Source organism: Kitasatospora albolonga (assembly GCA_002082585.1).
In the GTDB taxonomy this organism is placed as follows: domain Bacteria; phylum Actinomycetota; class Actinomycetes; order Streptomycetales; family Streptomycetaceae; genus Streptomyces; species Streptomyces stephensoniae.
In genome coordinates, this window is record CP020563.1 from 229,246 (window position 1) to 286,916 (window position 57,671).

38 protein-coding genes (1 of these 38 running past the window's edge) are annotated in these 57,671 nt (G+C 72.0%); 14 read left to right on the plus strand and 24 right to left on the minus strand.

Going from position 1 to position 57,671, the window contains the following annotated elements; translation table 11 throughout:
• Positions 1-4 precede the first annotated feature (4 nt).
• The gene (locus tag B7C62_00960) at positions 5-958 is read left to right on the plus strand and encodes a CchlO (protein ARF70979.1); all 954 of its coding nucleotides are present in this window, start codon (positions 5-7) and stop codon (positions 956-958) included.
• A gap of 58 nt (positions 959-1,016) precedes the next feature.
• Here the strand turns inward: B7C62_00960 and B7C62_00965 are convergent, their stop codons facing one another.
• Positions 1,017-2,750, minus strand: coding sequence for a licheninase (locus B7C62_00965; GenBank protein ARF70980.1), 1,734 nt, complete (start codon positions 2,748-2,750; stop codon positions 1,017-1,019).
• A 354-nt stretch (positions 2,751-3,104) separates the two neighbouring features.
• Here B7C62_00965 and B7C62_00970 point away from each other — a divergent pair, with 354 nt between their 5' ends.
• A complete protein-coding gene (locus B7C62_00970) occupies positions 3,105-5,297 on the plus strand; it encodes a coagulation factor 5/8 type domain-containing protein (GenBank protein ID ARF70981.1) in 2,193 nt (730 codons plus the stop codon).
• Between the two features lie 82 nt (positions 5,298-5,379).
• Here B7C62_00970 and B7C62_00975 read toward each other — a convergent pair whose 3' ends face one another.
• Positions 5,380-6,087 (minus strand): TetR family transcriptional regulator, encoded by a 708-nt coding sequence (locus B7C62_00975; protein ARF70982.1) that lies wholly within the window; start codon positions 6,085-6,087, stop codon positions 5,380-5,382.
• 108 nt (positions 6,088-6,195) lie between these two features.
• The gene (locus tag B7C62_00980) at positions 6,196-6,756 is read right to left on the minus strand and encodes a hypothetical protein (GenBank protein ID ARF70983.1); all 561 of its coding nucleotides are present in this window, start codon (positions 6,754-6,756) and stop codon (positions 6,196-6,198) included.
• Between the two features lie 207 nt (positions 6,757-6,963).
• Between B7C62_00980 and B7C62_00985 the strand changes: the two genes are divergently transcribed.
• The 3 genes from B7C62_00985 to B7C62_00995 all read left to right on the plus strand — a co-directional run bounded on the left by B7C62_00985 (position 6,964) and on the right by B7C62_00995 (position 12,409).
• Entirely contained in the window at positions 6,964-10,581 is a 3,618-nt protein-coding gene (locus tag B7C62_00985; protein ID ARF70984.1) for an ABC transporter permease, read from the plus strand.
• Between the two features lie 69 nt (positions 10,582-10,650).
• Positions 10,651-11,697 carry an AraC family transcriptional regulator gene (locus B7C62_00990; GenBank protein ID ARF70985.1) on the plus strand — a complete coding sequence of 349 codons (1,047 nt, stop codon included), beginning with the start codon at positions 10,651-10,653 and terminating at the stop codon, positions 11,695-11,697.
• Positions 11,698-11,950: 253 nt separating this feature from the next.
• Positions 11,951-12,409 carry a lysin gene (locus B7C62_00995; GenBank protein ARF70986.1) on the plus strand — a complete coding sequence of 153 codons (459 nt, stop codon included), beginning with the start codon at positions 11,951-11,953 and terminating at the stop codon, positions 12,407-12,409.
• A 92-nt stretch (positions 12,410-12,501) separates the two neighbouring features.
• Here the strand turns inward: B7C62_00995 and B7C62_01000 are convergent, their stop codons facing one another.
• From B7C62_01000 to B7C62_01025, 6 genes are all read right to left on the minus strand, one after another.
• Entirely contained in the window at positions 12,502-13,491 is a 990-nt protein-coding gene (locus tag B7C62_01000; protein ARF70987.1) for an alcohol dehydrogenase, read from the minus strand.
• On the minus strand, positions 13,488-14,378 hold the full coding sequence (locus B7C62_01005) for a sugar ABC transporter permease (GenBank protein ID ARF70988.1): 891 nt from the start codon (positions 14,376-14,378) through the stop codon (positions 13,488-13,490). Before B7C62_01005 ends, B7C62_01000 begins: the two co-directional genes overlap by 4 nt.
• Positions 14,375-15,346 carry a sugar ABC transporter permease gene (locus tag B7C62_01010; GenBank protein ARF70989.1) on the minus strand — a complete coding sequence of 324 codons (972 nt, stop codon included), beginning with the start codon at positions 15,344-15,346 and terminating at the stop codon, positions 14,375-14,377. The genes B7C62_01005 and B7C62_01010 overlap by 4 nt, the downstream gene beginning before the upstream one ends.
• Positions 15,343-16,716 carry a sugar ABC transporter substrate-binding protein gene (locus B7C62_01015; GenBank protein ID ARF70990.1) on the minus strand — a complete coding sequence of 458 codons (1,374 nt, stop codon included), beginning with the start codon at positions 16,714-16,716 and terminating at the stop codon, positions 15,343-15,345. The genes B7C62_01010 and B7C62_01015 overlap by 4 nt, the downstream gene beginning before the upstream one ends.
• 206 nt (positions 16,717-16,922) lie before the next feature.
• A complete protein-coding gene (locus tag B7C62_01020; GenBank protein ID ARF70991.1) occupies positions 16,923-17,684 on the minus strand; it encodes a transcriptional regulator in 762 nt (253 codons plus the stop codon).
• A gap of 276 nt (positions 17,685-17,960) precedes the next feature.
• Positions 17,961-19,301, minus strand: coding sequence for a radical SAM protein (locus tag B7C62_01025; GenBank protein ARF70992.1), 1,341 nt, complete (start codon positions 19,299-19,301; stop codon positions 17,961-17,963).
• 207 nt (positions 19,302-19,508) lie between these two features.
• Between B7C62_01025 and B7C62_01030 the strand changes: the two genes are divergently transcribed.
• On the plus strand, positions 19,509-20,204 hold the full coding sequence (locus tag B7C62_01030; protein ARF70993.1) for a DNA-binding response regulator: 696 nt from the start codon (positions 19,509-19,511) through the stop codon (positions 20,202-20,204).
• A 175-nt stretch (positions 20,205-20,379) separates the two neighbouring features.
• Here B7C62_01030 and B7C62_01035 read toward each other — a convergent pair whose 3' ends face one another.
• Both B7C62_01035 and B7C62_01040 read right to left on the minus strand, forming a co-directional pair.
• On the minus strand, positions 20,380-22,119 hold the full coding sequence (locus B7C62_01035; GenBank protein ARF70994.1) for a histidine kinase: 1,740 nt from the start codon (positions 22,117-22,119) through the stop codon (positions 20,380-20,382).
• A gap of 277 nt (positions 22,120-22,396) precedes the next feature.
• A complete protein-coding gene (locus tag B7C62_01040; protein ARF70995.1) occupies positions 22,397-23,272 on the minus strand; it encodes a universal stress protein in 876 nt (291 codons plus the stop codon).
• Between the two features lie 875 nt (positions 23,273-24,147).
• Here B7C62_01040 and B7C62_01045 point away from each other — a divergent pair.
• Entirely contained in the window at positions 24,148-24,495 is a 348-nt protein-coding gene (locus B7C62_01045) for a hypothetical protein (protein ID ARF70996.1), read from the plus strand.
• 100 nt (positions 24,496-24,595) lie between these two features.
• On the opposite strand, the gene B7C62_01050 is transcribed toward B7C62_01045, so the two are convergent.
• The gene (locus B7C62_01050) at positions 24,596-25,504 is read right to left on the minus strand and encodes a universal stress protein UspA (GenBank protein ID ARF70997.1); all 909 of its coding nucleotides are present in this window, start codon (positions 25,502-25,504) and stop codon (positions 24,596-24,598) included.
• A gap of 199 nt (positions 25,505-25,703) precedes the next feature.
• Between B7C62_01050 and B7C62_01055 the strand changes: the two genes are divergently transcribed.
• Complete coding sequence (locus B7C62_01055) at positions 25,704-26,588, plus strand: universal stress protein UspA (GenBank protein ARF70998.1); 885 nt, start codon at positions 25,704-25,706, stop codon at positions 26,586-26,588.
• Between the two features lie 49 nt (positions 26,589-26,637).
• Here B7C62_01055 and B7C62_01060 read toward each other — a convergent pair whose 3' ends face one another.
• Positions 26,638-27,315: a DNA-binding protein gene (locus B7C62_01060; GenBank protein ARF70999.1), complete on the minus strand. Its 678-nt coding sequence runs from the start codon at positions 27,313-27,315 to the stop codon at positions 26,638-26,640.
• 278 nt (positions 27,316-27,593) lie between these two features.
• On the opposite strand from B7C62_01060, the gene B7C62_01065 reads away from it, so the two are divergent.
• On the plus strand, positions 27,594-28,703 hold the full coding sequence (locus B7C62_01065) for an enterochelin esterase (protein ID ARF71000.1): 1,110 nt from the start codon (positions 27,594-27,596) through the stop codon (positions 28,701-28,703).
• 57 nt (positions 28,704-28,760) lie between these two features.
• Here B7C62_01065 and B7C62_01070 read toward each other — a convergent pair whose 3' ends face one another.
• From B7C62_01070 to B7C62_01110, 9 genes are all read right to left on the minus strand, one after another.
• Positions 28,761-30,458, minus strand: a complete 1,698-nt coding sequence (locus tag B7C62_01070; GenBank protein ARF71001.1) for an ABC transporter — start codon at positions 30,456-30,458, stop codon at positions 28,761-28,763.
• 46 nt (positions 30,459-30,504) lie between these two features.
• Entirely contained in the window at positions 30,505-41,424 is a 10,920-nt protein-coding gene (locus tag B7C62_01075; protein ARF71002.1) for a non-ribosomal peptide synthetase, read from the minus strand.
• 58 nt (positions 41,425-41,482) lie between these two features.
• Positions 41,483-43,273 carry a multidrug ABC transporter permease gene (locus B7C62_01080; protein ID ARF71003.1) on the minus strand — a complete coding sequence of 597 codons (1,791 nt, stop codon included), beginning with the start codon at positions 43,271-43,273 and terminating at the stop codon, positions 41,483-41,485.
• Between the two features lie 46 nt (positions 43,274-43,319).
• The gene (locus B7C62_01085; protein ARF71004.1) at positions 43,320-44,369 is read right to left on the minus strand and encodes an iron siderophore-binding protein; all 1,050 of its coding nucleotides are present in this window, start codon (positions 44,367-44,369) and stop codon (positions 43,320-43,322) included.
• A 153-nt stretch (positions 44,370-44,522) separates the two neighbouring features.
• Positions 44,523-45,398 (minus strand): ABC transporter, encoded by an 876-nt coding sequence (locus B7C62_01090; protein ID ARF71005.1) that lies wholly within the window; start codon positions 45,396-45,398, stop codon positions 44,523-44,525.
• Between the two features lie 101 nt (positions 45,399-45,499).
• Positions 45,500-46,585: an iron ABC transporter gene (locus tag B7C62_01095; GenBank protein ID ARF71006.1), complete on the minus strand. Its 1,086-nt coding sequence runs from the start codon at positions 46,583-46,585 to the stop codon at positions 45,500-45,502.
• Positions 46,582-47,640 (minus strand): iron ABC transporter permease, encoded by a 1,059-nt coding sequence (locus tag B7C62_01100; protein ARF71007.1) that lies wholly within the window; start codon positions 47,638-47,640, stop codon positions 46,582-46,584. Before B7C62_01100 ends, B7C62_01095 begins: the two co-directional genes overlap by 4 nt.
• Before the next feature lie 27 nt (positions 47,641-47,667).
• The gene (locus tag B7C62_01105) at positions 47,668-49,053 is read right to left on the minus strand and encodes an L-lysine 6-monooxygenase (GenBank protein ID ARF71008.1); all 1,386 of its coding nucleotides are present in this window, start codon (positions 49,051-49,053) and stop codon (positions 47,668-47,670) included.
• 274 nt (positions 49,054-49,327) lie between these two features.
• On the minus strand, positions 49,328-49,909 hold the full coding sequence (locus B7C62_01110; protein ARF71009.1) for a TetR family transcriptional regulator: 582 nt from the start codon (positions 49,907-49,909) through the stop codon (positions 49,328-49,330).
• Between the two features lie 352 nt (positions 49,910-50,261).
• Here B7C62_01110 and B7C62_01115 point away from each other — a divergent pair, with 352 nt between their 5' ends.
• Together B7C62_01115 and B7C62_01120 are read left to right on the plus strand one after the other, a co-directional pair.
• Entirely contained in the window at positions 50,262-51,032 is a 771-nt protein-coding gene (locus B7C62_01115; GenBank protein ID ARF71010.1) for a TetR family transcriptional regulator, read from the plus strand.
• A gap of 151 nt (positions 51,033-51,183) precedes the next feature.
• The gene (locus B7C62_01120; protein ID ARF71011.1) at positions 51,184-52,338 is read left to right on the plus strand and encodes a peptidyl-arginine deiminase; all 1,155 of its coding nucleotides are present in this window, start codon (positions 51,184-51,186) and stop codon (positions 52,336-52,338) included.
• A 31-nt stretch (positions 52,339-52,369) separates the two neighbouring features.
• Here B7C62_01120 and B7C62_01125 read toward each other — a convergent pair whose 3' ends face one another.
• Positions 52,370-53,614, minus strand: a complete 1,245-nt coding sequence (locus tag B7C62_01125; GenBank protein ARF71012.1) for an epoxide hydrolase — start codon at positions 53,612-53,614, stop codon at positions 52,370-52,372.
• Between the two features lie 144 nt (positions 53,615-53,758).
• On the opposite strand from B7C62_01125, the gene B7C62_01130 reads away from it, so the two are divergent.
• Positions 53,759-54,496: a glyoxalase gene (locus B7C62_01130; GenBank protein ID ARF71013.1), complete on the plus strand. Its 738-nt coding sequence runs from the start codon at positions 53,759-53,761 to the stop codon at positions 54,494-54,496.
• A 72-nt stretch (positions 54,497-54,568) separates the two neighbouring features.
• Here B7C62_01130 and B7C62_01135 read toward each other — a convergent pair whose 3' ends face one another.
• On the minus strand, positions 54,569-55,105 hold the full coding sequence (locus B7C62_01135; protein ARF71014.1) for a hypothetical protein: 537 nt from the start codon (positions 55,103-55,105) through the stop codon (positions 54,569-54,571).
• Positions 55,106-55,264: 159 nt separating this feature from the next.
• Here B7C62_01135 and B7C62_01140 point away from each other — a divergent pair, with 159 nt between their 5' ends.
• Together B7C62_01140 and B7C62_01145 are read left to right on the plus strand one after the other, a co-directional pair.
• Positions 55,265-56,329, plus strand: a complete 1,065-nt coding sequence (locus B7C62_01140; protein ID ARF71015.1) for an iron ABC transporter substrate-binding protein — start codon at positions 55,265-55,267, stop codon at positions 56,327-56,329.
• A 5-nt stretch (positions 56,330-56,334) separates the two neighbouring features.
• A protein-coding gene (locus B7C62_01145) for an iron ABC transporter permease (GenBank protein ID ARF71016.1) crosses the window boundary here: on the plus strand, positions 56,335-57,671 show its 5' portion. It continues 271 nt past the right edge of the window; only the first 1,337 of its 1,608 coding nucleotides appear in the window; the start codon lies at positions 56,335-56,337; its stop codon lies off the right edge, out of view.

The following is a 57,671-nucleotide window of genomic DNA, read 5'->3' on the forward strand; positions in this document are numbered from 1 at the left end:
CGCCATGTCAGCAGCCCGAGGCAGGACACCGGCCGCGGCCCTGGTCGTCGCGCTCTTCCTGGCCCTGCTCGCGGCCGGGTGCACGGGCGGGGGCGGTGCGGAGCCCGACACCCGGAGCAGCAGCCCGTCCGGTACGGGGGCGGAGGCGAAGGTGCTCGCCGTGAAGATCGACAACGTGGCACCGGCCCGCCCGCAGACCGGCCTGGAGCGGGCGGACATCGTCTACGTCGAGCAGGTGGAAGCCGGTCTCAGCCGACTCCTCGCGGTCTACTCCTCCGAGCTGCCGCCGGTCATCGGCCCGGTCCGCAGCGCCCGGGAGACCGATCTTGAGCTGCTGCGCCAGTTCGACCGGCCGGTGCTCGCCTTCTCGGGGGCGCAGAGCAGGCTCCTCCCGGCCATCGACCGGGCGCCCCTGGACGCCGTACCGCCGTCGACCGCACCGCAGGCGTACTTCCGGGGCCAGGACCGCCCGGCCCCGCACAATCTGTACCTGCGGCCCGAGCGCATCCCGTACACCGCCGCCGGGACCCATGCCGTCGAGGCCCTGGGGCTGACGTTCGGCCCGGCGCCGCCCGGCGGAAGCGCCGAGGACAGCCGTACGGTCCGCTTCCCGTCCGCGCGCACCACCTTCACCTGGTCCGCCGACAGCGAGCGGTGGCTGGTCTCCCTGGACGGCTCCCCGGCCCGTACGAGCGAGGGGGAACCGCTCGGGGCCGCCACGGTGATCGTGCAGGACGTGACCGTCCGCCCGTCGGACTTCGGCGACCGGTCCGGGAACAACACCCCGTTCACCGAGACCGTGGGCTCGGGGACCGCGCACGTCCTGCGCGACGGCATGGCGCACGAGGCCCGGTGGGCGCGGACCGCGGAGGACGCGGACACGGAGTTCACCACGCCGGACGGCCAGCGGATCGAGCTGGCCGACGGGCCGCTCTGGATCGTGTACGCGCCCCGCTGAAACCGCCGGGTGCGGTCCGGGCCACCGGCTGCGGACCGGACCGCACATCGGCGGACGACTACTGCCAGACCTTGATGTAGTCGACGCTCAGCTTCTGCGGGAAGCGGCTGGTGGCGTCCGGCGCGCCCGGCCAGTCACCCCCCACCGCATTGTTGAGGATCAGGAAGAAGTCGTGGTCGAACACCCAGGGCCCACGGGTGCGTTCCAGCTCCTCCCGGTCCACCCGGAACGAGACCCGGCCGTCGACCCGGAACGTCATACCGGTGCTGTTCCAGTCCACGGAGAACGTGTGGAAGTCGTCGGCGAAGTCGGCGCCCCCGGGCAGGGAGTGAGGGCCTCCGTAACCGGCCGCGCCGTGGTAGGCGGGCGCGTGCAGGGTGGAGTAGGTGGTGTTCGGCTCCTTGCCCACGTGTTCCATGATGTCGATCTCACCGGTGTACGGCCACGGGCGCCCCTGGTCGAAGTAGTCCGCGCCCAGCATCCAGAACGCGGGCCAGAGCCCCTGGGTGCCGGAGACCTTGATGCGTGCCTCGACCCGGCCGTAGGTGAACTGGAACTTCCCGTAGGTGTTGAGCCGCGCCGAGGTGTACTGGCAGGTGGTGCTCCCGCTCAGCGGGTCGCGCGGGCAGGCCGAGCCCGGGGTCGGCTCGCGGCGGGCTTCCAGGACGAGGTTGCCGTCGCCGTCCTGGGCGGCGTTCTTGTTGTCGGTGTAGTACTCCAGCTCGTTGTTGGGTCCGGTGCCCGTCTCGGGGACCCACTTGGCCGGGTCGGGCGGGGCGCCCGCGGGGCCGTTGAACTCGTCGCTGAACACCAGCCGGTCGTAGGTGGGTTCGGGCGGCAGCGGCGGTGCGGGGATGGGCGCTCCGCCGGTGCCCCAGACCTGGAACTCCCAGAGTGAGTAGCCGTATTCGCCGCTGCGCTGGGTGGCGTACAGGCGTACGTGCCGGCCGGTGCCGCTGACGTCGAGCGTCTCCTTGAAGCCGGTGCCGGAGGCGGTCTGATGGATCGTGCGCCAGTCGGTCCCGTTGTCGGATACCTCGATCCGGTAGGCGCGGGCGTGGGCCGGGTCCCACTGGAGGACCACCCGGTTGACCGTGGCGGGGGCGCCGAGGTCGACCGCGATCCAGCCGGGGTCGGTCCAGCCGCCCTCGGGGCTGGTGGCCCAGCGGCTCGCGGGGTCGCGGTCGAACGCCTTGTCCGGGGTGCACTCCCAGCAGGTGCCGTCGTGCTGGGAGGTGGAGGCGGAGCCGGGCCTGCCGTACGAGAGGAGGACATCGCCGCCGGGGCCGCTGCCGCCGGTGGCGGAGTAGACCTGGAACTCGTACAGGGAGTAGCCCCACGGGGTGGCGCGTTCGGTGCCGAGCAGCCGGATGTAGCGGCCGGTCCCCGAGACGGTGAGGGTCTCGGTGCCTCCGGTGCCGGTAGTGGTGGAGTGGAGCGTCGTCCACTGCCGCCCGTCGGCGGAGAGCTCGATCCGGTAGCCCCTGGCGTACGCGGCCTCCCAGGTGAGGACGACCTGTCCGACGGCGGTGCTCGTGCCCAGGTCGATACGTATCCACTGGTCGTCGGTGAACTCGCTCGACCAGCGGGTGCCGGGGTCGCCGTCCACGGCGTTGGCGGCGGCGAAGGGGCCTTCGGTGCTGGAGGCGGTGACCGGCTTCCCCCGGGAGACGAGGACGGGCGCGGCGACGGCCCGTTCCGGGGCGAGAGCCACCGAGAGGGTGAAGAGGAGCGCCACCGCGGCCATGACGGCCAGGGCGATTCGGAGCCGTGGTGTTCCACGGGCATACATGCGGACTCCTTGCTCTGTAGCGGGGTCGGGCCGAGAGAGCGCTCCCCCACAGGGGGGAGCGTGGCGGGAGCCGCACCAGCCGTCAAGAGGGTGCGGACCGATCGGCGAACCGGCCCCACACGAACCCGACCGGACCCTCAGTCCTGAAGTTCCGTCAACTACCGCCACGCCTTCAGGAGATGAAACATCGCGCAGCCCTGGAGGCCGATGAGGGCAATCCTGTGCACAACTCTTGACGCGGCCGAAACGCGGGAGAATTATTCGACCACCGAGAGAGCGCTCTCTCCCCCTCGGGGAGTTCGCGCCCGCCCCCACCTCAGCCCCCGCACGGATGACACCTCAGGAGATCAGCACATGTCTGTTGCCCTCGTCAGACCCTCGCGGCCCCCGGTGGCCGCACTCCACCGGCGGCGCGCCCTCGGCTTCGCCCTGGTGGCCGCCCTGGTCGCGACCCTGCTCGGCGTGGCGCAGGCCGCACCCGCCCAGGCCGCGCCCGTCCTGCTCTCCCAGGGCAGTCCGGTGACCGCGTCCAGCGAGGAGAACGGCGGTACGGCCGCGGGCAACGCGGTCGACGGGGACGGCGGAACCCGCTGGTCCAGCGCCTTCTCCGACCCGCAGTGGCTGCGGATCGACCTCGGCTCCCCGGCCGCCCTCAGCCGCGTCGAGCTCTCCTGGGAGGCCGCGTACGCCAAGGGCTACCGCATCGAGCTCTCCACGAACGGCTCCGACTGGACGACCGCGTACAGCACCACCACCGGCCGGGGCGGGAACGAGACGCTCGGCGTCTCGGGCGAGGCCCGCTACGTACGCCTCACCGGCACGGAGCGCGCGACCGGATACGGCTACTCCCTCTGGGAGTTCAAGGTCTTCGGTACGCGGGACGGGGGCGGCGGCCCGGAGATTCCCGGCGGCGGCGACCTCGGGCCGAACGTCCATGTCTTCGACCCGTCCACGCCGGACATCCAGGGCAAGGTGGACGAGATCTTCGAGCAGCAGGAGGAGGCCCAGTTCGGCTCCGGGCGCCACGCGCTGCTGTTCAAACCGGGTACGTACAACAACCTGAACGCGCAGATCGGGTTCTACACCCAGATCGCCGGCCTCGGGCTGCACCCGAACGACACCACGTTCAACGGTGATGTGACGGTCGACGCGGGCTGGTTCGACGGGAACGCCACCCAGAACTTCTGGCGCGCGGCCGAGAACCTCACCCTCAACCCGGTCTCCGGGACCAACCGCTGGGCCGTCTCCCAGGCCGCCCCCTTCCGCCGCATGCACGTCAAGGGCGGGCTCAACCTCGCCCCCGACGGCTACGGCTGGGCCAGCGGCGGCTACATCGCCGACAGCAAGATCGACGGCGAGGTGGGCCCGTACTCCCAGCAGCAGTGGTACACCCGCGACAGCTCCGTCGGCGGCTGGACCAACGCTGTCTGGAACATGACGTTCTCCGGTGTGCAGGGCGCGCCCGCGACCAGCTATCCGAACCCCCCGTACACCACGCTCGACACCACCCCGATCTCGCGCGAGAAGCCGTTCCTCTACCTGGACGGCAACGAGTACAAGGTGTTCGTCCCGGAGAAGCGCGTCAACGCGCGCGGCGTCTCCTGGGACGGCGGAAGCCAGCGGGGCGAGTCCATCCCGCTGGACCGCTTCTACGTCGTCAAGCAGGGCGCCACGGCGGCGACCATCAACGCGGCGCTCGCCCAGGGGCTCAACCTGCTGTTCACGCCCGGGGTTTACCACGTGGACCGGACGATCGAGGTGAACCGCGCCAACACCGTCGTCCTGGGTCTCGGCCTCGCCACGGTCATCCCGGACAACGGGGTGACCGCGATGAAGGTCGCCGATGTCGACGGCGTGAAGCTGGCCGGATTCCTCATCGACGCCGGTCCCGTCAACTCGCCGACCCTGCTGGAGATCGGCCCGCAGGGCGCCTCCGCCGACCACGCGGCCAACCCCACCACCGTGCAGGACGTGTTCATCCGCATCGGCGGCGCGGGCCCCGGCAAGGCGACCACCAGCCTGGTGGTCAACAGCCATGACACGATCATCGACCACACGTGGGTGTGGCGCGCGGACCACGGCGAGGGCTGGGGCTGGGAGACCAACCGGGCCGACTACGGCGTCCGCGTCAACGGCGACGACGTCCTGGCCACCGGACTCTTCGTCGAGCACTTCAACAAGTACGACGTCGAGTGGTACGGCGAACGCGGCCGCACCATCTTCTTCCAGAACGAGAAAGCGTACGACGCACCCAACCAGGCCGCCATCCAGAACGGCGACACCAAGGGCTACGCCGCCTACCGCGTCGACGACTCGGTCGAACAGCACGAAGGCTGGGGCATGGGCAGCTACTGCTACTACAACGTCGACCCCACCATCATCCAGGAACACGGCTTCAAGGCACCGGTCAAACCGGGCGTGAGGTTCCACAACCTGCTGGTCGTCTCCCTGGGCGGCCACGGGCAGTACCAGCACGTCATCAACAACATCGGCTCCCCGACCTCGGGAACGTCGACGATCCCCTCGACCGTCGTCAACTTCCCCTGATCTAGCGGTACTTCCCCTGACCGCACCGCAGGAGCCCTCCGGTGGACGTGACCGTCCGGCCGGAGGGCTCCCGCCTGCGCGCTCAGCGGCGGAGCCGGTGCTCGATGAGGGTGATGGCGTCGTCCACGAACCGTTCGAAGTACGCGTCGCTGGTGAGCGTGGGCAGTTCGGCGGCGGCACGGGCGTACGGCACGTCCAGATCGGGGTGGGCGGCGAGCCAGGGCGCGGGCACGGGCTGCTGCATCATCGCCCGGACGGTCGCGTCGCTGCGGTCGTAGCGGTAGTCGATCAGCAGGGTGAAGGCGAAGACGTCCTGGAGGAAGCGGCCACGGACGTGCACCGCGTCTTCCAGGCCGAGCCCGATCGCACAGAGGAACGCCAGCATCTCCTCGGTGTGCAGGAGCCGGGCCGGGTGGATCTCGGCCGGGGTGACTCGCTCGTCCAGGGAGATCAGGGTCGCGCGGGGCACGGCGCGGTACTGCTCGCGGGCCGCGCGGTAGATCCGGCGGACCGTGGAGCGCCAGTCGTCGACGTCGTACACATGGCGGGGCAGCCGCTCCATCATCAGCCGGGCGGTGAGGTCGACGACCTCCTGCCGGTCCTGCACCAGGTTGTACAACGCCCTCGGCGTGACCCGCAGTTCCTCGGCGAGCCGCCGCATGGTCAGGGCCCCGAACCCCTCCTCGCCTGCGATGCGCAGTGCGGCCCGCGCGATCCGGTCCCGGTCGAGCGGCGGGCGCTCGGCGGCGGGCGGACGGCCGCGGCGGGGCCGGGGGCCGGGTGAGGTCATGACGGGGTGGCTTCCGGTCGGGGGCGGCGGCGGGGCGGGGTCACCACCGAGTTTAAGGGGTGCGCGGTTTCCGGGGCCGTACGGCTTCGAGGGTGGTGCGGCGGGCCGCTACCCGGCGACCGTGAGCAGGAGTTCGCAGTCCATCGTCTGAGTGTAGGCCCGGCCGTCCTGCGTGTACTCGAAGCGGCACCGGCGGACAGGGCCTTCCGGCGGTGATGTGATCTTCAGCCTCACCGCGTAGAAGATGTCGCTCGTCTCCCCGGCCGGGACCTCGACGGCCCTGTCCGCGTAGTTCCTCAGCCGGGCGAAGTCGGGTGTGTGGGGCTCCCCCTCGGTCGCCAGCAGCGGGAGCCCGTCGGTGTCGCTCATGTCGTACGCGCCGTACCCCAGGACCTCGATGCCGGGAGGGACGTGCTCGACCGCGGCCCGTGTGATCCCGATGGGCTCGTCGGAGATGTTGCCCGGCACGGGAAGCGCGAAGTACCAGACCTGGCCCACGCGGGCGTTCTCGCTGCCGACTGTGCCGCTGGCCTGCATGCCGTCGGCCGCCAGTGCGGTGCCCCATCGTCGCCCGTCGGTCCGCTGCGCCGCCGATCCGGCCGGCATCAGGACCGCGAGGAGCAGGACCAGAAGCAGGACACGTATGCGCGTGGACGGCACCGGGCTCACCCGAGACCTTGTCATTCTTCCCCCGAAGTGTGGTGACGAGCCCCACTCCTCTTCTCCGCAGGGCGAGTTGAAGTATGCCGCCCCGCAGAACGGAGGCTTCGCCCTGTTCGCCCCGAGGATGGCCGAATTAAATACACGCAGCGTTGATTTATTGGGCTTCTGCTGCCAAGGTGAGGCAACCCTTACTCAGCAGCCGAGGCAGGAACGATGACCGCCCCCGAGCACAGCCATGCCACCGTCCCCCCGCCCACCCTCCGCTCGATCGTCGCCGAGCACCGCCGGGGGCTCATCACCTCGGCGCTGCTGTCCGTCCTGGCGGCCGCGTGCTCGATGGCCCCCTACGTCGCCGTCTATCTGACGGCCGCCGAACTGTTCGCCCCCGGCCCCGTCGACCAGGGCCGGATCGGATGGATCGCGGCCTTCACCGCTCTGGCCGTCGTCCTGCGCTCCGTACTGGCGGGGGCCTCCTCTCACCTGGCGCACGTCACCGCGTACCGCATCCTGGCCCGCCTGCGGCTCGCGCTCGCCGACCGGCTCCAGCGCATACCGCTGGGGCGGGTGCAGCGCCGCTCCTCCGGTGAGATGAAGAAGCTGCTGCACGACGACGTCGAGCAGCTGGAGGAGGCCCTCGCCCACGGCGTACCGGACCTCGCGGCGGCCGCCGCCGTACCGCTGACCACCACCGCGCTGCTGATGGCCGTCGACTGGCGCCTCGGCCTGGTGGCGCTCGCGGCGCTGGTGCTGCTGCTGGCCGTCTCCGCTACGGGGATGGCGCTGGCGAACAAGAACAACGCGGCCCTCGCCGCCCACACCACGGTCCTCAACACCGCCGTCCTCACCTATCTCCAGGGCATCAAGGTCATCCGGGGCTATCTGCGCCAGGACTCCGGCTACGACCAGGCCCGGGCCGCGGTCATCGAGGGCGCGGAGCTCAGCGAGCGGACCCTGCGCAGCCCGGTGCGCTGGCTGGTCGGCGTGATGACCGTCGCGACCGGCTTCGCCGTGGCGCTGCTGGTGCCGGTCGCCGGGCACGGCTTCGTGGACGGCCGGACGGGGCTGGACACCCTGGCGCTCTTCCTGGTGGTGGCGCTCGGCTATCTGACGCCGGTGATCGGGCTGGTCGGCGTCCTGGCGACGGTGCTGGTGCGCGTCCAGTTCTCCGCGACGGCGGTACGGGAGATGCTCGCGAAGGAGGAACTGCCCGCGCCCGCCCGGCCGGAGGCGCCGACGCGCTTCGATGTGGCCCTGGAGGGCGTCGGGTTCGCGTACGAGAGCGGGCGCGAGGTGCTGCACGGGGTCTCCCTGGCGGTGCCGGACGGCAGCAGTTGCGCACTCGTCGGGGCCACCGGCTCCGGCAAGACCACCATCGCCCGGCTGATCGCCCGCTTCTGGGACACCGGCGGCGGGCGGGTGACCATCGGCGGGGTCGACGTACGGGAGATCGAACCGGCCCTGCTGGCACGGCTGGTGGCCTTCGTGCAGCAGGACGAGTACGTGTTCGCCACCACCCTGCTGGAGAACATCCGCATCGCCCGCCCCGGCGCCACCGACGCCGAGGTGATCGCCGCCGCCGAGGCCGCCCAGCTCGGCGAACTCACGGCGGAGCTCCCGGACGGCTGGGCCACCGCGCTCGGCGCCGGGGGCGGCAACCTCTCCGGCGGGCAGCGGCAGCGGATCTCCGTCGCCCGGGCCCTGCTCAAGGACGCGCCCGTCGTCATCCTTGACGAGGCGACCGCCTCCCTGGACGCGCTCACCGAACGCCGTACGCTCCAGGCCGTCCGGACGCTCACCCGGGGCCGTACGGTCATCGCCATCGCCCACCGCCTGGACACCGTCCGCTCCTCCGACCGGATCGCCGTCGTCGAGGACGGCCGTATCCGGGCCACCGGCACCCACGACGAGCTGCTCGCCGCCGACACCGGCTACCGGGAGCTGTGGAACGCCTACCGCGAGGCGACGGGCTGGCACCTGAGCGGCGAGGGGGCGAGCGGCCGGGTGGCGGTGTCCCCTCCTCCGCCCGCCACGACGGGAGAGGCCGACGGCTGGACCCGGGCGGCGCGCGAGGTGGTGCGCCCGGGCGTCGGCGAGCTGGGCTTCCTCGCCCAGTGGCGGACCCTGCTCGGCCGCGGCCGACGTGACCTGCTGCGCCGGGGCCTCCCCCGGCTGCTGCTGGAGGGAACGGTCCGCTCGGTCCCGCTCGCCGCGGTGTTCCTGCTGCTGGACGCGGCGGTCCGGCAGCAGAACGGCGGCCCGGAGCTGACGCACGGTTACGTCTGGGGGGTCACCGGCTTCCTGGCCGCCGGGCTCGTCCTGCGGCTGATCGCCGTCGACCGCACCAACACCGTCATCTGGTCGATCGCCACCCGGGCCAAGGCCGACCTCCAGCTCTCCGTGATCGAACGGCTGCGGCGCGTCCCGCTCGGCTTCTTCTCCCGGGTCGACAACGGCCGGATCTCGACGCTCGTCACCAACGACACCGTCATGATCGACTTCCAGAACCTGCCGCAGATGCTCACCGGCGCCTTCCTCCAGCCGGTGTACGTGTCCGTCGCGCTGCTGGTCATCGACTGGCGCCTCGCGCTCGCGGCGCTGGTGGGAATGCCCGCGTTCTTCCTGCTCACCGCGTGGAGCGACCGGATCTACCACCGGGTCTTCACCGATGTGCACCGCACCCGGGCGGAGACGTCGCTGATCCTCATCGAGCAGGCCCGGGGCGCCGCCGCCCTGCGCGCCCACCCCGACTCGGCGCTCGCGGGCCGCTACCGGGACGCGGTGGAGCGGCTGCGCGCGGCGAGCGTACGGATGTCGGTACGGGCCGCCCCGGTGACCGCGCTCGCCGCCATCGCCGTCGAACTCGGCCTGGTGGTGCTGATCGTGGTCGGCGCGGCCCTGTACGCGGCCGGGTCGGTCTCGGCGACCGTCCTGCTGATGTTCCTGCTGCTGTCGCTCGTCCTCTACCAGCCGGTGCAGGAGCTGACCACGCTGGCCGGCTACCGGCGCAACCAGGAGCAGATCGCCCGCAAGATCGGCGAGGTGTGGGACGCGCCGGTCCTCACCGAGCCGGAGCACCCCGCCGAGCCCTCCGGCGCCGAACTCCGCTTCGAGAACGTCCGGTTCACCTACACGGGATCGGAGAGCGACCTCGTACTGGACGGGGTGGACTTCAGCTGCCGGCCGGGCACGATCACCGCGCTCGTCGGGGCCTCCGGTTCGGGCAAGACCACGGTGGCCAACCTCGCCGCCCGCCTCTGGGACGTGGAATCCGGCGCGGTGCGCATCGGCGGCGCCGACGTACGGGAGCTCGGCAGCGACCGGGTGATGGGCCTGGTCACCACCGTCCACCAGGACGTGTACCTCTTCGACGGCACCGTCCGCTTCAACGTGACGCTCGGCCGGCCGGAGGCCACCGACGAGGAGGTGTGGGCGGCGCTGGCCGCCGCGCAGTGCGACGACGTGGTCCGGGCGCTGCCCGGCGGGCTCGACCACCATCTGGCCGACAGCGGCTCCGGGCTGTCGGGGGGTCAGCGCCAACGGCTTTCCATCGCACGGGCGTTGCTCAAGGACTCGCCGGTCCTCATCCTGGACGAGGCGGTCGCCGCCGTCGACCCGCAGACCGAGGCGAGAATCCAGGAGGCGCTGGCCCGGCTGGTGGCCGGACGGACGACGGTCGTCATCGCCCACCGTCTCGACACGGTCCGCGAGGTGGACCGGATCGTGGTGCTCGCCGGGGGTTCGGTGGAAGCGGCCGGGACGCATGAGGAGCTGGTCACCGCGAGCCCGACGTACCGCGCACTGCTGGACGCCCACGGCGCACAAGAGGTCTAGATAGGATCGCGCCAAGGAATTCGGGCAGAATCAGCCCCTGCGCCCGAGGAACTGCGGTGAAGGAGAGAAGTGCTCCCCGAAACGGTTCTCCGAACAGACGACGTGGCACCGGACAGCAGATTCGACCTGTGGCGGGAAGCCATGACGGCGATGATGCCGCCGATGCACATCAGCAGCCAGCACTCTTCCGACTTCTGGGCCCATACACGTCTGTTGACCCTGGACGACGTGCTGCTCTGGCCGGTGGCCATGCAGGCGTCACGCTACCGCCGGACACCGGAACTGATCCGCCGGGGCGATCCCGGGTTCTACCACCTCACGCTCGTGCTGCCGGGAAGCGGACGGCTCAGGGTGGATCACCAGGGCCTGAGGCACTTCTCCCTGGTCAGTGACCTGTACATCCTGGACACCTCGCAGCCCTGTGATGTCGAGGTCGAGGAGAACGAACTGGCCGTGGGAATCGGCGTCGAGATCCCCCGAACCAACTTTCCCCTCGCCACCGAAAGAGCCATCGGCCGGATGCTCGGCCGACGCATTTCGGGACAGGAGGGGTTCGGGGCGGTTCTCTCCCATTTCCTGTCGCATCTCGTCTCCAGGAACTCCGCGCACCAGCCGTCCGATATGCCACGACTCAAGCAGATGCTGCTCGATCTCGTCACCGGAATCGTGTCCCGCGAACTGGACGCGGAGGAGTCGCTCAGTACGGAAACCAGGCGAAGAAACAAATTCCTGCTCATCCGCTCCTATATCCACCAGCATTACCACGATCCGGGGCTGACCCCGCGGACCGTGGCCGCCGCCCACTTCATCTCCCCGCGGCAGCTGCACCGCCTGTTCGAGGCCGAGAGGATCACCGCGGCGGCCTACATCCGCGGCCTGCGCCTGGCGGAGGCCCGCCGCCGCCTGGCCGACCCGGCGCTGTACACCACGTCCGTCCAGACGATCGCCCAGCGCTGCGGCTTCGCCAGCGCAGCGCACTTCAGCCGGTCCTTCTCCGCCGCGTACGGTATGGCCCCGCGCGAGTACCGGGAGCTGGAGCACCGGCAGCAGCTGGACACGGAGCTCCGGGCCCTCGTCCTGCCGCCCGCCACCGGCCGCGACCCGATACCGGTGTAGGACCCGTGTATGCCTGCCGGGCTGCCGGGCTGCCGGGCTGCCGGAAGGATGTCGCTCCGGGTCAACAGCCTGGCACTGATGGTCAAGGACAGTTCGCCGCCGATCGGTCAGAGTTCTTGTGGGCGCCGGGGAACGAACGACGACCGGGCGCCCACAGGGCGGGGGGAACTGCCCTGTGCACGACACGCATCGCCTTTGCCATTCAGCGCGTCGGCCGTCCGGGCCGCCGCGCCATGACCCGAGAGGGAACAGCATGCGATCGAACGTCTTGGTCAAGACGCTCGTCAGTGTCACCACCGCCGTCGGTATCGCCGCCGGGGGGCTGGCGACCGCGGGGACCGCCTCCGCGGCACCCGCTCCGTCCGAGAAGACCTCCGTAAGTGCCGAGGTCGCCCCCTTCGCGGTGGTCAACCTCGGTCTGAACACCACGCAGGCCCGGAACGTGCAGTGCTTCCTCAAGAAGTACTGGAACTACACAGGAGCCCTCGACGGACAGCTGGGCACCAACAGCTGGAAGGCCATGCAGAGGCGTCTGGCGTCCAACAAGGGCTACACCGGCGCCATCGACGGGGTGGTCGGGCCCGGTACGATCTCGGCGCTGCAGCGTCTGCTCCGGTCCTACGACTACACCGGTGCGATCGACGGAATCGCCGGTCCCGGCACCCAGGCCGCGTTCAAGAGGTACGGCAACAACCTCGCCAGCTTCTGCTGAGCCGAGTGATCGCTCCGTAGCGCGGAGCCGATCCCCCTCGCCGACCGCCGAGCGGCGAGCCCTCACCGGCTCGCCGCTCGGCCGCGCTCCGGCTACGGCTGCACCACGATCTTCCGCCCCACCCCCGCCTTGAACTGGTCGATCGCCTCCGGGTACCGCTCCAGCGGCAGCCGGTCGCTGATGAAGACGGCCGGGTCCAGCACCCCGCTCGCGAAGAGCGCGGCGGCCCGCTCGTAGCTGTGCAGGACCGCCATCGAGCCGGTGATGGTGATCTCCTGGTTGTAGATCCGGTACGGCTCGATGACGGCGGTCGTGGCGTAGTCGGCCACTCCGAACTGGAGGAACGTGCCGCCCTTGGCGACCCGGCCCAGGCCGTCCTGGATCGCCGCCGCGTTGCCGGTGGCGTCGATGACCACGTCCCAGCCGCCCGGCCGGTCGAGCTCCTCGGCGCGGGCCGCCGCCCCCGTGCAGCCCAGGAGCGTCGCCGTCTCCAGCCGCTGCGGGTTGACGTCCAGGACCTCCACCGACGCGGCGCCCGTGCGCTTGGCCAGCTCCAGCATCATCAGGCCCATCGTGCCGGAGCCGTAGATCAGCACCTCGGCGCCCAGGTTGCCCTTCAGGACGTCGTACCCGCGCACCGCGCAGGAGAGCGGCTCGATGAGGGCCGCGTCGGTGACGTCGATGTGGTCGGGCAGCTTGACGCAGTTGGCGACCGGGGCGACGGCGAACTCGGCGGCGCCCCCGGGGACGGTGACGCCGATGGCGGCCCAGTTGTCGCAGAGGTTGCCGCGGCCGGAGCGGCAGTAGCGGCACTCGTGGCAGTGGAGCGAGGGGTCGACGGCCACCTTGTCCCCGACGGCCAGTTCGGTGACGTCGGTGCCGACGGCGACGATCTCCCCGGCGAACTCATGGCCGGGCACGATCGGCAGGGTGGGGGCGAACTCCCCCTGGAGAATGTGGAGATCGGTGCCGCAGAGCCCGCAGGACGCCACCTTCACGACCACGTCACGGCGGCCGGGCGTGGGGTCGTCGACCGTGGTGACCGAGACCTTGCCGGGGGCCTCGACGATGGCTGCCCTCATTTGACTGCTCCCAAGGAAAGGCCCTGGACGAGTTTGTCCTGGGCGGCGTAGCCGGCGATGAGCACCGGCAGGGACACGACCACGGACGCGGCGCACAGCTGGGCGAGGAAGAGGCCCTGGCTGGTGACGAAGGTGGTCAGATGGACGGGTGCGGTCCCGGCGACGACACCGGTCAGCACCCGGGCGAACAGCAGCTCGTTCCAGCTGAAGATGAAGCAGATCAGGGCCGTGGCGGCGATGCCGGGGGCGGCGACCGGGGCGACGACCCGGCCCAGCACGGTGGGCAGGCGGGCCCCGTCGACCTGGGCGGCCTCGATGATGGAGACGGGCACGTCGGCGAGGAAGGACTGCATCATCCACACCGCGATCGGCAGGTTCATCGAGGTGTAGAGGAGAACGAGAAGCCAGATGTTGTCCAGGAGCCCGGTGTTCTTCGCGAAGAGATAGATCGGCAGCAGTCCGGCGACCACCGGCAGCATCTTGGTGGAGAGGAAGAAGAACATCACGTCGGTCCACTTGCGCACCCGGCGGATGGAGAGCGCGTACGCGGCCGGAAGCGCCAGCAGGAGCACCAGCAGCGTGGAGAACACCGACGCCATCAGGGAGTTGACCAGCGGGGGCCAGGGGGTCGGCCCGCCTCCGCCGCCGAAGAACGTCCGGTAGCCGTCGAGTGTCAGCGCGGCCGCCAGGGAGGGCGGGTTGGTCGCCGCGTCGGCCTCCGAGTGGAAGGAGGTCAGCACCATCCACAGGGCGGGCAGGCAGAACACGAGGCCCACGGCCCAGGCGGCCAGGCCGAGGGCGGTGGAGCGCCTGCGGGCCCGGGCCGTCGGCGCGGTGGCCCTCGTGGTGGCGCGGGTGCGGGTCGGTGCTGCGGTCGAGGCGCTCATGCGCGGCTCGCCTCCTCGCGGAAGAGGGAGGAGACCACCCGGAGCGCGAAGGTCGCGATGATCACGGTGCCGATCACCACGACCACGCCCACGGCGGACGCCAGTCCGTACTCATGGGCCCGGTAGAAGGTCTCGTAGACGGTGTACGGGAGGTTGGCGGTGCCGAGGCCGCCCGCGGTGATGGTGAACACGGCGTCGAAGTTCTGCACGATGTACACCGAGCCCAGCAGGACGCCGAGTTCGAGGTAGCGGCGCAGATGGGGCAGGGTCAGGAAGCGGAACATCTGCCAGGGGCCCGCGCCGTCGAGCCGGGCGGCCTCCAACGTCTCGGCGGGGCGGCTCTGGAGCCCCGCCAGCAGGATCAGCATCATGAACGGCGTCCACTGCCAGACCAGGGCGGCGGCCACCGCCATCAGGGGCATCTCGGAGGTCCACTCCGGCTGGGCGACGGACTCGATGCCGAAGAGGTTCCCGAACCAGGTCAACGCCCCGTTGAACAGTCCGTATTCGGGGTTGTAGAGCGCGTGTTTCCACAGCAGCGCGGCCGAGATCGGCACGATCAGGAACGGGGTGATGAGGAGGGTGCGGACGAAGCCCCGGCCGAAGAAGGCGCGGTCCAGGAGCAGGGCGAAGAGGAGGCCGAGGACGACGCTGACGATCACGACCGTCGCGGTGAGCAGGACGGTGGTGAGGACCGATTCGCGCAGGGCGGGGTCGGTGAAGACGGAGCCGTAGTTGGCGAAGCCGGTGAAGTGGCGCTGGTCCGGCTTGAGCGAGTTCCAGTCGAAGAAGGAGATCACCAGGGTGGCCACGAAGGGCAGTTGGGTGACCACGATGAGGAAGACGAGTGCGGGCAGGAGCGGTGCGCGGGTCGCCCACGCCCTGGCTCTGCTGCCCGTGGGGCGCTTGCCGGGCGCGGCGGCCGGTGGGCGGGGCGGTGTCGGCCGCACGGCGGTGGTCGTGGTCATCGGTACTCCTCCGCGACCTTCTCGGCCAGCTTCTGGGAGGTGGCGAGTGCGGCGTCCACCGACTGGCGGCCCGCGATGGCGGCGCTGATCTCCTGCGCGACCTTGGTGCCGAGGTCGGTGAACTCCGGTACACCGACGAACTGGATGCCCGCCGTGGGGCGCGGCTGGGTGCCGGGGTTGTCGGGGTCGGCCTCGGAGATCGCCTGCCGGGTCACGTCGGCGAACGCCCCTGCTTCCTTGCGGTAGTCGGGGTGGTCGTAGGTGGACGCGCGTTTGCCCGCCGGGACGTTGGACCAGCCGCTGGTGGCGCCGACGAGCTCCTCGTACTCCTTGCTGGAGGCCCAGGAGATGAACTTCCAGGCGTCGTCGGCCTTCTTGGAGGCGTTCTGCATGCCCCAGGCCCAGGTGTAGAGCCAGCCGGAGCTGTCGGTCCGCTCGACGGGGGCCGGCACGTAGCCGATCTTCCCCTTCACCGGGGAGCCCTCGGCCTCCAGCGATCCGGCGCCGGCGGTGGCGTCGTACCACATGGCGGTCTTGCCCTGGGTCATGTTGTTGAGGCACTCGGCGTACCCGGACTGCGGGGCGCCGAGCTGTCCGTGCTTGCGCACGAGGTCGACGTAGAACTGAGTGGCCTTCTTGAACTCCGGTGCGGTCAGCCGCGGTTGCCAGTCCTCGGTGAACCAGGTGCCGCCCATGGTGTTGACGACGGTGGTGAGCGGGGCGATGACCTCGCCCCAGCCGGGGAGCCCGCGCAGGCAGATGCCCTTCATCCCGCGCTGCGATCCGTCGGCCGCGGCGGCGAGCCGGGCGACCTCCTGCCAGGTGGGCTTGGCGGGCATGGTGAGCCCTTCCTTCTCGAAGACGTCCTTGCGGTACATCAGGAAGGAGGACTCGCCGTAGAAGGGCTGGGCGTAGAGCTTGCCGTCCTTGTGGGTCAGCGACGCGCGCAGCGGCGGGAGGATGTCCTGCTGGTCGAAGTCCGGGTCGGCGTCCACGTAGCCGTCCAGCGGGCGCAGCCAGCCGTTCTCGGCGAAGAACGGCAGCTCGAAGTTGGAGATGGTGGCGATGTCGTACTGACCGGCCTGGTTGGAGTAGTCCTGGCTGATCTTGTCGCGGACGTCGTTTTCGGGCAGCACCGTGAAGTGGACGGTGATGCCGGTCTCCTCGGTGAAGTGACGCTTGGTCAGTTTCTGGAGCTCGACCATCTGCGGGTTGTTCACCATCAGGACATTGAGGGCGTCACCGCCCCCGAAGGAGGTCCCGCCCGCTCCGGCGCAGCCGGTGGCGAGGAGGGCGAGTGCCACGACGGTGGCGGCCGTGCGGGGCAGCAGGCGGCGTGGTCCGTGCCGTCGGCGGGGGTGGTGGCGCATGGGGACTCCTGATCAGTCGTAGCGGCTCGGTGATCGGGTCGGGCGGGGACGGTACGAGGGGTGGCGAGAGGGTGCCGGGTGGTCCTGGGGGGGCGTGCGGGGGTGTACGGGGGCAGGGCGGACCGCGCCCCGACGGGGGGGCGGGGCGCGGTGGTTAAGGGGGGGGGTGCGCGGCCGGTACGGGAGCGGGGGCGCGGGAGGTCGGGTCAGACGCGGATGACCTGGGGGCCCAGGAGGGAGTAGCGCTGGGCCTCGGCGGAGGAGAGCCCGGCGTCGGTGACGATCGCTTCGAAGTCGCCGACACCGGCGAACCGGCAGAAGCTGACCGCGCCGAACTTGGAGTGGATGCCGACGAACACGCGGCGCCGGGAGCTCCGCATGGCCTGGGCCTTGACCTCGCTGACGGCCGGGTCGGGGGTGGTGAGGCCGTACTCGCGGGAGATGCCGTTGGCACCGACGTACGCCAGGTCGATGACGAAGCCCGCGAGCATCTTGGAGGCCCAGTGGTCGACGGTGGCCATCGTGGAGCCGCGCACCCGGCCGCCGAGGAGCAGCACCGAGAGCTTCTCGGCGTCCGCGAGGACGGTGGCGACGGCCAGGGACGCGGTGACCACGGTCAGCGGCCGGTCCCGGGGCAGCGCCTCGGCGACGAGCTGGGGGGTGAAGCCCTCGTCGACGAAGACGGTCTCGGCGTCGCCGAGGAGGTCGGCGGCGGCCGCCGCGATCCGGGACTTCTGCGGGACGTTGCGGGTGGTGCGGACCGCGAGCGTGGTCTCGAACCCCGCCGACTCGACCGGGTAGGCGCCACCGTGGGTGCGGCGGACGAGACCGTGCTCCTCCAGTACGTGGAGATCGCGGCGCACGGTCTCCTTGGCCACCTCGAACAGCGCGGCGAGGGCGTTCACCTCGACCGCTCCGTCCCGGCGGGCGGTGTCGAGAATTCCCCTGCGGCGTTCGTCGGTGTCCACGACACACATCCCTGGTTGTTGCGGTGGCACTGTTCGGGCGGCGGCCGGTCCGTTCGGGCCGCTGTGTCGTTTGTACAAGCAGGGCCGACCGGTCGACCAGGCTCTCCGCGGGGTTCCCTCTGCCCGTTCGTGCCCGTTTCCCCCGACGGAAAACCGCTGGTCACCGCCGTACCGGTGGGCTTTCCGGGCGCTCCCCCCGCCCGCTCGGCAGGGGTATGGCGCCCGTTTCGCGCCCGATCGGGGGAACGGGTGCCCGTTCCCCCGAGGCCCAGGGCCTCAGACGGCGGGCTCGGGCTCCTCCAGTCCTTCGAGGCTGTCCATGAAGGAGCTGACCGAGAACACGGCGCGGCCGGGTCCCGCGGGGCCGTAGCCGGGCGGGGAGTTGAGGCCGAACTCCTCCAGCGTCGCCCGGTACGCCTGGAGCAGGCGGATGTGGTACTCCAGGGGCGCACCGAGCGGGTTCGCCTTGCCGAGCGGGGTGGTGGGCTCCGGGCACCAGGTCGTGAAGCGCGGCACGACCCCGTTCGCCATGAAGAACCGCAGCCCCTCGGTGGTCGAGTCGATGGCCTCGCTGACCTTGGTGAAGCCGAAGGGCTCCGCCATCTCGATGCCCGCGACGAAGTTGGGGATGACGTTGCGCGGCCCGAACACCTCGGCGGACTCCAGGATGCGGCGGTGCCACTCGTCCCGGCCGACGTACCGCTCCTTGCCCGGGCAGTGCAGCTGGAACAGCCGCCGGTCCCACACCTCGAAGTTGGGGTGGTAGATGCGGATGCCGTAGTCGTGGAAGCGCTGCACGTCCTCGCGGGGCAGCGCCTGGGCGACCACCTTGCCGGTCCAACGGCCGGGGAAGCGCTCCTCGATGGCCTTGGCGTAGTGCCCGTAGAAGTCGGCCTCGTCGCGTCCGGCGACCTGGGAGGTGATCGAGCCGCCGGTCAGGGTGTAGGCGCGGGAGACGCCCGCGGTGTCGTACCGGTCGATGATCTCCAGGGCCTCCAGCACTTCTTCCACCGGCTTGACCCCGGTGTAGGGGCGGCCGGCCGCCTTGTGCTGGCGCCAGTTGTGGTTGATGTCGCAGAACTGGCACTCCTCCTTGGCGCCGAAGTACTGGCACACCCGGAAGACCGTCAGATAGATGAGGTAGCCCCACTGGATGGTCGGGGCGACCTCCATCACGGACTTCCCGTTGGAGAGCTGGTGGCGGTAGTACTCCGGCATCGGCGGCAGCCCGACGTCCGCGATCCGCGCCCCGTCCAGGTAGAGGCCGAGCGTCCCGTCCTCGCCGCCCCGCACGACGTACGGGGAGTCGGGGTTGACCCGCACCGACACGACGGTGCGGCGCAGCCCGTAGGGGCCGCCGGTCAGCACGACCTCCTCGGGCGGCCGGTTGAGCGCGGCGGCGCCGAGCTCGGGCAGCGTGCGGTGGTCGAAGGAGAAGATGAAGTACGACTTCGGCTTCACGTCACCCGTGGCGCCGCCGACCGATCCGCTGAGCGCGGACTCGTCGAAGGCCATGCCGCCGCGCAGCAGGTCTTCCTTGATGACGGCTTCCCGGGGCACCTCGGGGAAACGCCCCATCAGGTCCTCGACCAGTGCCGTACGACTGCTGCTCGGCATGTACGCGAACCTCCGTTGTCACCCCACCCGCGACTGCGCACGCACGGGTGGGCAGGTCTGTCCAGTCAGGTTCGCAAGCCTACGCCAACGCCTTCGGCCACCCGCACTGACCAGCGGGAAACGGATTCCGGGGGTGGTCCGGCGCCCTGCCTGGGACAATGCGAGCAGGGCGGGGGCGAGAAGTCGACCGACCACCTGGGGCCGCACATGTCCGGCACACCGACCGCAGCGTCCGGGGCGCCGATCCGGGTCTTCCTGCTGGACGACCACGAGGTCGTACGCCGTGGGCTGCACGACCTCCTGGGGGCCGAGCCCGGCCTGGAGGTCGTCGGGGAGGCGGCCACGGCCGCCCAGGCGCTGGCCCGGGGCCCCGCGCTGCGGCCCGATGTCGCGGTGCTCGATGTCCGGCTGCCCGACGGGGACGGCATCACGGTCTGCCGGGAGCTGCGCTCGCGGATGCCGGGGCTGGCCTGTCTGATGCTGACGTCCTTCGACGACGAGGACGCCCTGCTCGACGCGATCATGGCGGGGGCGGCCGGGTACGTACTGAAGCAGATCAACGGCTCGGACCTGGTGTCGGCCGTACGGACCGTGGCGACGGGCCAGTCGATGCTCGACCCCGCGACCACGGCCCGGCTGATGCGCACCCTGCGCACACCCGAGCCCGCCGGGCCGGTGGAGGACGAGAGGCTGTCGGTCCTCTCCGAGCGGGAGCGTTCGGTGCTCGACCTCATCGGCGAGGGCCTGACCAACCGGCAGATCGCCGAGCGGCTCTACCTCTCCGAGAAGACCGTCAAGAACCACATCTCCCGGCTGCTCGGGAAGCTGGGGGTGGAGCGCCGGGTGCAGGCGGCCGTCATCGCGACGGAGGTACGGGAGCACGGGCAGCAGCAGGGGAAGTGAGCGCCGGGGCGGGGCGGAAGGGCCGTACACCGTCGGAGTGAGGGCGCCTTCCGGGCGGGAGTCCGTACGCCGTCGGCAGGCGGAAGCCGTACGTCGCCGGGGGCCGTACCCCGCTGGGAAGCCGTACGCCGCCGGCAGGCCGTACGCCGTTGGAGTGAGGGCGCGGGACCGTACGTCACGCGCATCCGTGCCCCGCGGGCAGCGGGACCCGCCACTCCAGCACGGTGCCGCTTCCCGGGGCCGGGCGGGCGCCCACGGTGAGGGTGCCGCCGAGCCGCTCGGCCCGTTCGGCCAGGTTCCGCAGGCCGCTGCCCCGGGCACCCTCGGGGAGGCCGACGCCGTCGTCGGCCGCGGTGACCGTCAGGAAGCCGTCGTCGGCGACCACCGACACCTCCGCCTCCTCCGCCTCCGCGTGCCGGGTGATGTTGCTGAGGGCCTCCACGACCACCGCGATCACCTGGTCGGCCACGTCCTGGGGCACGTCCGTGTCGATGAGCCCCTCCATCCGCAGGGCGGGCGGGAACCCGAGGGCGGAGGCGGCCGTGTCCACCGCCCGGACGACCCTGGTCCTGAGCCCCGGGGCGTCACCGGCGGGCTCGTGCTCCCGGAGGCCGAAGATGGTGGACCGGATGATCTTGATGGTGGAGTCGAGGTCGTCGATCGCGCGGCCCAGCCGCTCGGCCGCCTCCGGATGCTCGACGAACCGGCGGGCGCTCTGGAGTGTCATCCCCGTGGCGAACAGCCGCTGGATCGCGAGATCGTGCAGGTCACGGGCGATCCGGTCGCGGTCCTCGAGCAGGCTCACCTGCTCGGCGGCGCGGCGGCGCTCGGCCAGTTCGAGCGCCAGCGCGGCCTGACCGGCGAAGCCCGGCAGGGCGGCGATCTCCGGACCCGCGAACAGCGGGCCGCCCCGGAGGCGGGCGAGGATCAGGACCCCGCTGAGCTTCTCCTTGGTGCCCACGATGACGGCCACGGCGGGGCCGAACCCCTCCCAGCGCTCGGGGCGCACGGTGATGCGCGGATCGTTCCCGACGTCGGCGACCGTGACCAGGCCGTCCACGGCGAGCGTGACACCGGCGAGGGTGCCCCGGGTGGACGGCAGCGCCATCCCGCGATGGGCCTCGGCCCCCTCCCCGTGGGCGAGGGAACCGCTCAGCTCGCCGTCCGGCTCCACGAGGTGGAAGACGCCCAGGTCGGCACCGGCGATGTCCACCGCCCGGGCCAGCATTCCCTCCAGGACCTCCGGCTCCGCCGAGCCGGAGAGCAGCGCGCTGGTGAGGTCGGAGCTCGCGGCGAGCCACCGCTGCCGCAGCCGCCCCTCCTCGTAGAGGCGGGCGTTCTCGATGGCGATGCCTGCCGCGACCGCCAGGGTGGAGACGACGGCCTCGTCCTCCGCGTCGAAGTCGGCGCCGCCGCGCTTCTCGGTCAGGTAGAGGTTGCCGAAGACGTCGTCGCGGACCCTGATGGGCACGCCGAGGAACGAGTGCATCGGCGGGTGATGGGGCGGGAACCCGTACGAGGTGGCGTGCTCGGACAGCTCGCTGAGGCGCAGGGGTTCCGGGTGCCGGATCAGCTCGCCGAGGAGGCCGTGGCCGGAGGGGAGGTCGCCGATCCGTTCCCGTACGTCGTCGCTGATCCCGATGGGGAGGAACTCGGCGAGCTTCTGGTCGTCCCCGATCACGCCCAGCGCCCCGTACTCAGCGTCCACGAGGACGACCGCCGCCTCGACGATCCCCCGGAGCACCTGCGGCAGCGCGAGCTCCCGGCCCACCGACATGACGGCCTCCAGCAGGCCGTTCAGCCGGTCGCGGGTTCCCCGGGCCTCGTCGATGCGGCCCTGGAGCTCGTCGAGCAGCTCGTCGAGCCGCAGGCGCGGGAGCCTGGCCCGTGGGGTCTCACGGCCATCCCCGCCCATGGCTACCTCCGACGGCGTCGAGGGGGCGGACAGCGTGCGTCCCGTCCCGGGGGCGGACGGCGTGCGCCCGCACTTCCCAACGTAACCGCCGTGCCGTACGGGCTCATGTCGAGTGCCGAGCCACGGGCGATCACGGGTGCGCACCGCCGGAACATCATGTGCGCGCCCCGTCGGCCGGGCGCGCGGCCCCACCGTGCGGGAGCATGACAGCCACGCCACACCGTCCGGCCGCGTGGCCCCCACAGCCCGGGCACTACGCCACGCCACCGCCCGGGTGTTACGGCTCCGCCTCCAGCGGGACCGTGATCACCGGGCAGCGGGCCCGGTGCAGCAGCCCGTGGACGACCGAGCCGAGGCGCATACCGGTGTAGCCGCCCTGGCCCCTGCGCCCCACCACGACGGCCACCGCGTGCTCGGCGGCGTCCGCCAGCGCCTCGACCGGGGACCCGGTCACCACCTCGTGGCTCAGCCGGACGCCGGGGTACGTCCCGGCCCACCCGGCGACGCTCTCCGCCAGCAGCCGGCGCTCGGCGTCGAGCAGGGTGTCGCCGTCGCGGAACGAGAACACCGGCGGCTGCCACACGGCGACGGCCCGCAGGGCGCAGCCCCGGAGGGCGGCCTCCTCGAAGGCGAACGCGAGAGCCGCCTTCGACGCCTCGCTGCCGTCGACGCCCACCACGAGGTACGGCGGCTGCCCGGCCTCCTGCCCGGTGCCGCCCACGACGACCACGGGGCAGCGCGCCTGGGCGCTGACCGGGACGACCACCGAGTTGGCGCTGAGGATCTCCTGGGCCCGGTTCAGGTGCCGGGAGCCGAGGACCACCATCCGGGCCTCACGGGTCAGGCCCGCCAGTACGGGCGCCGGGAGCCCTTCGAGGAGGGACGCGGTGGTCCCGGTGTCCGGCCGCCGCTCCCGGGCCCAGGCGTCGGCCGCCGCGAGAGCCTGTACGCCGGTCTCCTCGGCCTCCCAGTGGCGTGGCGCGTCCCCGGGGCGGCGGGGGTCGTGGAGCGGCGGGACGGTGACGACGAGCCGCAGCCCGAGCCCGCGGCGGTGGGCCTCGTCCGCTGCCCAGCCGACCGCCGGGTGCCAGTCCTCGCGGGGGTCGACCCCGACCACGATCTGCTGCTCCCGCCGTGCCGCCGTACCGCTCATGGGGTCCTCCTGCCGGGCGGGGCGCCCGTCGGGGGTGGTCCCTCCAGGGTGGCACCGGCGGGGGCGCGGCGCAGAGGGCCCGCCGGGGACGGAAAGGGGCCCCGGTCGGTCCGGCCGGAGGGCCGTTCGGCCCCTCCTGCGTCCGGCGTCCGGGGCGGAAGGTGGGGAGGGAGGGAGAGCGCCGGGAGGAAGCCATGCCCACCACAGACCATCTCGTGGAGACCGTGACGTCGCTGGTCGAGGACGCCGTCACGGCACCGTCCATGCACAACGCCCAGCCCTGGAGGTTCGTCCACCGCGCGGGCACCCGTTCGCTCGCCCTGTACGGCGACCCGTCCCGTACCCTGCCGACCGGTGATCCGGACGGGCGCGGGCTGCACCTGGGGTGCGGTGCTGCCCTGTTCAACCTGCGGGTGTCCGCCGCCCACCACGGCTGGGGCACCGCCACGGAGCTGCTCCCCGATGCCCGCGACCCCTGGCACCTGGCCGATGTCGTGCTCCGGGAGCCCGGCCCGGCGGACCCCGGGTCCGACGCAAGCTCCGCGGCCCCGGGGCCCGACGCGGGCCCGACGGACCTGTACCCCGCCCTGCGGCAGCGGCACACCAGCCGGTTCCCCTTCTCCGACGAGCGGATTCCAGGGGAGATCCTCGACGGGCTCCGCGGCGCCGCCCTCCTGGAGGGGTGCAGGCTGATCCTGCCGGGGTCCTGGCACTCGGACGCCGTCCTGGACCTGGTGCGGGACGCCGAGCTGTTCGAGTCGGCGGATGCCGCGCTGCGCGAGGAGATCGCCTCCTGGACCCGTACGGGCCGGGCCGGTGAGGGGCCCGCCACCGAAGGCATCCCGTCGTACGCCTTCGGCCCCCGGCAGTACGGGGTGACCGCCCCCGCCCGGGACTTCGACGCACCGCGCGACCTGCCGGGCCGGGCCGTCGCCACCTTCGAGGAGAACCCGCAGATCGCGCTGCTCGGCACGATGGACGACGCCCCGGCCGACTGGCTGCGGGCGGGGCAGGCCCTGGAGCGCGTCCTCCTTCAGGCCACCCTCGACGGTCTGTCGACCTCGCTGATGTCGCAGCCCCTCGAATGGCCCGAACTCCGCTCGCTGACCCGTGAGCCCGGTTCCCTGACCGGCTTCGTCCACATGGTGTTCCGGTTCGGCTACGGGCCCCGGGGAGTGGCCACGCCCCGGCGGCCGGTCGCGGAGGTCCTGACCGTGGAGTGACGGGTCCGTGAATGACCGGTCAGGCCGAGCGGCCGGATCAGGCGGAAGGCTCGTTCGCGCGCGGAAGGCTCGTTCGCGCCGGATCAAGCGGAAGGCTCGTTCAGCTGTCGCCGTCAGCCGTCGCCGCGTACCCCGGGGGAATGATCTGGACCGGGCAGTGCCCGTGGTGCAGCAGCGCGTGCGTGACCCGCCCCAGCGCGGCCCCGGACCCGAGCACCCGGTTCCTGGTGCCCATGACCAGCAGGTCGGTCAGGGCCGTGGCCTCGACGAGGATGCCCGGGACGCTGGTGCCCGTCTCGACGTCGTGGGTGACGGTGAGGTCGGGGTACAGCTTCCGTATCCGGTCGGCCACGGCGGCCGTCTCGTGCACCTTCTCCTCGGTGATCTCCCCGACGGTGTCGAGCATGGTGGTGAACCTGCCGACGTAGGCCAGCACGTTGGTGACGCTCAGCAGCCGCAGCGACGCCTGGTGGACCCGCGCCTCCGCGGCGGCGATCAGCAGCCAGTCGAGATCGGACGTGCTGTTCACGGCCGCCGTGACCACCCCCGTACGCGGCCGGTCGGGCTCCCCCCGTACGACGGTCACCGGCACCGCGGTCCGCGCGGCCACGCCCAGTCCGACGGAGCCGAGCGTCAGTGCGGCGAAACCGCCGAGCCCTCTGCTGCCCACGACGATCGTGCCCCGGTCACCGGCCGCCGCGTGCAGCGAGGTGACCGCGTCCTCGCGGCTGATCTCCTTCGTCACGGTCAGGTCGGGGTACTTCTCCCGTACGGCGTCGGCCGTGTCGTCCAGCAGGTCACGCGCCATGTCCCGCAGCGCCTGGATGGTCTCGGCCGACGTGAGGACGGAACGCCCGTCGATGTCGGTGCCGTGGACGACGGTCAGCGGCCGGCCGCGCAGGTCGGCTTCGGCGGCGGCCCACAGGGCGGCCGCGCGTGCCTGCGGGGACGCGTCCACTCCGACGACGACAGGGCCGAGTTCCACGGGGTCGGGAAGGTCGCTGGTCATGGCTCCTCCTCGGGGGTGGGCCGGGGGCTCGGGGGTGGCCGGGGACTACCCCTCCACGGTCGCACCGGAGGGGAGCCCCGGCATGGGCCCTTCGGTCCCGATCCGGCCCTCTCGGCCCCTCGCCCCGCGGGCGCGGTCGTGGGGAGGCTGGACGCGTGGTTCCGGAACCGGAGCCCTGTGCGCCGAGGAGGCCGTGGCCATGACCCCCCATGTCACCGTCGGAATGGACGAGTCCCCCGAGAGCCTCGCGGCGGCGCTGTGGGCCGCGGAGGAGGCCACCCTGCTCGGCGTCGCGCTGCACCTCGTCCATGTGGAGGAGTGGCCGGTCACCGCGGAGGTGCCGGTGCTCGCCGCCGAATCGCTGGCCGAGCGGTTCGACACCCTGCTGCGCGGCACGGCGGACCGGGCCCGGCGCGAGCGACCCGGCCTCGAGGTGACCACCGGGATGTCACGCGGACGGGCCCCCGGCGAGCTGACCGCCGCCGCGAACGAGGCCGAGGTGACCGTGCTGGGGTCGCGGGGGCTCGGCGGTGTCGTCGGCTTCCTCATCGGCTCGGTGTCGCTCGCCGTCGTCGCCCGGGCGCGGCGGCCGGTGGTGCTCGTGCGCTCGCCGCGGGACACCCGGCAGGCCCCGGCCGGGGCGGGCGGCGACGGTACGCGCTCGGGCATCGTCCTGGGGCTCGACATCGAGCACCCGTGCGACCCCGTGCTCGCTTTCGCCTTCGGCGAGGCCGCCCGCAGGGGCGAGGAGCTGCGGGTCGTCCACAGCTGGAACCCGCCTCCGACGTACGGGTACGCCGCGATCCTGGACCCCGGCATCGGCAGCGGTCTCGGGCAGCGGGCGGCCGAGGGGCTGGCCGGGACGCTGCGCCACTGGCGGTCCAGGTTCCCGGCCGTCCGGGTGGTGGAGAGGGCGGTGGCCGGGCCTGCGGCGGCCGAGCTCGTCGACGCGTCACGGAACGCCGGTCTGCTGGTCGTCGGGCGGCGCAGCCGCCGCTCCCCGGTGGGCCCGCACCTCGGGCACGTGGCGCACGCCGTGATCCACCACAGCCCGGCGCCGGTCGCGATCGTGCCCTTCGAGTGAACCGGCCGGCTCCCTTCCCGGCGTCCCCGGTTCAGCGGGCGTCATCAGTTCAGCGGGCGTCCCCCGGCGCGTCGTTCACGATGATGCGGCGCCCCGTGATCCGGCGGGGCGCGAGGATCATGACGTGGTCGCGCCCCTCCCCCGCCCAGGGCGTCGAGTACGCGGCCTCCCTGAGCCTGCGCGCGGTGTCCTCGTCCTCCACGACCCGGACCGGGCCCACGAGCAGCACGCTCCAGCCCTTGCTGAAGGCGTCGTCGATGTGGTCGGTCTCGAAGGCGATCTCCGTGTCGGCGGCCCCGGCGAGCGGGGAGCGCTCCCCCGTGCTGAACATGACCTCGCCGTCGAGCACCTGGTAGTTCACCGGCAGGACGACGGGCCCGTCGTCCTGGGTCAGGGCCACCCGCCCCACCCCGTGGTCACCGAGCAGGGCCCAGCACTCGGTGTCGTCGAGTTCGACCATCCGGGCCTCACGGGCCGCCCGTCCGAGGCCGCTCGGCAGGTCGACGGTGCCTCCGGTCAGCTCCCGGACCGTGGTCTCCAGCGCGTCGGCGAGCCGGAGCAGGAACCCGATGCCGGGGGTGGCGTCCTGCTCCTCCACGTACTGGATGTAGCCGGGCGCGGCCCCCGCCCGTAGAGCCACGTCCTGCCGGGACAGACCGAGCTGAAGGCGACGCGCCGCAACGCGCCGGCCGATGTCGCCTCGCGGCGGATGCGGTGGTCGGGCCATCGTGGGGTCCTTCTTCTCGTCGGGGCGGGGGCATCGCCGGGCGGAGGCCCTGCACGCCCACGCTAACGAGAGCCGTGACCGTGCGCAGCGCGGAGCCCGGGGACGTACGCCCCCATGGGCCACCGGGAGTTCGCGGAGTTCACCCCGACGGGAGCACCTGGAGGGGTGAAATCCGTTAGGTTAGGCTCGCCTTACGCAGAGCGAGCCCCTCCCCTCCTCAAGGAGATGTTCATGCGCGTGCTCCTCCGTCCCCCGGGCCTCGACCTCTCCGGCCGCTCATGACCGGCTCCGGACCGGGCCTCCCGGCCGACCCCGAGAGCCCCTTCACCGCGTTCGGGCTTCCGGGCAAGCCGGGCACCGACGCGTTCTGGGCCGCCGCCCGGGCCCCCCTGTCCGTACCCGCGGGCGACGGCTGGCTGACGCTGTTCCTGTGGCGCGGGACCCCGGCGGAGATCGCGTTCGAGAGCTGGTCGCGGCCGGTCCCCCTGCGGCGGTGGGCCGAAACGGACTGCTGGTACGCCGAGGTGCCCATGCCCGCCCGGCTGCGGGTGACCTACCAGCTCGTCACGGACGGCACCCCCCGCGCCGATCCGCTCAACCCGGCCGGGGCAGGCGGTGACCGCTCGATCGCCGCGACCCCGGACGCCCCGCCGCAGCCGCACTGGCCTGCCGTCGGCCCGGACGACGTCCTGCCGCTGCCCGCCACCCGGCTGCGGTGGAGCAGCGAACGGCTCGGCGGGCGGCGGACCGTGCGCGTTCACCCGGTCGGCGGCGGGGGGCCGGTGGTGGTGCTGCTCGACGGGGACGACTGGCTGTATCTGCACCCGGCGATGACCGCGTTCGACGCGGCCGCGGCGGCGGGCGACATGCCGCCCGTCACGCTCGTCCTCCTGCCGGCCAGGGACCGGTCGGCGGAGTTCGGGTGCGGGCCGGAGCTGTGGGAGGCGGTCCGGGACGAGCTGCTGCCGCTGGTGGCCGGATCGGGCGTGCCCGCGGAGCCGGACCGGCTGGTGGTGGCGGGGCAGAGTCTGGGCGGGCTGAGCGCGCTGTACGCGGCGGTGGAGTTCCCGGAGCTGGTCTCGCGGATCGCCTGTCAGTCGGGGTCCTTCTGGTGGCGGCCCGGTGCCGAGGAGCTGCCGGACCCGCTGGGTGGTCCGGTCGGCGGGACGATCGCCGAACTCCTGCGCCGGGGGCCCGACTTGTCCGGGCTGCGGTGCGCGTTCGACGTGGGGGAGCACGAGACGCGGATGCTGCCCCACTGCGAGCTCGCCGAGGCCCTCACCGAGCGGGCCGGGGCGACCGTGCGGGTCTCCCGGTCCGCCTCCGACCACGACCGGGCGGGCTGGCGGCAGGCCCTCCTCAGGGATGTCGCCTGGGCGCTGGGCTGACCCGCCCCGGTGAATCTCCGGGCCGCCCCCGCCGGACGGCTCACCAGCCCCGGAGGTTCACCGGGCCACGGCCGCGCAGTACTCCGCGTCGGTGGCGAGCAGATTGCGGTGGGTGTCCTCGGCGGTGATGACGCCGTCGTCCAGCACGAGCACCCGGTCGGCCGCGTCCAGGAGCGCCGGGCTGCTGGTGATCACGAGCGTGGTGCGGCCCCGGCGCAGCTTCGCGATGTTGCGGGCGATGAGCTGTTCGGTGACCGCGTCGACGGCCGTGGTCGGGTTGTGCAGGACCAGGACGTCGGTGTCGGCGGCCAGCGCGCGGGCCAGCGAGAGCCGCTGCCGCTGCCCGCCGGAGAGGTTCGCCCCCCGGTCGCGGACCGCGTAGTCGAGCCCGTCGCGGTGGAGGGCGACGACATCGGTCAGCATGGACGCCTCGACGGCCTCGGGGACCGAGCGGCTGGTGCCCGACGGGTCGATGTTCGTACGGAGCGTGCCGCCGAAGATCTCGGCGTCGTACGGGTTCACCAGCAGGTGCTCCCGGACCGCCTCGACCGACAGGTCCGCGAGCGGCCGGCCGCCGAGCCGCACCTCTCCCCCGTACGCCGGTGGCGGCACGTTCACCGCGAGCACGGCGGCCAAGTCGGCCGCCGCACGCGGCTGGTAGGGGGCGATCGCCACGAACTCCCCCGCGTTGACCTGGAACTTCAGCCCTTGCAGGGTTCCGTGCCGTACGGCGTCGACCTCCAGGTCCCCGCCGGGGGCCGGGCGTTCGGGGCCCGGGGCCGTCACCGGCGGGGCGTTGAGCACCAGCGCCATGCGCTCGGCGGAGGCGCGGGCGATCATCACGTACTTGGGCATCTCCGAGAACATCTTGAGCGGTTCCATGATGAACTGCGCGAGGCCCACGGCCATGACCAGCTCCCCGATGGAGATCCGGCCCTCGAACGCCAGCCAGCCCGCCGTCAGGGAGACGGCTGCGGCGAGCGCCGCGTTGAGGGCCAGCGCGGTGCCCGCGTACACGCCGTTCACCCGGGCGACGGTGATCGCCTGGCGCCTGGCGTCGGCGCTGACCCTGCGGTAGGAGCCGAACGCCGCGTGGTTGCCGCCGAAGCCGTGGAGCGGGCGCAGGCCGATGATGAGGTCGGCGACCTTGGCGCCCGCCCGCGCCACCCTGGCCTGCTGCTCCTGGGTGCCGGCCCCGATCCGCTTCGACATCACCGCCAGGACCGACAGGATGCAGACGGTTCCCACGACGACCAGCAGCCCGAGCCTCAGGTCGGCCAGGCTCAGCGCGACGGCCGCGACGACCACCGCGACCAGCGAGCTGACCAGCAGCGGCACCACCTCGATGATGTCGGCGGTCTGGTCGGCGTCCTCGGTGGCGATGGTCAGGATCTCGCCGGACTTGAGGTCGACGTCCCTGGCCACCGGCTGGAGTCCGCAGGCGGCCACCTGGACCCGCCAGCGGTGCGCCTCGGTCGTATTGGCCTTCTGGAGCACCCGCATCCCGAACCGCCACGACAGGGACACCGTCGTGATGATCACGGCGAGCGAGCCGATCGACACCCCGAGCGAGCCGAGGCTGCGGTCCTGCATCGTGTGCTCGACGATCAGTCCGAGCGCGATGGGGAACGCGGTCTCGGCCGCCTGGTAGAGGCCCATGAGGACGGTGCCCGCGATCATGGCGCCGATGTTGCGGCGCAGGGCGGTCCGCAGGATGGCGGCGCCCGGGCGGGGGCGCTTCGTGTCAGTCTTCATCGATGGGTGTCAGTTCTCGTCAAGGTGGCGGGGGCCATCAGGGGTGTCAGCTCTCGTCGAGGTGGCGGGCGATCGCTTCCGGGGTGCGCAGGGTGAACAGGTCGCGGATCGTGATCACCGGACCGTACTCCCGGCGGAGCAGCCCGATCAGCCGCACCGCCAGCATGGAGTGTCCGCCGAGGGAGACGAAATCGCTCACCGCGCTCACCTCGTCGTCGTCCAGGTCCAGGGCTTCGGCGAAGAACTCGCAGACCGCGGTCTCCGTCTCCGTCTCCGGACCGCGCTCCCCCGCCGTGGTCAGCGCGCCGAGCGGCCGGGCCTCCGGCAGCGCCTTGGTGTCGGCCTTCCCGTTCACGGTCAGCGGGATGCTGTCGACCCGGGCGAAGTGCGTCGGGCGCAGGAAGTCCGGCAGCCCGGCGCTCACTTCACCCGCCACCTGCGCCAACTCCGCGCCCTCCAGGACGAGATAGGCAGCGAGACGGTAGGCGCCGTCCACCTGCGGGTCGGGCTGGGCGACGGCGGCGACGAACCGCACCGCCGGGTGGGCGGCGAACACGGCCTCCACCTCGCCCGGTTCGACCCGGTGGCCGCGGATCTTGACCTGCTGGTCGGTACGGCCCAGGTAGACGATGTTCCCGTCCGGTCGGCGGATCACCAGATCCCCCGTTCGGTACATGCGCTCGCCGGGAGCGCCGAACGGGCAGGCGACGAAGCGGTGGGCGGTCTGGGCGCTCTGGCCGAGGTAGCCGCGGGCGATGCCGATGCCCGCCACGTACAGCTCGCCGGGGGCCCCGTCGGGCAGCGGACGCAGCCAGGGGTCGAGGACGTACACCTCGGTGTTGTCGATCGCCACGCCCACCACCGGGTCCTGGCATTCGAAGGTGCCGACGCCGAGGGTGTTGATGGTGTACTCGGTGGGCCCGTACAGGTTGTAGCCGACCGTGCCCTCGGTCTCCGCGAGCCGCTGCCAGAGCGTGGGGGTGACGGCCTCGCCGCCCAGCAGCACGAGCGGGGGCCGCCGTTCGGGGTTGTCCAGCAGCCCTTCCGCGATCAGCTGCTGGGCGTAGGTCGGGGTCACGTTGACGACGTCGATCGCGTGCTCGCCGCAGTACTCGACCAGGCGGGGTGCGTCGCGGCGCAACTCCTCGTCGCAGATGTGCACTTCATGGCCGTCGGCGAGCCAGAGCAGCTCCTCCCACGACATGTCGAAGGCGAACGACACCGTGTGCGCGATCCGGAAGGTCCGGTGGCCGTGCTCGGCGAGCACGGGTTCGAAGATGCGGCGCTGATGGTTGATCAGCATGTTGGTGAGACCGGCGTATTCGGTGACCACGCCCTTGGGCTTCCCGGTCGATCCGGAGGTGTAGATCGTGTACGCGGGGTGCCGCAGCCGGTCCGGGTCGCCGGGGGCGAACGTCACGTACGGCTCCGCCTCCGGCAGCGGGCGGTCCAGCTCGATCAGCTCGCCGGTCAGCCGGGGCGACACACCGCTCACGGTGAGGATGACCTCGGGCTGCGCGTCCTCGACGATGGCCGCGATCCGCTCGTCCGGGTGGTCCAGCTCCAGCGGGACGTAGGCCGCGCCGACGCGCAGTACGGCGAACAGCGCGGCGATCCAGTCGAGCGAGCGCGGGATCGCCAGACCCACGGTCGTCTCCGGCCCGATCCCCCGCCGCGCGAGCACACCCGCCACCGCCCGGCTGCGGTCGCGGAGTTGGGCGAAGGTCATGGTCGCGCCACCGGCGACGAGGGCGATGCGCTCCGGGTCGCGGTCGGCCGCGCGGTCGAAGCGGTCGACGACGGTGTCCGTGCCGACCTCCGTACGCGGGGCGGGCTCGGGGTCCGGTCCCAGCCCCGGCAGCGCGCCCATCAGCCCCGTCGTCGAGCGTGCCACGTCCTCCAGCACCCGCAGGTAGTCGTCCAGGAGCAGGCGGGCGGAGCCGGGGTCGCCGTGTCGGTGCTCCAGCTTGACGGTGAGCCGGTCGCCGGGGGTGACGACCCAGGTGTACGGGTAGTGCGTGGAGTCGTCCGCCTGGACGGAGGTGATGCCGTGGCGGGCGTTCATCGCGGCGAAGGCGTCCAGGTCGAGGAAGTTCTGGAGCACGAAAAGGTTGTCGAAGAGGGTGTCGTGCCCGCTGGCCCGCTGGATCTCGCCGAGCCCGAGGTGCTCGTGGTCCATCGCCGCCACCCGGGCCGCCTGCACACGCGACAGGTAGGCGCCGACCGTCTCGTCGGGCCGGGCCCGGGTCCACATCGGCACGGTGTTGAGGAGTACGCCGACGATGTCCCCGTGCCCCTCGCCCTCCCGGCCCGAGACGGTGACGCCGAACACGGCGTCGCTCCGTCCGGTACGGGCTCCGAGCAGCAGGCCGAACGCCCCGGTCAGCACCGAGTTCAGGGTGACCCCGTGGAGCCGGGCGGCCTCCCCGAGCAGCTCCGTCAGCTCGGCGGAGAGCGTCCGCACGAGCGGCCGCGGCAGCTCCTCGGAGAGCGCCGGGGCCGGTCCGGCGAGCAGTGTCGGCCCCGGCAGGCCCGCCAGGTGGTCCGCCCAGAAGCGTTCCGATACGGCGGGGTCCCTGGCGGCGAGCGTCCGGGCGTACTCCTCGAAGCCCGGCACGGCCGGGGTCGTGTCCCACGGTTCGCCCGCGACGACGGCCTCGTACGCGTCGAAGAGGTCGCGCAGCACGATCTCGCGGGACCAGCCGTCCCAGAGCAGCAGGTGGTAGCTGAGCAGCAGCCCGTCCCGGCCGTCGGGCAGCCGCACGACGGTGACCCGGATCAGCGGGGGCTCCCCCGGGTCGAAGCCGCGCTCGCGGTCGCGGGTGCGCAGGTCGTCCACCTCGGCGTCCGTGGCCGGTCGGACCGTACGGACGTCGATGCGCCGTCCGGCCTTGAGGAGCTGGACCGGGTTGCCGTCGGCGTCGGTGGTGAACCCGGCGCCGACGACGGGGTGGCGCGCGATGACGTACGCCAGTGCCTCGGCCAGCGCGTCGGTGTCCAGGCGCCGGGCGAAGGTGAACCAGCTCTGCGCCACGTAGTGCCCTGCGGCGCCCGCCAGTTGGGCCTGGAAGAACAGGCCACGCTGGAGAGGGGTGACCGGTGCGGTGCGCTCGGCGGTGGCGGCGGCCTCGCCGATCCGGGTCAGGGCCGCGAGCCAGTGGCCGGTGATCGTGTCGGGGATGCCCGCCGCCAGGGTGAAGGCCGCGTGGAGGCTGCCGGTGGCGTCGTCGGTCCAGGCGTTGACCTCGACGGCGTACAGGCTGTTCGGTTCGCCGCCGGTGATGCGCGGGGCCTGTGACTCGCCGCCCCGGCCCAGGTAGTTGAAGAGGACCCGGGGGCGTTCGGTGAGGAGGGGGGCCGTCTGGGGGTTGAGGTACCTGAGCCGGCCGTACGCGGTGTGGCCCTCCTCGTCGGGCTGGCGGTCGGCGACCTCGCGGGCCGCCGCGACGGGGTCGGTGTGCGGGGTGAGCCGTACGGGGGCGATGGAGGTGAACCAGCCGACGGTGCGGGTGTAGTCGTGGTGCTCCTCGGCCGGGACCCGGCCGTGCCGCTCCAGGTCGATCGCGAGGTCGGTGGGGGTGGGCTGGGTGTGGGTGAGCGCGGTGCGCAGGGCGCCGCAGAGCAGCTCGGTGAGGCCGGTGCCGAGGGCGGCGGGGGCGGTGCGGGTCACCAGGTCGCTGACGTCGGGCGGGAGGGTGACGGTGGTCTCGCGCAGCTCAGTCGGCTCGGGCAGCGGTGCCGGGGCCCGGAGGGTGGTGATCCAGTAGCCGAGGTCGTCGATCGGCCCTGTGGACCGTACGGCGAGGGCCTCGGCGTACTCCGCGTACGGCGTGGTCGGCGGCGGCAGGGCGCTCCCGTCCAGGGCGGTGGCCAGGTCGTCGAGGAGGATCAGCCAGGACACCGCATCCACGGCGAGGTGGTGCGCGGTGACGACCAGGGTGCGGGTCGCGGCCAGCCAGGAGAACGCGACGACGTCTCCGGCCTCGGGGTCGAGCCGCCCGGCGGCCTCGTTCGCGGCGGCCGTCGCGTCGGCGGTGTCCGGGGCTGTGACGGTGGCCTCGCGGGCGGGTTCGGTGCGCAGGGCCCAGACGCCGTGCTCGACGCGCAGCCGGAGCCGGAGGGCGGGGTGGGCGGCCACGACGGCGTTCGCGGCGCGCCGGATGTCGGCGAGGCCGGTTCCGTCGGCGGCCACCAGGGTCCTGGCCTGGGCGAACCGGGCGAGCGATCCGCCCAGCTCCCGTTGGCGCAGCATGATCGGAGTGAGGGGCAGAGGGCCGTCCTCGCGGCGGGCGGCCGGGGCGGGGGCGGCCTCGGGGGCGCTGGTGGCCAGGTGGGCGGCGAGGGCGCGCGGGGTCTTGAGGAGGAACACGTCCCGGGGTGCGATGGGCAGGCCGAGGGCCCGGGCCCGGTTGATCACGGTGATGGCGATGATGCTGTCGCCCCCGGCGCCGAAGAAGTCGGTGTCGGCGTCCACGGTGGCGCCGGGCAGCGCGTCGGCGAAGACGCCGACCAGCGCGGTGAGCCGGGAGCCGCCGGGAGCGGCCCGGCCGCCGTCCTGCTCCGTGGCGGCGGCCCGCTCGGTGAGGGCCTCGCGGTCGAGCTTGCCGTTGACCGTCAGCGGCAGCGCGTCGACCGGGAGCACCCGGCTGGGGACCATGTGGGCGGGCAGCCTGGCGGAGAGCAGGGCGGTGAGGTCGGCGGGCGGCTCGCCCACGACGTGGGCGACGAGATGGTCACCGCTGTCCGCCACGGTGACGGCGGCATCGACGACACCGGCCAACTCCCTGATGGCTCCCTCCACTTCACCCAGTTCGATACGGAATCCCTTGAGCTGCACCTGGTCGTCGGCGCGGCCCGCGAACTCCAGCTCGCCGTCGAGGGTCCGCCGGGCGAGGTCGCCGGTGTGGTACATCCGGGAGCCGTCTCCGGTGAACGGGTTCGCCACGAACCGGGCGGCGGTGAGCCCGGGGCGGCCCAGGTAGCCGAGGGAGACCTGATCGCCCGCGACATAGATGGCGCCCACCCGGCCCGGCGGCACCGGGCGGAGCCGGTCGTCGAGCAGGTAGGTGGCCAGACCGGGAATCGGGCCGCCTATCGGGCTGGTGTCCCCGCCGCGGGCGAAGTCCTCTTCGGTCAGCACCCGGTGGGTGACGTGGACGGTGGTCTCGGTGATGCCGTACATGTTGACCAGCTCGGGCGATGTCGTGCCGTGCCGCTCGGCCCAGCCGCGCAGCCGCCCGAGGTCCAGCGCCTCGCCGCCGAAGATGATCCGGCGCAGGGCCGTGACCGGTTCGTCCGCGTGCAGGTCGGCCTCGATGAACTGGTAGAAGGCGGACGGGGTCTGGTTGAGCACGGTGACGCCGCGCTCGCGGACCAGCCGGTGGAAGTCGACCGGCGAGCGGGTCAGCGCGTACTCCGGTACCAGCAGCTCGCCGCCGTGCACGAGCGCGCCCCACAGTTCCCAGACGGCGAAGTCGAAGGAGAAGGAGTGGAACTGGACCCAGACGTCGTCCGGGCCGAAGCCCATGTCGGGCCGGGTGTTGGCGAGGAGCGTGACCACGGCGGAGTGCGGGACGACGACACCCTTGGGCCGGCCGGTCGAGCCGGAGGTGTAGATGACGTACGCCGGGTCCTGCGGGCCCGCCCCGGGCGCGGCGGTGGTGTCGGCGGGCGGGAGGCTGTCGCCCTGGACGAGCACCCGGGCGTCCGCTCCGGCCCTCTCCAGCAGCCGGGTGAAGCGGTCGCGGTGCTCCCGGTCCACGAGGACGACCTGCGGGGCGGCGTCGGCGAGGATGTACGCCAGCCGTTCGTCGGGGTGGGCCAGATCGAGCGGTACGTACGCCCCTCCGGCGGTGACGACGGCGATGAGGGCGGTGACCTGCTCCAGGGAGCGCGGGACGGCGACGGCGACCCGGTGGCCGGGGCGGACTCCGGCCGCGCGCAGGGACCGGGCCAGCTTGTCCTTCTCGGCGGCGAGTTCACCGTACGTGAGGGAGCGCGTCCCGCCGTCCAGAGCGCACTGGGTGACGGCGGTGGCCGCCGGGTCGCGGTGTGCGGCGGCGTCGAACAGCTCGCCCAGGGTCGCCGGGGTGATCTGCTCCGGGGTCCTGCCGGTGCCGGGGGCCGCCAGCGCGTCGACCGGGGCGTCCGGCCGGCTCAGCAGCTCGGTGAGGGTGCGGGTGAAGGTGGCGAGGATCGCCTCGGCACCTTCCCGGCGCAGGAGTTCACCGTCGTAGATCAGGGAGAAGCGGGGGCGGCCGTCGTCCGCGCGCTCGACGACCAGCGTCAACGGGTAGTGCGGGGCGCCCTCGTTGACGATGCCGGTGATGACGAGGGTGTCGTCCGGTCCGCGCAGGGCGTCGGCGTCGGTGGCCACGTCGAACACCACCAGGGTGTCGAAGAGGGAGCCGGTGCCGCCCTCCCGGCCGGTCGCACCGCTCTGCCTGCCGATCCTCGCCAGTGAGACGTGCTGGTGCGCCAGCACCGTGCTCTGGTGCTCCTTGACCGCGGTGAGGAGGTCGTACGCGGTGTCGGTGGCGGCCCAACGGGCCCGTACGGGGATCGTGTTGATGAAGAGGCCCACCATGTCCCGGATGCCGGGGACCCCGGCGTCGCGTCCCGAGACGGTGGAGCCGAAGACGACGTCCCTGCCGTGCAGGATGCCTCCCAGCGTCACCGCCCACGCGCTGTGCACGGCCACGCTCAGGGGCACGCCCGCCGACCGTGCGGCGATGTCGATGTCGTCGGCGGGCTGGACCGCGACGTCGGCGAACCGTTCGGAGGGGGTGTGCCCTTCGGCGACCAGGGAGGGGCCGGGCAGTCCGGCGAGCTCCTCGCGCCACACCCGGTCGCTCTCGTCCTGGTCCTGTTCCGCCAGCCAGGCCAGGTAGTCACGGTAGCCGCCGCGCGGGTGCACGGAGCCCGGTGCGTGGTACTCCGCCAGCAGGGCGCGGAGCATCGGCGGCACCGACCAGCCGTCCGCGATGATGTGGTGCACGGTCTGCACCAGGACCGTGCGGCCGGAGCCCGCGCGGATGAGGGTGTAGCGCATCAGGGGGCCGGTGGCGAGGTCGAACCCGGCGCGGCGGTCCCGCTCGGCCAGTTCGCGGATCTCCTCGTCGGTGAGGCCGGGGCGGTCCAGCGCGGTGAAGGGCGCCCGGGTGCCGCTCTCCACGACGGAGACGACCCGGCCGTCGGCGAGGGCCGTGAACCGGGCGGCCAGGTTGGGGTGGAGCGTGAGCAGCCGGGTGGCCGCCGCCGCGAGCCGGTCGGCGTCCACCTCGCCCCGGAGCGTGAGCAGTTGCTGCTCGACATAGCTGCCCGTGGCGTCGTCGTCGAAGACCGAGTGGAAGTAGAGGCCCTCCTGCAACGGGGTGAGCGGCAGGATGTCGCGCAGCTCCGCGCTGTCCAGGTCGTCGACGTCGGCCTGGGTGAGCGGCACCAGGGGGAAGTCGCTGGGGGTGTGGCCGCCTTCCTCGAGCGCGGCGAGGGCGGTGAGGGCCGAGCGGAAGTAGCCGCCGAGGGTGGTGATGTCCTCGTCGGTGAAGACGCCGTCGGGCCAGGAGATGGTGGTGACCAGCTCGTAGGCTCCGCTCGCGTCGGGTTCGGCGATGGCGTTGAACTCCAGGGCGCGCGGCAGGCGCATCCTGGGGTCGCGCTTCTCGCCCAACTGCCCGGTGGCGCCCGCGAGCTGCCAGTCTCCGGAGGCGCCCGCGTCGTAGCGGCCCAGGTAGTTGAAGAGCACCTGGGGTGCGGGGACGTCCAGCCGGGTGCCGGTGAGGTAGTGCAGGGCGCCGTAGGAGACACCGTTGTCCGGTATCCGGGCGAGGTCTTCCTTGACCGCCTTGAGGGCGGTGGCGAGGTAGGCGGGCGCGGTGGGGTCGGCGGCCGGGCCGGGGTCCACGGTCACCGGGAAGAGGGTGGTGAACCAGCCGACCGTACGCGACAGTTCGGGTTCGAAGCCCGCTGTCCCGGCGACGAACCGTCCCTCCCGGCCGTGTCCCTCCAGCTCGATGTGGGCGAAGGTCTGGTCCTGGCCGAGGCCGCGGCGCCACCGGGCGAGGGCGACGGCGAGTGCGGTCAGCAGGACGTCGTTGATCCCCGCGTGGAACTTCGCGGGGATATCGCCCAGGAGCGAGGCCGTCTCCTTCGCCCCGAGGGACACGGTCCGGGTCCTCTCCCGGGCGACGGTGTCGGCCCCGGTGAGGGCGCGCCTGCCGATCGGTGCGTCCGCTCCGGGCAGGGCGCGCCGGAAGGGGGTGCGGTCCGCGGCGAGGGCCGCGCGCCCGAGCAGCTGGGTCCAGCGGCGGAACGACGTGCCGGTGGGCGGGAGTTCGACGGGCTCCTCGGCGGTGTACCGGTGCCAGGCGGTGGCCAGGTCGTCCATCAGGATGCGCCAGGACACGCCGTCGATCACCACGTGGTGGGCGACCAGGACCAGTTGGCGGTCGGCGCGGCGCCAGACGGCGCGCAGCATCACGCCGTTGTCCGGGTCGAGGCCCTCGGTGGCGCGTTCGACGCACTCCTCCAGCGGTGCTTCGCTCTCCTGCCATCCGACGGCGGCCCCGCCCGGCCGTGGGATGTCGAAGCTCCAGCGTTCGCCGCGCACCAGCCGGGCGCGGAGCATGTCGTGGCGGTCGAGCACGGCGGCGAGGATGCGGTCGAGGGCGTCGGCGGTCAGTCCGGCCGGGGTGTTCAGGACGACCGACTGCACGAATCCGTCGATGGCGTCGGTGGTCTCGCCGAGCCACTGCACGACGGGCGGTCCGGTGACGGGGCCGGTGGGTTCGTCGCCGTGGTCCACGGTGGAGATGTCCTCGCGGCTCGCCACCGCCGCCAGCGCCCCCACGTCGGCGTTGCTGAAGATCTGGCGTGCGCTCACATGGAGGCCGACCTCCCGCAGGGCGCTCAGCAGGGAGATCGCCAGGATGCTGTCGCCGCCGAGCTGGAAGAAGTTCTGGTCGACGCCGACCTCGTCCACGCGCAGCACCGCCGCGAACGCCGCGCACACCAGGCGCTCGTTCTCGGTGCCGGGCGCCGCGAGGGTACCGGTGGCGGCGGGGGGTTCGGGCAGGGCGGCCCGGTCGAGCTTGCCGTTCGCGGTGAGCGGGAACTCGCGCAGGACGACGAGGTGGGCGGGGACCATGTACTCGACCATGTGGGTGGTGGCCCACGCCTTGACCTCGTCCGCGGTCAGCTCCTCGTCGCCGGTCGAGGGGATGACGTAACCCACCAGGTAGGTGCCGCCTGCACTGTTCTTCCTGGCGACGACGCAGGTGTGCCGTACGCGGGGGTGTTCGGCGAGGGACGCCTCGACGTCCTCGATCTCCAGCCGCATGCCGCGGATCTTGATCTGGTTGTCGGCGCGGCCGAGGAAGTCCAGGGACCCGTCCGGGGCGTACCGGGCGAGGTCGCCGGTCCGGTACAGCCGGGACCCGTCGGCGGCGAAGGGGTTGGCCACGAAGCGCGAGGCGGTGAGGCCGGGGGCGTTGACGTATCCGCGCCCCAGAAGGAGCCCGCCCACGTACAGTTCGCCGCCGACGCCGACCGGTACGGGGCGCAGCTCCTCGTCGAGGACGTACAGCTGGGTGTTGGGGTTGGCCTTCCCGATCGATGTCGACAGGCGTTCGGCGGCGCCCCGGTAGATCACGTGGGAGACGCCGATGGTCGTCTCGGCGGGGCCGTAGCCGTGGTACATGGGGATGTCGAGCCGGGTGCGGAACCGCTCGTACAGCTCCGGGGTCAGCACCTCGCCGCCGCACCAGACGTGGCGCAGGGAGTCGAGGCGGTCGGAGTCGCCCGCGATCTCCAGCAGTACGTCCAGCATGGACGACACCAGGTAGGTGAAGGTGACGCGGTGCTCGGCGATCACGCTCAGCAGGTGGTGCGGGTCGCGTTCGCCGCCGGGGCGCAGGATGACCAGCCTGCCGCCGGAGACCAGCGGCAGGAAGATCTCGTTGATGGAGATGTCGAAGGAGAGCGGCGCCTTGAACAGCGACGCGTCGTCGTGGCCGAACCGCAGGATCTCCTCCCGCTGCCACAGCAGGCGTTCGCTGATCGCCTCGTGGCGGATCATGGCGCCCTTGGGCCGCCCGGTCGAGCCGGAGGTGAAGATGACGTACGCCAGTGAGGTGCCGTGGACCGCCGTGTCGGGCGCCTTCGCCGGGCAGGAGCCGTACGCCCAGTTCCCGAGGTCGACGGCGACGGCGTCCGGCTCGGCCGGGTCCGGCTCGCCCGAGCTGTTGAGCTGGAGCACCACGCGGGCGTCCTCGATGACGACGGCCCTGCGCGCGGCGGGCCACTGCGGGTCGAGGGGGACGAACGCGCCCTGTGCGCGGAGCACGGCGAGGAGGCCGATGACCATCTCGGCGGAGCGGCCGAGCGAGATCCCGACGACCTGTTCGGAGCCGAGCCCGCGTCCGATCAGATGGTGGGCCAACTGGGCTGATTTCTCATCGACTTCACGGTACGTCAGGGTGCGGCGCTCATCGACGACCGCGACGGCGTCCGGCCGGTGGCGCGCCTGCTCGCGGAACATCTCCATGAGGGTCGGGCGGACCCGGTCGGCCCGGTTGTCGTTCCATCCGGCCAGGGTCGCGATCCTGGCCGCGATGCCGGACGGGCCGACGGTGCCGACGGGCCGGTCCGGGAAGGCGGCCAGGTCGTCCAGCGCGAGCTGCGCCTCGGCGGGCCGGACGCCGTCGGGGACGGTGATGCTCAGCCCGTCCGCGCCGACCTCCCAACCCGGTTGTCCGCCACCGCCGTTGTCGGCCCAGCCGAGGACATCGGCGAACGAGGTGGCGGGGGTGAGGTCGATACCGTCGGGGCCGGTGCCGGTGGCCCAGTACGCCAGGGCGATGGCGCAGGCTTCGGCGACGGTCCGGTCGCCGTAGTCGCCGACCCGGCGGCGCACATCGGCGAAGTGGGTGGGAGAGAGCAGTACGTGAGGAGCGGCCGGTTCCGTCATCGAGGACTCAGCACCCTTTCAAGGTATGCGCGTTAGCCTGACCTTGCCGAGGTTTGACCTAACTTCCTTCGCGCCATGCCCGCCACAGGCGCGCGTACATGCCCCCCAGAGCCACCAGCTCCTCGTGTGTCCCTTCCTCCACCACACGCCCGGCGTCCAGCACGGCGATCCGGTCCGCCGCCATCGCCTGGGTCAGCCGGTGGGCCACGTACAGCGTGGTGCGGCCCGCGCAGGCGGCCAGCACGGCGCGCTCCAGCTCGGCGGCGCCCTCGCTGCCCGCCTCGGCGGTCGACTCGTCGAGCACGACCACCGGGGAACTGCTCAGGACCAGCCGGGCCAGGGCCACTTGGGCGACCTTGGTGACGTCCAGGCGCTCGCCGCCCTCGCCGACCATGGCGTTCAGCCCGCCGGGCAGCAGCCCGACCCAGCCGTCGGCGCCGACGGTGCGCAGCGCCTCCATCAGCCGCTCGTCGCTCGCCCCGGGGGCGGCGAGGCGGAGGTCGTCGGCGAGCGGCCCCGAGAACACGTGCGTCTCCTGGGTCAGGATGCTCACCAGGGACCGCGCCTCGGCCTCGTCCAGCCCGGCGAGGTCCCGCGTCCCGATGCGTACGGTCCCGGCCTGCGGGGTGCCGATACCGGCGATCAGCGCGGCCAGGGTCGACTTGCCCGCGCCGGTCGCCCCCACGAGCGCCAGGGAACCTCCGGCGGGGATGGTCAGGTTCACCTCGCGCAGGACCGGTTCGTCGGTGTCCGGATAGCTGAAGGTGAGGTCCTGGACCGTCACCGCGTACGGTACGGCCCCGGCGCCGCTGACGGAGGCGTCGCCCACGAGGCGCTCCTCCGCGGGCTCCCCCAGGACCCCGACCAGGCGGGTGAGGCTGGCGCCCGACTTCTGGGCCTCGTCGAAGGTGAACATGATGGCGCCGAGCGGGGTGAAGAGGCGGTGGAACATCAGCGGGGCCGCGGACACCTCGCCGAGGGTGGCGGCGTCGGCCTCCAGGAGGGCGTACCCCACCACCAGGATCAGGACCAGCCCGATGAACTCGGCGCGGTTCTCCCTGCCGACGAACCGGCCGAAGAACCGGAACACCTCGACGCCGAGGTTGCGCACCCGCCAGGACTCGGCGGTGACCTTCTCGCGGACGTCGCCCTCCAGGCGGTACGCCCGTACGGTGTCGATCCCGTTCAGGCCGCTGATCAGCGCCTGCGCGCGGTCGGCCTGGGCGATGCGCTGCTTGCGGTAGAGGGGGGCGGACCGGGGGAGGTACCAGCGCAGGGCGAGGGCGTACGCGGGCAGGGCGCAGGCCCCCGCCAGGCCGAGCCGCCAGTCCAAGCCGAACATGCCGACCGTGGCGATGGCCACCAGCACTCCGGCCGAGAAGACCGTGGGGATGGCCTGCCGGATGCCCTTGGACAGGACGGCCACGTCGTCACCGACCCGGGAGAGCACATCCCCCCGGCCGACCTGTTCGACGCGGGCGCTCGGCATGCCCAGCACCGCCCGTACGGCGCTCTCCCGCAGCTGGGCGAGGAGCTCCGCCCCCAGCCGCCCGATCAGGTACGTGGAGGCCGCGGTGGCCGCCGCGCCGAGGACCGCGGCGGCCACCATCAGTGCGCCGACCGTGACGAGCACCGAGCGCGACTCGCCACCGACCACCCCGTCCACCACCCGGCCCAGCAGCAGCACGGGGAGCACCTGGAGTGCCGCCCCGGCGACGGTGGTGAGCACGGTGGAGAAGGTCAGCCACGGGGTGCGGCGGCAGTGTGCCGCGACCCACCCGGTGGCCTCTCTGCCGCTCGCCGTACGCAGCTTCGCCGGGGCGGTGGTGGTGGTGTCGGTGACGGTCACGCGTTCGCCGGCTCTCGGTGGGGGGAGGGCAGTCCGGTCGTCATCGTTACTTGGCCGACTTGACGAGCTCGTCGATCGCGTACGGCAGGGAGAGCAGCGTGCCCTGGGAGATGGCGGCGCCGACCGCCGGGCCTTCGCTGTCCAGCAGGTACGACACGTTGCCCTTCTTGACGGCGGGCAGGTTGGCGAAGAGCTCGAACTTCTTCAGCGCCTCCGTGTCCGCCTTGTCGTTGATGACGAAGATACGGTCGACGTCGATCAGGTCCATGCGCTCGGGCGAGAGCTGGGTGGAGAACTTGCCGTCGGCGATCTTGTCGATCTCGGTCTGGTAGGTGAATCCGGTGCCCGTCACGAGCTGTCCGCGCACGTCGGTGGAGACGAACGGGTTGACCGAGTCCTTGTACCAGGAGAGGGCGACGGCCTTCTGGTCCGCGAACTCCGGGTTCGCCTTCTTGGCCGCTTCGAGCTTGTCCTGGATGCCCTTCACCAGTTCGGTGCCCTCGGTCTCCTTGCCGAGCGCCTTGGCGATGTGCACCGCGTTGTCCTGCCACGGAGCGCTGAAGGGCTCCTTCTCGGCCTTGGTGCGGCCGACCGTGGGCGCGATCCTGGAAAGCTTGTCGTAGGCGGCCTGGTCGACCTCGGAGTAGACCGCGATGATCAGGTCGGGCCGCAGGGAGGCGATCTTCTCGTAGTTGGGGCCCGCGTCCCCGTTCTTCATGACGACCTCGGGCTGGGTGTCGCCCCACTTGTCCTTCACCCAGGGCCACTGGGTGTTGATGTCGGGGGTCTGGCCCACCGGGTTCGGGTACTGGTCGACCATGCCGACCGGCTTGATGCCGAACGCGAGGATGGCCTGGTCGTCCGTGTAGCCGACGGAGACGACACGCTTGGGGGCCTTGTCGACCTTCGTCGATCCGAACGCGTGCTCCACCGTGACCGGGAACGCGCCGGCACCGGCCGCCGGGGCGTCGTCGCTCTGCTTTTTCTCCGTGTCGGAACCGCATCCCGCGAGGAGGCCGACGCCGAGGGTCGCGACGGAGACTGCCGCAGCCAGCCGCTGCCACGGCTTCGCAAGCGTCGTTCGATGGAGAAACATCCGGAATCCCTTGCTTTCGCGCTGTCCACTGCGCCCCTGCATGAGCGCGAGCAAACCCTATCCCGGCAAGTGAGGCCAGCCTAGCCTTACTTGAGAACTTTCCCTCTTTCAGGCCCAGTTGATCATTTCCAGCCAACCACCTCTGCCCAAAAGTCACTTGATGAGAGGCTTGCCCTCCGGATCGCGTCGCACATGCGTACGGCCGATCGGCACAATGAGCGGACGGTCGCCCACCGGGTCGTCGATCACCTCGGCCCGCAGCCCGAACGCCTCGTGCAGCAGCTCGGCGGTGATCACGTCACGCGGATGCCCCTGCGCCAGGATCGAACCGGCCCGCATGACCACGAGGTTGTCGCTGTAGCGCGTGGCCAGATTGAGGTCGTGCAGCACCATGACCACGGTGCACCCGGACTCGTGCAGGTCGTCCACCAGGTCGAGGACGTCGATCGCGTGCGCCAGGTCCAGATAGGTGGTCGGCTCGTCCAGCAGCAGCAGATCGGTGCCCTGGGCCAGGGTCATCGAGATCCAGACACGCTGACGCTGACCGCCGGAGAGCGAGTCGACCGGGCGGTCGGCCAGATCCAGGACCCCGGTCATGGCGAGCGCGCGCTCCACCACCCCGGCGTCGTCCGAGGACCACTGCCGCAGCCAGCTCTGGTGCGGATGGCGCCCCCTGGCGACCAGATCGCCCACGGTGAGCCCCTCGGGCGCCACCGGTGTCTGCGGCAGCAGGCCGAGCTTCTTCGCCACGTCCCTGGTCCTGAGCTTGACGATGTCCTCACCGTCGAGCACGACCGTCCCCCTGGCCGGCTTGAGAAGCCGCGTCAGCGTCCGCAACAGGGTCGATTTCCCACAGCCGTTGGGACCGATGATCGTCGTCACGACCCCCGGCGGGATCGTCACGTCGAGATCGTCGATGACCGCCCGGCCGCCGTAGCCGACCGTGATGCCTCTCGCCGCCAGCCGTGCGACGTCCTGCGTCTCGGACCGGGCCTCGGACTGGGTCTCGGTGATGAACTGCGCGGTCACAACCACCCCTTGATTTAGGCTCACCTAACCTTATGGCCTCCGGGGCGCCCCGGTCTTCCGCGCCGACGGCCGAAAAGGTTCGGCGGCGCCGGACCCGCACCTCAAGAGCGGCGGAGGTTCGCCCGTACCAGCAGATAGACGAGGAACGGGCCGCCGATCGCGGCGGTGACCACGCCGACCGGGAGGGTGACCGGCAGCGCCGTCCGCGCGATGAGGTCGGAACCGATCAGGAGCAGGGCCCCCAGCAGGCCGGAGGCCACCATCGGCGGGGTGGGGCACCTCGCCAGGCGCATCGCCACCTGGGGCGCCACCAGCGCGACGAACGGAACGGGGCCCGCCGCGCTCACCGCCACGGCGGCCAGCAGGACCGCGCACAGCAGGAGGACCGCCCGCACCCGGGTGTAGCGGACGCCGAGCCCGGCGGCCACGTCGTCGCCCAGGTGCATCGGCTTGAACGGGAACGCGGCGGCGGACACCACGACGACCAGCACCAGGGAGCACCAGAACGCCACCCGGACCTCGTCCCACGACCGGCCGTCCAGCGAGCCGACCAGCCACGCCTGCGCCCGGGCCACGTCCCTGATGTCGGCCGACACCAGCAGCCAGGTCGTGATCGCCTGCATCACGGCGCTCACCGAGATCCCGATGAGGATGAGCCGGAAGCCGTCGATCCCGCGCCGCCAGGCCAGGAAGTAGACCAGCAGCCCCGTCCCCAGGCCCCCCATGAGCGCCGCCGCCGAGAGGCCCACCGAGCCGACGAGCGCCGCCGCGGCCCCGCCCGAGACCGTCACCAGGAAGACCGCGACCGCGCTGGCCCCGCTGGTGATCCCGAGGATGTCCGGGCTGGCGAGCGGGTTGCGTGCGACCGACTGGGTGATCGCCCCGGACACTCCCAGGGCGATCCCCACGATGAGACCGGCCAGGGCGCGCGGCATCCGCAGGTCCATCACCACGAACTCGTCGACCTGTTCGCCCTGGCCGAACAGTGTGGCGACCACCCGTGACAGGCCGATGGGGAAGTCGCCGACGGCGATGGAGAGGCAGAACACCAGGAAGGCGCCCGCCGCCAGCACCAGCGAGACCAGGACGAGCCAGGGCCGCCAGACGAAGGAGACCTGCCCGATCCGGACGCCCGGCGCCAGCGAGGGGGCGGCCGCGGCTGTCGGCTTCATGTCTGTTTTGCTCATGCGCTCTTGAACTTTCCTCGCCACACCAGGACCGCGAAGAACGGGGCGCCGATGAGGGCGACCACGACACCCGGTTCCAGCTCACCGGGGCGCACGACCAGGCGCCCCACGATGTCGCAGACCAGCAGGACGACGGCGCCGAGCAGACCCGCGTACGGCACCAGCCAGCGGTAGTCCGGGCCCGTCAGGTACCGGGCCACATGGGCGACCATGAGCCCGAGGAACGCGATGGGGCCGCACGCCGCCGTGGCCGCTCCCGCCAGCAGGGTGATGGAGACGATGCCGACGGCCCGGCTCAGCACGATGTTGACGCCCAGCCCGCGCGCCACGTCCTCGCCCAGGTTGAGCAGGTTGAGGGCGGGCAGTGTGCTCAGGGCCAGCAGGAGCCCGACGCCGATGAAGCCGGTCACCGGCCAGATGACGTCGAACCCCACCCCGGCCACCGAGCCCGCGTTCCAGAACCGCAGCCCGTTCAGCGACTTCTGGTCGGTCAGGGCGACCGCCGTGGTCATCGCCATGAGGAAGACCGTGATGCCCTGCCCGGCCAGGGCGAGCGTCAGCGGATTGCCCGCTCCCCTGCCGATGCTCGCCAGACCGAAGACGAGGACACCGGCGAGGGCCGCCCCCACGAAGGCGAACCAGACGTACTGGAACGGGTTGGTGAACCCGAACACCGCGATCACCGTCACCACGGCGAACGAGGCACCGGTGTTCACGCCCAACAGGCCGGTGTCGGCTATGGGGTTACGGGTGTACCCCTGGATCAGCGCACCGCCGACGCCCAGGGCGATCCCCGCCACGACCGCGAGGACCGTCCGGGGCACCCGTACGGTCTGCACGATGAGCCTGATCTCGGTGAGCCGCTGATCGGGGTCGGCCTCCGCGAACAGCCCGTGCCAGACCTCGGCGGGGCTGAGCGCGCGGGCCCCCACCGCCAACGAGAGGGCGGCGGCGAACGCGAGGGACGCCAGCAGCGCACTCAGCCCCACAACCCGCCCTCGGCGGACCTCTGTTGCGCCCCTGGGCACGGGGCGCTCGACTGCAGTCGTGCTCATATGGACGTACGTTATCCCTTTGATCCGTCAGAGGCCGGAAGACCCTGGGCGAGGGCTCTGGCCGACGGCGCTGCCGGTGCCGTCGGTGGCCGGACGGGCCTCGTCCGAGGTGGACTTGACGCTCCGGTCGAGCAGGGAGTCCAGGATCTCGCCGACGCGTATCGCGGTGTTGGAGAGCAGGGACGTGGTGATGCCGTGCGTGTGCTCCGTACCGCCCTGGAGATAGATCCCGCAGTTCAGGCCGGGCTCGGTGGCGATGCGGTAGTCGCGCTCGACCCGGACGCGGCCCTCGTCGTCGCGCAGGCAGCGGTCGGCGACCTCGCCGAGGAGACCGAGGGGGTCGGCGGGGCTGTACCCGGTGGCGAACACCACGATGTCGGCGTCCAGGGGCGTCTCCTCGCCGGTCACGAGGGATTTCACGGTGGCCCGGACGCCGTCGGGCCCCTCCTCGACGGCGGTGACACGGGACACGTTGAGGAAGCGCAGCCGTTCGGTGCCGAGGACCTTCTCCTGGTACATCTGCCGGTACAGGTCGTCGATCAGGTCGATGTCCACCACGGAGTAGTTGGTGTTCCCGTGATAGGCCATCAGCTGGCTCTTGACGCTGTCGGGCGCGGCGAAGTACTCGTCGACGGCTCCGGGGTCGAAGATCCGGTTGGCGAAGCTGCTGTCGTCGGCGGGGCTGTAGCCGTAGCGGGAGAAGACCGCGCAGACCTCGGCCCCCGGGAAGCGGCGGTGCAGGTAGGCGACGTTCTCGGCGGCGCTCTGTCCGGCACCCACGACAACGAACCGCGAGGGCGAGGTGCCCTCCAGCCCGTCGACCTTCCGCAGTAAGTCGGAGTTGTGCCAGACGCGGTCGCCGCGCCGCACGCCTTCGGGCATGAGGGGACGCAGCCCGGTGCCGATGACGAGGTTGCGGGCCCGGTGGACCTCGAGGCCGCTCCCCGACCGTACGGTCACCTCGAGGTGCTCCACGGTGCCGTCCTGGACGACGGGCGTCACGGAGACGACCTCGTGGCCGTAGGAGACCAGGTCGCCGACCTTGGCGGCGGCCCACTCGAAGTAGTCGTGGAACTCGACCCGGAGCGGGAAGAGGTTCTTGTGGTTGATGAAGTCGATCAGCCGGTTCCGGCTCTGGAGATAGCAGAGGAAACTGAACTCGCTGGCCGGGTTCCGGAGCGTCACCAGGTCCTTGAGGAACGACACCTGCATCGTGGCGTCGTCGATCAGCATGCCCCGGTGCCAGCCGAAGCTCTGCTGCTGCTCGAAGAAGCGAGCAGTGACCGGCTCCTGTCCGCCGACGCGTGCGTTGTGCTCTCTGAGCGCGATCGCCATGGCCACATTGGAGGGGCCGAAGCCGATTCCGATGAGGTCGTGGACCCGTGGTGCGTCGCCAGGATGAACCTGTGACATGTCACTCCCATCGTGCGGGAAAGCCGCCTTCTCAGGCGCCGTGGAAGGTACGCGAGTTGGGCATGCCGACGGAGTCGACCGGCCCGAACTTAGGTGAGCCTAAGCTCATCACGGCAACGATGTCGACGGGGCAAAGCAGACATCCGGAGACTGATGTTCCATCAACTTCGTGTCACATCAGGAACGTTGTGGAGACCGGGGTCCAGCCCCCGGCCCGGGGAACGGAGCCCGCGGCGGCGGGCGGCCTGGCCCTCTCCGCGTGACGAGAGGTCCGCTACCGCGCTTCCAGTCCGGACAGCTCCGCTTCGATACCGCCCCGCATGAGGGTCCTCGCGTGGTCGATCCCGAGCCCGCCACTGAGCCAGCGCGTGCTGAGCCCCTCCAGCAGCGCCGTGAGCCTTTCGGCGGCGGCGGCGAGCTGCGCGGCCGGTGCCATGGGCCGCACCCGGCCCAGCAGGGCGGCCACCTCCTGCACCCACACCAGGGTCGCCCGGGCGAGATCCTCACGCAGCGCCGGATCGAAGACGGCGCTCGCCCGCAGCTCCCCCCACGCCGCGCTGTTCTCCCGGACCTCGGCGGTGTCCTGAAGCTCCAGGAGGAGAATCTGTTCGAGTTCCTCGCGCGGACCCAGAGGCGGCGCGTCCGCGTCCCGGACCGTCGTGTAGCGCTCCGCCCGGTCGTTGATGAACTCCAGGGTGTGGCGGAGAATCCCCGTGCGGTCCTTGAAGTGGTAGTAGATCAACCCGGTGGACACACCGGCCTCGGCCGCGAGTTCCTCCACGCGCAGGCCACGGACACCACGCCGGGCGATCACCCGTGCGGCCGCTTCGAGAATCCGGGTATTACGGGACGCCATGGCGACCAACCTACCGGGCCCGCCACCGCCGCCCGCACCCGGCTGCCGCCGCTCCGAAGGGCTTCCGGCCCCGGACGGCCAGGTCGGCCTTCACCGTACGGACACGGGACCGCGCGGGCGGAAGGGAAGGCCGGACGGCCAGGTCGGCCCGCCCTGGCGCAGCGGCTCAGCACCACCGTGACCGGACCGCCGTCCGCCGCCACATGGACGAGCCGGACGATGACGATCTCCCGGGGGCTGAGTGGACATGCGCCGGCTCTTTCGGCGATGCGAAACGGGTGGACAGACAGGCCGGGGGGCGAGCGCACCTGGCCGTCGGACGATCGTGTACTTGACTAACATTTCAGTCAACATGCCATCGATACCGTCCGGCGTCCCGGGAGGACGCCCCCACTCGGAGGAGCACGCGGTGAGCGACCGCAGAACGGCCATTCTCGAAGCCGCGGCCACCGTCATCGCACGGCGCGGCGTACGGGGACTGCGGGTGGAGGAGCTGGCGGCGGAGGCGGGCGTCTCCAAAGCCCTGATCTACTACCATTTCGAGGACCGCACCGGCCTGCTCCGGCGGACGCTGGCCTTCGTCAACAACCGGGCCGAGCGGTACACGGCCGAGCATTCGGCCGCCGAGGCGGCGGCAGGCCCGGAGGCGACGGCAGGCCGCGAGGCGACGACCAACTCCGAAACGGCGGCCGGTCCCGGCGTGGCACCCGGGTCCGACGCGGTGCCCGGTCCGCTCCGTCGGCTGGAGCAGGCGCTGCTGCTGGAGCTCCAGGACCTCCCCCACGTACGGGAGAACAGCACCGCCTGGGGCGAGCTCCGCGCGAGCGCCGTGTTCGACCCCGAGCTGCGGGGCGAACTGGCCCTGGCCAGCGTGATCTGGGTCCGGGAGGTGGCCGACCTGCTGGGCGAGGTCCGGCCGACCGCCCCGGATTCCGCGCTCACCGCCTCCGCCGAACGGCTGACCGCCCTGCTCGAAGGGCTCAGCGCCCGGTGGCTCAGCGGCATTCTGCCCCTGCCGGACGCCCGCACCCGGATGCGCGAGGCGATCGGGGTGGAGGTGGCCCACCTCGCCCGGGACGCGGTCGCCCCGGCGACATACGACACGCCGACGCCCCCGGAGTAAGCTTGACTGAATTTTCAGTCAGTGCCACAGTGCCATCAGTACCACCGCCCGTGCCGACCCGGCGCTCGCGTCAGGAGTTCGGGAGTGCCCACCGGCGCGCCACCCCTCGCGCCCCAGGGCAGCCTTTCAGCACCCACGATCGGAGCACACCGTGTCCTACCGTCCCCCCACCCGTCGTACGGTCCTTCAGACCCTCGGCGGGCTCGGCGCACTCGCTTTCGGGGCCACGGCCTGCGGCCCGGACGGCTCCGGCGCCGGGTCCGTCGGCACCGGCTCGGACCGCGCGCCCGAGGGAGAGCGCCGGTTCGGTGCGGAGTGGGACAGCCACGCACGTACCTTCATGTCGTGGCCCGCCCTGGAATCGGTATGGGCGCAGGACCTCCCGTACGTCCGCGAGGACATCGCCCGCATCGCCCGCGCCATCGCGGAGTACGAGTACGTCGTCATGATGGCCAGGACCGACCAGCGGAAGGCCGCCCAGCGCGCCTGCGGTTCGCAGGTCGAGGTCATCCCGCTCGCCGTGGACGACATGTGGGCCCGTGACACGGTCCCGGTGTTCGTCGAGGAAGGGGGCGAGGTCATCGGGGTCGACTTCAACTTCAACGGCTGGGGCGAGAAGCAGGAGCACACGAACGACGCCCGCGTGGGCCGCGCGCTGCTCACCGAGTACGGGATTCCGCGTGCCGAGGCCCCGCTCGTCTCCGAGGGCGGCTCCTTCGAGACCGACGGTGAGGGCACCCTGCTGATCACCGAGAGCTCGATCGTGAACGAGAACCGCAACCCGGGCATGAGCCGGGACGACATCGAGGCCGACCTCGTCGAGACCCTGGGGGTGGAGAAGGTGGTGTGGCTGAAGGGGGTGCGCGGCCAGGACATCACCGACGCCCACGTGGACAGCCTCGTCCGCTTCACGGCGCCGGGCGTGGTGCTGCTGGACCAGGCGTTCCCCGGTACGCCCCCGGACTCCTGGTCGCGCGCGGCCGACCAGGCCCGGGAGGTGCTGGGCGAGGCGACCGACGCCCGGGGCCGGCGCTTCGAAGTGATCGACCTGCCGCAGCCCGACCTCGACAGGATCACCGGCGAGGGCGACGACTTCGTGTCGACCTACGCCAACTTCTACGTGGCCAACGACTCGGTGTTCCTGCCCCGCTTCGGCGACCGGAAGGCCGACGACCGGGCCCGGGGAATCCTCCAGGAGCAGTTCCCCGGGCGGGACATCGTGCCGGTCGTGATCGACACCGTCGCCTCCGGGGGCGGCGGCATCCACTGCGCCACGCACGACCAGCCCGGCGAGCCGGTCGACTGACGACCGGCACCGGGGCGGCGGCCGGGCCGGGTCAGCGGAGGGCGGCGAAGAACGTGGCCATGTCCGCGGCCAGGGGTGCGGGCTGCTCCATGGCGATGAAGTGGTGCTCGCCCGGGTTGTCCAGCGGCCAGTGGACCAGGTCGCAGTCGCGCTGGGCGATGCGGCGCAGGCCCGGGATGCCGTGGTAGACACCCGTCGGGGCATGGCGCTGTCCCTGCGGCCAGCCGATGCCGGTGCTGTCGTACATGGGCCAGGACGAGGAGCCGAACGTGCCCGTGAACCAGTACAGCGAGGTGTTGGTCAGGATCGCGTCGCGCCCGAGCACGTCCTCGGGGACCGTACCGGCCGGGCCGAACTCCTTGAGCTTCTGGAGCATCCAGGCGAGCCCCCCGACCGGGGAGTCCTCCCAGCCGTACGCGAAGCTCTGCGGGGCCGCGCGCAGCAGGGCGTGGTGGTCGGTGCCGTGCATCCAGTCCGCGTCCATGATGGCGCTGTACGCCTTGTGCTCCTCCTCGGTCAGGCCGGGGACGTCCTCCTCCGACGGGATGCCCAGTCCCCCGATGAGGTAGACGCCGACCACCCGGCCCGGGTCCGCCTCGGCGACGGCGGGCGCGATGTAGGCGCCCAGGTCGCCGCCCTGCACGCCGTAGCGCTCATAGCCGAGGCGGCTCATCAGCTCCGCCCACAGGCCCGCCACCCGCGCCACGTTCCACCCGGTCTCCCGGGGCGGTTCCGAGAACCCGAAACCCGGCGGTGACGGCACCACGACGTGGAACGCCTGGTCCGGGTCGCCGCCGTGCGCCCTCGGATCGGTGAGGGGGCCGATGAGGTCGGCGAACTCCAGGAACGAGTTGGGCCAGCCGTGGGTGAGCACGACCGGCAGGGCGTCCGGCTCGGGTGAGCGGACATGCAGGAAGTGGATGTCCTGGCCGTCGATCCGCGTCATGAACTGCGGGAACGCGTTCAGGCGCGCTTCCTGGGCCCGCCAGTCGTACGTGTCCCGCCAGTACTCCGCCACCTCCCGGAGATGTTCGACGGGGACGCCCCGCTCCCACCCGGCGCCCGGGAGCTGCCGGGACCAACGGGTGCGGGCGAGACGGTCGTTGAGGTCGTCCACCTCCCGCTGCGGGATCGCGATCCGGAACGGGCGGACGAGGCCCGCGTCTCCACGGGAGGAGGGAGAAGAGGCTCGGGCGGGTCCGGCGGGCTCCGTGCTCGCCACAGCCACATCCTGATGCGTGGTGGTCGAAGTGGCCTGCGCGGTGATGTCCGTCATGATGTGCTCGCCTCCTGGTCAGCCGGTGCCTGTACTCCGGCTTGGGGTCACGAACCGACCGTATGCCCCATAGAGGCCAACCGCTGTCCTAATGAACGCCCCGCCGCCGCCCGGCACATGAGGGCGCTGCTTAGGGTGTGCGGCATGACACTGCAGCTTGTTCAGGTGAACTTCAAAGCCGGGGACGAGTCGGCGCTCGGCCGGTTCTGGGCGGAGGCGCTCGGCTGGGGTCTCTCCAGCGAGGGCCCCGGAGTCATCAACCTGGAACCCGTGGGCTTCGACTGGCCGGACCCGTCCGCCGTCTGCGTCGATCTCGTCCGCGTCCCGGACCCGGAGACGGTGAGGTGCCGCGTGCACATCGAGCTCGCCACCACCTCCGACGCCCATCAGGCGGAGTTGGTCGCGCGCCTGAAGGAGCTCGGGGCGACGCCCGCCGACGCGGGCCAGGGCGATGTGCCGGGGACGGTGCTGGCCGACCCGGAAGGCAATGTGTTCAGCGTCCTGGAGCCCCGGGAGCTCTACCGGGACACGGGCCCCGTGGCCGCCGTGGTCGTCGGCTGCGCCGACCCGCGCGCCCTGGTCCGGTTCTGGGGCGAGGCGATCGGCTGGACCGTCCATGAACTGACCGACGACCGCGCCCTGTTGCGCTCCGTCAAGGGTGTCGGTCCGTACCTGGAGTTCCGCCGCACACCGGACGACCGGGCCGTACGGAGCCGCGTCCATCTCGACGTGATGCCCGACCCCGTCGAGGATCAGGCGAAGGAGGTCGCCCGGCTCGAAGGGCTCGGCGCGGCACGGGCCGATGTGGGCCAGGGCGATGTCCCCTGGGTCGTCCTGGCCGATCCGGAGGGCAACGAGTTCTGCGTCCTCGGCCGGGGCTGATACGGCACTCCCGCGCGCGGCGGGGCGGCGGCGCCCACCGCCTTCGGGTCCTCGGCCCGCCGCGCCGCGCCGTCAGCGGGGCTCCGCCCCGAACGGCTGCCCCAGCCATGCGGCGAGAGCCGCGTAGTCACCATCGGTGAGACCGACACGGGCATCGACCCGGTGGACCAGGGCGTACCCCTCATGGTGGGCGGCGACCCAGGCCCGGTCGGTGTCTGTCGCCTCGTCATCGACCCATACGAACGGCCGCCCCGCCGCCCGGTCGACCAGGGCACGGGTCTTCCAGTGCAGCCCATCGCGTTCGTCCTGGCCGTCGAGGTCCGACGGCTCCGGCCAGGCGACCACGGCAAGCGGCTGAAGACCGAGCAGCGGGGCGATGCACTCGTTCGCTTCATCCATCCACGTCGTGGCCCAGACCAGCTCGCAGGGAAGCGCCGCCAGCTCGGCCCCGTGCCGAGGGTTGATCCTGCTCAGGAGCGGGTTCGTATCGGCCCCCCGCAGACCGGGACCGAGCGCATAGGCCGGATACCGCTGCGGCTCCGCTCCGAACGGGATGAGCGGTCCGTCGACGTCAAGGAAGAGCAGCGGAAGTCGCGCGGGGCCGGTCACAGCAGCACACAGTAGCCCCACCCAGCAGCGCACGCGTGCCCGGAGCCCCCCGTCGGCAGGGCCTTCATCTCGGTTGCGCATCACAAAGCGGCCAACAGTTGACGATTAGGTTAGGCAAACCTTAGATATCCATGACTCTCATTTGAGAAAGGCTTTGCCATGAGACGCTCAACCTCTCGCCATCTCTCCGCCCTCGCCGCGGCAGCGCTGCTCGTGCCGCTCGTCGCGGCCTGCGGCTCCGACGACAAGGGCGCCACGGAGTCCAAGGACTCCGGCACGACGGCGACGGAGAAGGCGGCCGGTCCGCTGGTCATTTACTCCGGGCGCAACGAGGAGCTGATCGCCCCGCTGCTGGAGAAGCTGGAGAAGGCGACCGGCACCGAGGTCGAGGTCCGCTACGGCGACAGCGCCGAGCTCGCCGCCCAGCTCCTGGAGGAGGGCGACAAGACCAAGGCGGACCTCTTCTTCGCCCAGGACGCCGGGGCCCTCGGAGCGCTGGGCAAGGCCGGCCGGCTGGACGCGCTGCCGCAGGGATCACTCGACCGGGTCGACAAGGAGTACCGCGCCGAGGACGGCACCTGGATCGGCGTTTCGGGCCGCGCCCGCGTCATCGCGTACAACAGCGACAAGGTCGCCAAGGCGCCGGACAGCGTCAAGGACCTGACAAAGCCGGAGTGGAAGGGCAAGGTCGGATACGCCCCGACCAACGCCTCGTTCCAGGCGTTCGTCACCGGTATGCGTGTGCTGGAGGGCGACGACGCCACGCGTACCTGGCTCAAGGACTTCAAGGCCAACAGCCCGCAGGTGTACGAGAAGAACGGCGCCGTCCTCGAAGCGGTCAACGAGGGCAAGGCCGAGCTCGGCCTCATCAACCACTACTACTGGTACGAGAAGGCGGCCGAGGAGGGCGCGGACAAGCTCAAGGCCGCGCTGAGCTTCCCGAAGAAGGGCGACCCGGGCGCGCTCGTCAACGTCGCCGGTGTCGGCGTCCTCAAGGGCAACGACCAGAGCGCCGCGGCGGCGAAGGCCGTGGACTTCCTCCTCTCCGAGGAGGCCCAGACCTACTTCGCCGACGAGACCAGCGAGTACCCGCTGGCCGCCGGTATCAAGAGCAAGGCCGACCTGCCGGAGCTCGACACCCTCGGCGTGCCCGAGATCGACCTCAGCAAGCTGGAGTCGCTCGAAGTGACGCTGGAGATGCTGCGGGAAGCCGGGATGGTCTGACCGGTATGACCGAACCGGGTACCCGGGGCCCCAAGGCCCCGCCGGCGCCCGCTCGCACCGCCACCCGCCCGGACACCGCCCCCGCGGTGTCCGGGCGCGGGCGTGCCGGGCGAAGGCCGCCTCTCGTCCTGACCGTTCTCGCCTCCGTCGCCGCCGCCCTGGCGCTGCTTCCGCTGATCTATCTGGGCGTACGGGCCCTGGAGCGCGGTCCCGGGTTCGCCCGGGACGTCGTGGCCACCGGCCGTACGGGTCAACTGCTCGTCCACAGCGTCGGCCTGGCCCTCGTGGTCGTCGCCGCCTCCCTCGTGCTCGGCGTCTCCCTCGCCTGGCTCACCACCCGCACCGCGCTGCCCGCCGCCCGCACGTGGTCGGTGCTGGCCACGCTGCCGCTGGCGGTGCCCAGTTACGTGGCGGCCTTCGCCTGGGTCTCCGCACGCCCCGGGCTCGCCGGGTTCGGCGGTGCGGCACTGGTCCTGACCCTGGTCAGCTACCCGTACGTGTATCTCCCGGTCGCGGCGGCGCTGCGCGGGATCGATCCGGCCCAGGAGGAGGCAGCGCGGGCGCTCGGGCACGGCCCGTGGCAGACGTTCCGGCGCGTCACGCTCCCCCAGCTGCGCCCTGCGGCGGCGGGCGGGGGGCTGCTGGTGGCGCTGTACGTGCTCTCGGACTTCGGGGCCGTATCGATCATGCGGTACGAGACGTTCACCCTGGCCATCCACACGTCGTACAAGGCGAGTTTCGACCGCACTCCCGCCGCCGCGCTCGGCGTCGTCCTGGTCCTGATGACCGTGCTCCTGGTCGCCGCCGAATCCCGTACGCGCGGCCGGGCCGGTTCGGCGCGGACCGGCTCCGGAACGGCGCGCCCGCCGGTTCCCCTGCCGCTGGGCCGGCTGCGGTGGCCCGCGCTGGCCTGGTGCTCGGCCGTCGCCGCGGCCGGTGTGCTCTTCCCGCTGGGAACCCTGGCGTACTGGCTGGCGGTGGGCAACTCGGCCACCTGGGAACCCGCCAGGCTGCTGGAGACGGGGACGACGACCCTGCTGGTCGCGGCCCTCGGCGCCGCGCTGACCACGGCGCTCGCCCTGCCGGTCGGGGTCATGGCCGCCCGCTACCGGGGCCGCGTCGCGCATCTGCTGGAGCAGGCGGCGTACGCCGGACACGCCGTGCCCGGCATCACCGTCGCTCTCGCCCTGGTCTTCCTCGCGGTGCGCTACGCCTACCCCCTCTACCAGGAACTGCCGTTGCTCGTCCTCGCGTACGCGGTGCTCTTCCTCCCGGTGGCCGTCGGTGCGACGCGGGCCGCCGTCCTCCAGTGCCCGCCGGTCCTGGAGGACGTGGCCCGCTC

Excerpts from the sequence above, each read along its gene's own strand:
- B7C62_01060 (ARF70999.1), bottom strand. The coding sequence starts at position 27,315 with ATGGCCCGACCACCGCATCCGCCGCGAGGCGACATCGGCCGGCGCGTT.
- B7C62_01000 (ARF70987.1), bottom strand. The coding sequence starts at position 13,491 with ATGAGGGCAGCCATCGTCGAGGCCCCCGGCAAGGTCTCGGTCACCACG.
- B7C62_01095 (ARF71006.1), bottom strand. The coding sequence starts at position 46,585 with ATGAGCAAAACAGACATGAAGCCGACAGCCGCGGCCGCCCCCTCGCTG.
- B7C62_01140 (ARF71015.1), top strand. The coding sequence starts at position 55,265 with ATGAGACGCTCAACCTCTCGCCATCTCTCCGCCCTCGCCGCGGCAGCG.
- B7C62_01115 (ARF71010.1), top strand. The coding sequence starts at position 50,262 with ATGCCATCGATACCGTCCGGCGTCCCGGGAGGACGCCCCCACTCGGAG.
- B7C62_01070 (ARF71001.1), bottom strand. The coding sequence starts at position 30,458 with ATGAAGACTGACACGAAGCGCCCCCGCCCGGGCGCCGCCATCCTGCGG.
- B7C62_00965 (ARF70980.1), bottom strand. The coding sequence starts at position 2,750 with ATGTATGCCCGTGGAACACCACGGCTCCGAATCGCCCTGGCCGTCATG.
- B7C62_01075 (ARF71002.1), bottom strand. The coding sequence starts at position 41,424 with ATGACGGAACCGGCCGCTCCTCACGTACTGCTCTCTCCCACCCACTTC.
- B7C62_01005 (ARF70988.1), bottom strand. The coding sequence starts at position 14,378 with ATGAGCGCCTCGACCGCAGCACCGACCCGCACCCGCGCCACCACGAGG.
- B7C62_01025 (ARF70992.1), bottom strand. The coding sequence starts at position 19,301 with ATGCCGAGCAGCAGTCGTACGGCACTGGTCGAGGACCTGATGGGGCGT.
- B7C62_01100 (ARF71007.1), bottom strand. The coding sequence starts at position 47,640 with ATGAGCACGACTGCAGTCGAGCGCCCCGTGCCCAGGGGCGCAACAGAG.
- B7C62_01055 (ARF70998.1), top strand. The coding sequence starts at position 25,704 with ATGACCCCCCATGTCACCGTCGGAATGGACGAGTCCCCCGAGAGCCTC.
- B7C62_00985 (ARF70984.1), top strand. The coding sequence starts at position 6,964 with ATGACCGCCCCCGAGCACAGCCATGCCACCGTCCCCCCGCCCACCCTC.
- B7C62_00995 (ARF70986.1), top strand. The coding sequence starts at position 11,951 with ATGCGATCGAACGTCTTGGTCAAGACGCTCGTCAGTGTCACCACCGCC.
- B7C62_01010 (ARF70989.1), bottom strand. The coding sequence starts at position 15,346 with ATGACCACGACCACCGCCGTGCGGCCGACACCGCCCCGCCCACCGGCC.
- B7C62_01050 (ARF70997.1), bottom strand. The coding sequence starts at position 25,504 with ATGACCAGCGACCTTCCCGACCCCGTGGAACTCGGCCCTGTCGTCGTC.
- B7C62_01110 (ARF71009.1), bottom strand. The coding sequence starts at position 49,909 with ATGGCGTCCCGTAATACCCGGATTCTCGAAGCGGCCGCACGGGTGATC.
- B7C62_01015 (ARF70990.1), bottom strand. The coding sequence starts at position 16,716 with ATGCGCCACCACCCCCGCCGACGGCACGGACCACGCCGCCTGCTGCCC.
- B7C62_00975 (ARF70982.1), bottom strand. The coding sequence starts at position 6,087 with ATGACCTCACCCGGCCCCCGGCCCCGCCGCGGCCGTCCGCCCGCCGCC.
- B7C62_01035 (ARF70994.1), bottom strand. The coding sequence starts at position 22,119 with ATGGGCGGGGATGGCCGTGAGACCCCACGGGCCAGGCTCCCGCGCCTG.
- B7C62_01105 (ARF71008.1), bottom strand. The coding sequence starts at position 49,053 with ATGTCACAGGTTCATCCTGGCGACGCACCACGGGTCCACGACCTCATC.
- B7C62_01065 (ARF71000.1), top strand. The coding sequence starts at position 27,594 with ATGACCGGCTCCGGACCGGGCCTCCCGGCCGACCCCGAGAGCCCCTTC.
- B7C62_01085 (ARF71004.1), bottom strand. The coding sequence starts at position 44,369 with ATGTTTCTCCATCGAACGACGCTTGCGAAGCCGTGGCAGCGGCTGGCT.
- B7C62_01030 (ARF70993.1), top strand. The coding sequence starts at position 19,509 with ATGTCCGGCACACCGACCGCAGCGTCCGGGGCGCCGATCCGGGTCTTC.
- B7C62_01125 (ARF71012.1), bottom strand. The coding sequence starts at position 53,614 with ATGACGGACATCACCGCGCAGGCCACTTCGACCACCACGCATCAGGAT.
- B7C62_01040 (ARF70995.1), bottom strand. The coding sequence starts at position 23,272 with ATGAGCGGTACGGCGGCACGGCGGGAGCAGCAGATCGTGGTCGGGGTC.
- B7C62_00970 (ARF70981.1), top strand. The coding sequence starts at position 3,105 with ATGTCTGTTGCCCTCGTCAGACCCTCGCGGCCCCCGGTGGCCGCACTC.
- B7C62_01130 (ARF71013.1), top strand. The coding sequence starts at position 53,759 with ATGACACTGCAGCTTGTTCAGGTGAACTTCAAAGCCGGGGACGAGTCG.
- B7C62_00960 (ARF70979.1), top strand. The coding sequence starts at position 5 with ATGTCAGCAGCCCGAGGCAGGACACCGGCCGCGGCCCTGGTCGTCGCG.